Origin of the sequence: Achromobacter sp. JUb104 (genome assembly GCF_024806975.1) — a bacterium.
Lineage (GTDB): Bacteria > Pseudomonadota > Gammaproteobacteria > Burkholderiales > Burkholderiaceae_B > Achromobacter > Achromobacter spanius.
Genome location: NZ_JANUEY010000005.1, coordinates 169198 through 209584 on the forward strand (window position 1 = coordinate 169198; position 40387 = coordinate 209584).

At 62.5% G+C, this 40387-nt stretch carries 43 protein-coding genes and 1 other RNA gene (1 of these 44 cut by a window edge); 22 read left to right on the top strand and 22 right to left on the bottom strand.

Translation table 11 applies throughout. The features are described 5' to 3' along the window. Positions 1-285, top strand: partial view of a ChbG/HpnK family deacetylase gene (locus tag M2361_RS28150; RefSeq protein WP_259253030.1) — the final stretch only. It extends 525 nt beyond the left edge of the window; 285 of the gene's 810 nt are visible here — the last part of the coding sequence; its start codon lies beyond the left edge, outside the window; its stop codon occupies positions 283-285. Positions 286-302: 17 nt separating this feature from the next. On the opposite strand, the gene M2361_RS28155 is transcribed toward M2361_RS28150, so the two are convergent. After that, positions 303-1181: a LysR family transcriptional regulator gene (locus M2361_RS28155; protein WP_259253031.1), complete on the bottom strand. Its 879-nt coding sequence runs from the start codon at positions 1179-1181 to the stop codon at positions 303-305. 95 nt (positions 1182-1276) lie between these two features. Here M2361_RS28155 and M2361_RS28160 point away from each other — a divergent pair, with 95 nt between their 5' ends. Further along, entirely contained in the window at positions 1277-1801 is a 525-nt protein-coding gene (locus tag M2361_RS28160; protein ID WP_259253032.1) for a multidrug/biocide efflux PACE transporter, read from the top strand. A gap of 5 nt (positions 1802-1806) precedes the next feature. Here M2361_RS28160 and M2361_RS28165 read toward each other — a convergent pair whose 3' ends face one another. From M2361_RS28165 to M2361_RS28180, 4 genes are all read right to left on the bottom strand, one after another. Further along, on the bottom strand, positions 1807-2457 hold the full coding sequence (locus tag M2361_RS28165; protein WP_259253033.1) for a GntR family transcriptional regulator: 651 nt from the start codon (positions 2455-2457) through the stop codon (positions 1807-1809). Positions 2458-2556: 99 nt separating this feature from the next. Then, positions 2557-3444: an alpha/beta hydrolase gene (locus M2361_RS28170; protein ID WP_259253034.1), complete on the bottom strand. Its 888-nt coding sequence runs from the start codon at positions 3442-3444 to the stop codon at positions 2557-2559. Between the two features lie 100 nt (positions 3445-3544). Next, complete coding sequence (locus tag M2361_RS28175) at positions 3545-4189, bottom strand: LysE family translocator (RefSeq protein WP_100853151.1); 645 nt, start codon at positions 4187-4189, stop codon at positions 3545-3547. Continuing rightward, positions 4186-5106, bottom strand: coding sequence for a DMT family transporter (locus M2361_RS28180; RefSeq protein ID WP_259253035.1), 921 nt, complete (start codon positions 5104-5106; stop codon positions 4186-4188). Before M2361_RS28180 ends, M2361_RS28175 begins: the two co-directional genes overlap by 4 nt. A 179-nt stretch (positions 5107-5285) precedes the next feature. Between M2361_RS28180 and M2361_RS28185 the strand changes: the two genes are divergently transcribed. The 4 genes from M2361_RS28185 (at position 5286) to fusA (ending at position 10063) form a co-directional block, all read left to right on the top strand. Next, on the top strand, positions 5286-6701 hold the full coding sequence (locus M2361_RS28185; RefSeq protein ID WP_100853149.1) for a PLP-dependent aminotransferase family protein: 1416 nt from the start codon (positions 5286-5288) through the stop codon (positions 6699-6701). 29 nt (positions 6702-6730) lie between these two features. Next, positions 6731-7075, top strand: a complete 345-nt coding sequence (locus M2361_RS28190; protein ID WP_100853148.1) for a TIGR01244 family sulfur transferase — start codon at positions 6731-6733, stop codon at positions 7073-7075. Between the two features lie 88 nt (positions 7076-7163). Next, the gene (locus tag M2361_RS28195) at positions 7164-7628 is read left to right on the top strand and encodes a universal stress protein (RefSeq protein ID WP_050449174.1); all 465 of its coding nucleotides are present in this window, start codon (positions 7164-7166) and stop codon (positions 7626-7628) included. Positions 7629-7951: 323 nt separating this feature from the next. Further along, positions 7952-10063, top strand: a complete 2112-nt coding sequence (fusA, locus tag M2361_RS28200; protein ID WP_259253036.1) for an elongation factor G — start codon at positions 7952-7954, stop codon at positions 10061-10063. 42 nt (positions 10064-10105) lie between these two features. Here fusA and M2361_RS28205 read toward each other — a convergent pair whose 3' ends face one another. Continuing rightward, positions 10106-10915, bottom strand: coding sequence for an alpha/beta fold hydrolase (locus tag M2361_RS28205; protein WP_259253037.1), 810 nt, complete (start codon positions 10913-10915; stop codon positions 10106-10108). 157 nt (positions 10916-11072) lie between these two features. On the opposite strand from M2361_RS28205, the gene M2361_RS28210 reads away from it, so the two are divergent. Further along, the gene (locus tag M2361_RS28210) at positions 11073-11570 is read left to right on the top strand and encodes a YbaK/EbsC family protein (RefSeq protein WP_259253038.1); all 498 of its coding nucleotides are present in this window, start codon (positions 11073-11075) and stop codon (positions 11568-11570) included. A gap of 52 nt (positions 11571-11622) precedes the next feature. Here the strand turns inward: M2361_RS28210 and M2361_RS28215 are convergent, their stop codons facing one another. The 10 genes from M2361_RS28215 to M2361_RS28260 all read right to left on the bottom strand — a co-directional run bounded on the left by M2361_RS28215 (position 11623) and on the right by M2361_RS28260 (position 20668). Further along, complete coding sequence (locus M2361_RS28215) at positions 11623-12420, bottom strand: ABC transporter ATP-binding protein (protein WP_259253039.1); 798 nt, start codon at positions 12418-12420, stop codon at positions 11623-11625. After that, positions 12417-13460 carry an iron ABC transporter permease gene (locus tag M2361_RS28220; protein WP_259253040.1) on the bottom strand — a complete coding sequence of 348 codons (1044 nt, stop codon included), beginning with the start codon at positions 13458-13460 and terminating at the stop codon, positions 12417-12419. Before M2361_RS28220 ends, M2361_RS28215 begins: the two co-directional genes overlap by 4 nt. Further along, positions 13460-14146 carry a tol-pal system protein YbgF gene (gene ybgF, locus M2361_RS28225; protein ID WP_259253041.1) on the bottom strand — a complete coding sequence of 229 codons (687 nt, stop codon included), beginning with the start codon at positions 14144-14146 and terminating at the stop codon, positions 13460-13462. Before ybgF ends, M2361_RS28220 begins: the two co-directional genes overlap by 1 nt. A gap of 85 nt (positions 14147-14231) precedes the next feature. Then, positions 14232-14732, bottom strand: a complete 501-nt coding sequence (gene pal, locus M2361_RS28230) for a peptidoglycan-associated lipoprotein Pal (RefSeq protein ID WP_050449181.1) — start codon at positions 14730-14732, stop codon at positions 14232-14234. A 31-nt stretch (positions 14733-14763) separates the two neighbouring features. Beyond that, a complete protein-coding gene (gene tolB, locus M2361_RS28235) occupies positions 14764-16014 on the bottom strand; it encodes a Tol-Pal system beta propeller repeat protein TolB (RefSeq protein ID WP_404976464.1) in 1251 nt (416 codons plus the stop codon). A gap of 85 nt (positions 16015-16099) precedes the next feature. Continuing rightward, a complete protein-coding gene (tolA, locus tag M2361_RS28240; protein ID WP_259253044.1) occupies positions 16100-17272 on the bottom strand; it encodes a cell envelope integrity protein TolA in 1173 nt (390 codons plus the stop codon). Positions 17273-17311: 39 nt separating this feature from the next. After that, entirely contained in the window at positions 17312-17773 is a 462-nt protein-coding gene (locus M2361_RS28245; RefSeq protein ID WP_100853140.1) for an ExbD/TolR family protein, read from the bottom strand. After that, positions 17773-18453 carry a protein TolQ gene (tolQ, locus tag M2361_RS28250; protein ID WP_046807611.1) on the bottom strand — a complete coding sequence of 227 codons (681 nt, stop codon included), beginning with the start codon at positions 18451-18453 and terminating at the stop codon, positions 17773-17775. The genes M2361_RS28245 and tolQ overlap by 1 nt, the downstream gene beginning before the upstream one ends. Before the next feature lie 2 nt (positions 18454-18455). Beyond that, positions 18456-18878 carry a tol-pal system-associated acyl-CoA thioesterase gene (gene ybgC, locus M2361_RS28255; protein WP_100853139.1) on the bottom strand — a complete coding sequence of 141 codons (423 nt, stop codon included), beginning with the start codon at positions 18876-18878 and terminating at the stop codon, positions 18456-18458. 59 nt (positions 18879-18937) lie between these two features. After that, complete coding sequence (locus M2361_RS28260; protein ID WP_259253054.1) at positions 18938-20668, bottom strand: proline--tRNA ligase; 1731 nt, start codon at positions 20666-20668, stop codon at positions 18938-18940. 65 nt (positions 20669-20733) lie between these two features. On the opposite strand from M2361_RS28260, the gene M2361_RS28265 reads away from it, so the two are divergent. The 6 genes from M2361_RS28265 (at position 20734) to M2361_RS28290 (ending at position 26778) form a co-directional block, all read left to right on the top strand. Further along, a complete protein-coding gene (locus M2361_RS28265) occupies positions 20734-21306 on the top strand; it encodes an RNA pyrophosphohydrolase (protein ID WP_006217428.1) in 573 nt (190 codons plus the stop codon). Further along, positions 21287-21976: a response regulator gene (locus M2361_RS28270; RefSeq protein WP_100853137.1), complete on the top strand. Its 690-nt coding sequence runs from the start codon at positions 21287-21289 to the stop codon at positions 21974-21976. Before M2361_RS28265 ends, M2361_RS28270 begins: the two co-directional genes overlap by 20 nt. Then, the gene (locus tag M2361_RS28275) at positions 21973-23505 is read left to right on the top strand and encodes a sensor histidine kinase (RefSeq protein ID WP_259253056.1); all 1533 of its coding nucleotides are present in this window, start codon (positions 21973-21975) and stop codon (positions 23503-23505) included. Before M2361_RS28270 ends, M2361_RS28275 begins: the two co-directional genes overlap by 4 nt. A 265-nt stretch (positions 23506-23770) precedes the next feature. After that, positions 23771-24199 (top strand): tripartite tricarboxylate transporter TctB family protein, encoded by a 429-nt coding sequence (locus M2361_RS28280; protein WP_259253097.1) that lies wholly within the window; start codon positions 23771-23773, stop codon positions 24197-24199. Positions 24200-24205: 6 nt separating this feature from the next. Beyond that, positions 24206-25735, top strand: a complete 1530-nt coding sequence (locus M2361_RS28285; RefSeq protein ID WP_259253061.1) for a tripartite tricarboxylate transporter permease — start codon at positions 24206-24208, stop codon at positions 25733-25735. Positions 25736-25848: 113 nt separating this feature from the next. Continuing rightward, positions 25849-26778: a glyoxylate/hydroxypyruvate reductase A gene (locus M2361_RS28290; RefSeq protein ID WP_259253063.1), complete on the top strand. Its 930-nt coding sequence runs from the start codon at positions 25849-25851 to the stop codon at positions 26776-26778. On the opposite strand, the gene M2361_RS28295 is transcribed toward M2361_RS28290, so the two are convergent. Next, the gene (locus tag M2361_RS28295; protein ID WP_259253065.1) at positions 26772-27710 is read right to left on the bottom strand and encodes a LysR family transcriptional regulator; all 939 of its coding nucleotides are present in this window, start codon (positions 27708-27710) and stop codon (positions 26772-26774) included. The genes M2361_RS28290 and M2361_RS28295 overlap by 7 nt on opposite strands. Before the next feature lie 200 nt (positions 27711-27910). Between M2361_RS28295 and M2361_RS28300 the strand changes: the two genes are divergently transcribed. Next, positions 27911-28540, top strand: a complete 630-nt coding sequence (locus tag M2361_RS28300) for an FMN-dependent NADH-azoreductase (RefSeq protein ID WP_259253069.1) — start codon at positions 27911-27913, stop codon at positions 28538-28540. Between the two features lie 71 nt (positions 28541-28611). Here the strand turns inward: M2361_RS28300 and M2361_RS28305 are convergent, their stop codons facing one another. The 3 genes from M2361_RS28305 to M2361_RS28315 form a co-directional block, all read right to left on the bottom strand. Then, positions 28612-29517, bottom strand: coding sequence for an NAD(P)-dependent oxidoreductase (locus tag M2361_RS28305; RefSeq protein WP_100853132.1), 906 nt, complete (start codon positions 29515-29517; stop codon positions 28612-28614). Between the two features lie 159 nt (positions 29518-29676). Next, positions 29677-31182 carry a tripartite tricarboxylate transporter permease gene (locus M2361_RS28310; RefSeq protein WP_111886362.1) on the bottom strand — a complete coding sequence of 502 codons (1506 nt, stop codon included), beginning with the start codon at positions 31180-31182 and terminating at the stop codon, positions 29677-29679. Positions 31183-31195: 13 nt separating this feature from the next. Continuing rightward, on the bottom strand, positions 31196-31660 hold the full coding sequence (locus M2361_RS28315; protein WP_100853131.1) for a tripartite tricarboxylate transporter TctB family protein: 465 nt from the start codon (positions 31658-31660) through the stop codon (positions 31196-31198). 478 nt (positions 31661-32138) lie between these two features. Here M2361_RS28315 and M2361_RS28320 point away from each other — a divergent pair, with 478 nt between their 5' ends. From M2361_RS28320 to M2361_RS28335, 4 genes are all read left to right on the top strand, one after another. After that, entirely contained in the window at positions 32139-32585 is a 447-nt protein-coding gene (locus tag M2361_RS28320; protein ID WP_259253073.1) for a hypothetical protein, read from the top strand. Beyond that, positions 32585-32896, top strand: a complete 312-nt coding sequence (locus M2361_RS28325; RefSeq protein ID WP_006217444.1) for a cell division protein ZapA — start codon at positions 32585-32587, stop codon at positions 32894-32896. The genes M2361_RS28320 and M2361_RS28325 overlap by 1 nt, the downstream gene beginning before the upstream one ends. A gap of 32 nt (positions 32897-32928) precedes the next feature. Then, a non-coding RNA gene (gene ssrS / locus M2361_RS28330) (6S RNA) lies at positions 32929-33111 on the top strand. A 91-nt stretch (positions 33112-33202) separates the two neighbouring features. Continuing rightward, positions 33203-33964: an SIMPL domain-containing protein gene (locus M2361_RS28335; protein ID WP_259253080.1), complete on the top strand. Its 762-nt coding sequence runs from the start codon at positions 33203-33205 to the stop codon at positions 33962-33964. Here M2361_RS28335 and lgt read toward each other — a convergent pair. Beyond that, the gene (lgt, locus tag M2361_RS28340) at positions 33939-34727 is read right to left on the bottom strand and encodes a prolipoprotein diacylglyceryl transferase (protein WP_259253082.1); all 789 of its coding nucleotides are present in this window, start codon (positions 34725-34727) and stop codon (positions 33939-33941) included. The genes M2361_RS28335 and lgt overlap by 26 nt on opposite strands. Positions 34728-34858: 131 nt before the next feature. On the opposite strand from lgt, the gene ilvD reads away from it, so the two are divergent. The 3 genes from ilvD to msrA all read left to right on the top strand — a co-directional run bounded on the left by ilvD (position 34859) and on the right by msrA (position 37494). Further along, positions 34859-36544: a dihydroxy-acid dehydratase gene (gene ilvD, locus M2361_RS28345; RefSeq protein ID WP_259253083.1), complete on the top strand. Its 1686-nt coding sequence runs from the start codon at positions 34859-34861 to the stop codon at positions 36542-36544. Further along, entirely contained in the window at positions 36528-36863 is a 336-nt protein-coding gene (locus M2361_RS28350; protein ID WP_259253084.1) for a c-type cytochrome, read from the top strand. The genes ilvD and M2361_RS28350 overlap by 17 nt, the downstream gene beginning before the upstream one ends. A gap of 76 nt (positions 36864-36939) precedes the next feature. Next, on the top strand, positions 36940-37494 hold the full coding sequence (gene msrA / locus M2361_RS28355; RefSeq protein WP_259253086.1) for a peptide-methionine (S)-S-oxide reductase MsrA: 555 nt from the start codon (positions 36940-36942) through the stop codon (positions 37492-37494). Positions 37495-37607: 113 nt separating this feature from the next. Here the strand turns inward: msrA and hppD are convergent, their stop codons facing one another. Next, a complete protein-coding gene (gene hppD, locus M2361_RS28360) occupies positions 37608-38720 on the bottom strand; it encodes a 4-hydroxyphenylpyruvate dioxygenase (protein WP_259253092.1) in 1113 nt (370 codons plus the stop codon). 156 nt (positions 38721-38876) lie between these two features. Here hppD and M2361_RS28365 point away from each other — a divergent pair, with 156 nt between their 5' ends. Continuing rightward, a complete protein-coding gene (locus M2361_RS28365) occupies positions 38877-39353 on the top strand; it encodes an Lrp/AsnC family transcriptional regulator (RefSeq protein ID WP_175134542.1) in 477 nt (158 codons plus the stop codon). Positions 39354-40387: the final 1034 nt, after the last annotated feature.

Here is a 40387-nt window from a genome sequence, read left to right on the forward strand (position 1 = left end):
GCGCTGGCGCGTCAGGCCAGCCGCGACGGGCTGCGCACCAATCGCCGGCTGCTGGGCGTGTATGGGTTCGAAGGCGGCAAGCGGCGTTATGCGGATCTGTTGCAGCACTGGCTGTTCAATGCGCGCGACGGCGATCTGCTGATGTGCCATCCCGCCATGCGCGTCCAAGAGGGCAATCCAATGTCGAGCCAACGCCGTGCCGAGTTCGATGTACTGGCAAGCCCCAAGCTGGGTGACTGGATGAACGCCAATGGCGTGCGCATCTCTCGGCTGCCCGCGTACTGAAGCGGGCCGCGCGCGGATCAGCGCTGCCGGGAAGCGTCGCGGGTCAGGCTATCCAGCAGCCAGGCGCCTGCCGGCCCCAACGCGCGTCGGGTGGACCAGACGGCGTCCACGCGGATGTGGCGGGGCCAGCCCGGCACCGTCAGTTCCACGAGTTGGTCGCGGCCAAAACGTTGGATCATCCAGCGCGGGAGTTCGGCCCAGCCAAAACCCAGGCTCGCCATTTCCAGCAGCATCAGGTAACCCGGCGCCGACCAGGTGGCGTTCGGCGGTGCGGCGTCCTTATCGTCAAGCTCGTAGGTGCTCAGGCGCAGTTCGCGTTCGAGCCTGAGCGCATCGGTGCCGACGCTGGGCTGGCTGGCCAGTGGATGGTTGCGGCCTACGCACAAGACGATTTCGGAAAGCTCCGACAACGTTGCGTGCGCCACGTCGGGCGGGTAATCGTCCTGCGCGGCCATCAGGCCCAAATGCGCGCGGCCTTGCTGCACCAGCGCCACCACGTCTTCGTATTCGGCGATCAGGCATTCAAAGCGCAGCGCCGGGTAGCGCTGGTCGATCTGGCTGAGCATGTTCTCGAATGTCTTCGACTGGAACGTGTCCGACAGCACTACGGTCAGCCGGGGTTCCAGGCCCTCGGCCAACTGGTTGGCGCTGCGGTTGAAGCGGTCGTTGGCGGCCAGCACCTGCAGCGCCTGGCCCAGCAGCACCTGGCCGGCTTCGGTCAGGGCGGGCTGCCGCTGGCTGCGGTTGAAGAGGGTGACGTTAAGGTCCACCTCCAGGTTCGCGATGGTCTCGCTGATGGTGGACTGGCTTTTGCCCAGCTTGCGGGCGGCGGCGGAAAAGGAACCTTCAGAGGCGACCTGGGCGAATGCCGCCAGGGATTCGAGCGAGTGGCGCATGGTTATATCGGGTTTTCCGATGGATAGTATCTTTATCGTACCGGAAATATCGTCGAAAATCGTCGCCGTTCTCTTCAATCGACCGCAGGTGGGTCATGTCGCAATCCTCCAAAACCCCAAGCACCAAAACCCTCAAAGAACGTTTCTTCCACGCTTTCCTGTTCGAAATCCTGGCCATCGGCCTGTGCGCGCCGGCTGCCGCCTGGGCCATGGGCAAATCCTTGTTTGAAATGGGCGTGCTGACCGCGGTGATCGCCTGGATCGCGCTGGTGTGGAACATGATCTACAACGCCGGATTCGACCGCCTGGAAAACCGCTTGGGGTTCACCCGCAACATGCGCGTGCGGGTCGTCCACGCCTTTGGCTTCGAGCTGGGCCTGATCTTGATCGTGATTCCGCTGGCGGCGTGGTGGCTCAATATCAGCCTGTGGGAAGCCTTCGTGCTGGACATCGCGCTGGTGCTGTTCTACCTGCCCTACGCCTTCCTGTACAACCTGGCCTACGACCGCTCGCGCCCGCGCGTCATGCAGTGGCTGGGCCGGGGCAAGGCGGACGAGGCGCCGCCGACGGCCGTTACCCCGACGGTCGCTCCCCCGACAGTCGCTCCCATTACGCGCTGATTAAATTACGCGTTGATCACCTTGCGCGTGAACATCTCCAGGTAGTCCATCAACGAATCGGCGCCCTTGATGGCGTCGGCTTCGTTGCCGGTGGCGATGCCTTGGGCCATCAACATGTGGCGGCGCGCACCCTCGGCGATGTCGCCTTCATGCTGATAGGCGTACCAGAAGCGCCGGCATTGGATGATCAGCGGCTCGACGGCGTTCACCGCCGACTCATTGCGACAGGCCTGATGGCAAACATGGTCCAACAACTGGTCCGCGTGCATGTAGTCGTCCAGGTTGCCGCCTTCCGAGGCACGGATCATCTGCGCCGCGCATTCCACGATCTGGCTGCGTTGCGCGGGCGTGGCCCGGCGTGCGGCGTTGGCGGCTATCAGATGCTCCAGCGCGCGGCGGGTCTGAATCAGATCCATGTGATCCGCCAACTGGATCATCGATACGCGCAGGCCGCGCCTGGGTTCCTGGCGGATCAGGCCGGCCGCCACCATGCGCAGCAGCGCTTCCCGCAGCGGCGTTCGCCCCAAACCGGTTTTTTCAACCAGATCTGCTTCCACCACCGCGCTGCCCGGTTCTAATTGCAGCGTGGCGATCATGCTTTCGATCTGGCCGTAGGCGACGTCCGCGGCGCGCCGCTTGGGCTCTGCTCCAGCCATGAATTATTGCTTTCCTTGGGTGTGCACCATTGCTTGCCGGCCAGCAGTTTGCGCCGATCCGTATCGTAACCTAGCGCATTGGCGCGAGCGAAGGCGCGCTCAGCCTTCCTTGCGCGTGTAGGCGCGCGAGGCATCCTGCATGAAGGTTCTTACGGCGGCATCGTACTGCGGGCCGCTGCGGAAGGCGCCCGAGTGCGAGGCGCCTTCGATTTTCACCAGCCGCTTCAGCTCCGGCGCCACATTGCGGGCGGCGGCGAACAGTTCGTCGCTCATCGTGTGCGGCACCACGCGGTCGGCCGTGCCGTGCATGAACAGCATGGGCGTATGCATGCGCGCCAGCTTGTCCACCGAGTCAAAGGGCTGCGTGACCAGCAGCCCGGCGCCGGGAACTTTGCCCCAGCGCAACGTGCCCAGCATGGCGCCGATGCTGGTGAAGCTGGATTCCACGATCAGGCCGGCAAAATCGGGTTGTTCGGGGCGGGCCGCCAGGTCGATGGCGATGGCGCCGCCCAGGCTATGGCCATAAACGAAGCGGCGCGCGGGGTTGGGTTGCAGCCGGGCCAATTCCTTCAGTCCCGCCATGGCGTCTTCCAGCGCGCTTTCTTCCGAGGGCAGGCGCGGTGTCGAGGCCCCGAACCCCCGGTAGTCGATGGCCAGCACCGAATAGCCCATGCGCGCCCATCCGTCGATGCGAAAGGCGCTGCCGTTCAGGTTCCAGCGCGCCCCATGCAGGTAAAGCACGGTGGGCGCGTTTGCCTGGGCGCTTTGCCGGTACCAGGCACGAATCTGGTCACCATTGGCCAGCTTCAGGTCGTAGACCTCGGTGCCGGCGGCCGGTTCGCGCCACCACGTCTGTGGTTCGGACTGGGGGGAGAAGATCGTCTGGCGTTGCCAGGAGTCCAACTGCGAGCAGCCGACCACGCTGGCGGCGGCCAGCAGGGCAGCGACGAATAGTCGGCGGGGAGAAAAGCGGGGAAGGGCGGGCATGGAAAATATGACCCTGTTGGGCCGGCTGGGTTCCGCCGTCAGCATACTCCCGGATGCGCCGGGGCCGTCAACACCCCGTGCCCGCCAGCTGGCCTTGGCTTCAGCGCAGCAGGTCCAGCGCCACGGGATACAGGGATGCCACCAGCAGCAGCGCCATGCCCACGTTGAACGCGCGAATCGCCCAGGGCTTGTGCAGTACGCGGCGCAGGGCGGTGCCGAATGTGACCCACACGCCGATGCTGGGCAGGTTGACCACGCCGCACACCACGGTGGCGATGACCAGATTGGCGAAGAAGCCGTTTTGCGGCGTATAGGTGGCCACCACGCCCACCGCCATGACCCAGGCCTTCGGGTTGACCCACTGGAACGCCGCCGCTTGCAGGAAAGTGAACGGCTTGCCGCGCGCCTCGCCATCTTCCATGTCGCCGGAGTTGGCAATCTTCCAGGCCAGGTAAAGCAGGTAGGCCGCGCCGGCGTACTTCAGCGCGGTGTAAAGCTCGGGCACCTGCTGGAACGCCGAACCCAGTCCGATGCCCACCAGGAAGATCATCAAGGTGAATCCCAGGTTCACCCCCAGCAGGTGGGGCAGGCTGCGGCGAAAGCCAAAGTTCAAGCCGGACGACGCCAACATGACGTTATTGGGTCCCGGCGTAATCGAGCTCACCAGCGCAAACAGGGCCAGCGGCCCCAACAGCGACATGGAAGCCAGGGGCACGTCGGCCCAGTTGGTCGGGAACAGATTCATTTTTGGGTCCTTACGATGGCGCGGCGTCCGCCGGCAATAACGGCGATCACGGCAGCGGCGAAGACGAATGTCGACGCCTCCACGGTTTCGCCAAACAACAATGCGGCCGCGACGACGGTCAGGAAGGGCTGCAGCAACTGCACTTGGCCTACCCGGGCAATGCCGCCCACGGCCAGGCCGCGATACCAAGCGAAGAATCCAAGAAACATAGATCCGATCGCAAGATACGCGCAAGCTGACACCACGGCGGCGCTTGGCCAGGTGGCTTGCGCCGCCATCCAGCCAACCGGCGCGGCGACGACGGGCGCGCTGATCGCCAGCGCCCAACAAATGGTGCGCGAGCCGCCCAGCGTGCGCGCGGCGCGTCCACCTTCCGCATAGCCCATGCCGCCCAGCACAACCGCCACGAGCAACCACAGGTAGCCCGTGCTCAAGGTGCCGTCGCCCTGGCGCAGCGCATAAACCGTCACCAGCGCCGCGCCGACGATCGCCCAGCTCCAAAAGGAGGCGGAAGGTCGTTCGCCGCTGCGTAATGCGGCAAAGGCAGCGGTCGACAGCGGCAGCAGCCCGTTGAACACCGCGCCGTGCGCGGCGGGCACCGTCTGCATTGCCATGGACGACGCCAGGGGCCAGCCCACCACGATGCCCAAGGCGGCAAGAATGACGCCGGGCCATTCCTGCTGGTTCGGTCGCCGGCTGCGCGTCACCCAAAGCAGGGCGACGGCCGGTACCGCCGCCACCAGCGCTCGTCCCAGCCCGACCAATAGCGGAGCCAGTTCGGCCACGGCCAAGCGGGTCATGGGCAGCGTCAGGGAAAAGACCAGGACACCCAGGAAGCCGTATCCATAGCCTTCCCAGACAGAGGAGGGCGCGGCGGGCATCGCCGGGGCCGGGGGATAGAGCGTGGAGCGGGTCATGTGATTACCGGAAAACAGGGGAGGACGTCACCCATTGCGGGCAAGCCGTATTGCTGTCACTCTACGCATAGTTATCGGTACAGTACCGGTACACTTCGGCATATCACTTTAATCACTGGCCTGGTCAAATTCCCATGACAGTTGCTCCTCCCCCCGCTTCCTCCCTGCCTTGGCTGCCCGTGCGCCAGGCCGATGCCTCGCTGGTGTCGCAATTGGCCGACGGCCTGGCGCGCCGCATCGACGAACAAGGTCTGCGTCCGGGAACGCGGCTGCCGTCCATTCGCAAAATGGCCGAGCAGTCCGGCGTCAGCCGGTTCACCGTGGTCGAGGCCTATGATCGCCTGGTCGCCCGGGGGCTGGTGCAGTCACGCCGTGGGGCCGGCTTCTTCGTCCGCGCGCGCAGCGGCCCCTTGGCGGCGGTGGCCACAGCCCCTGCCGCTTCGCTCGCGCCGCCCGCGCGCATCGATATTGCCTGGTTGCTGCGCAGCATGTTTCGCGAAACCACCGCACAGGGCATGCCGGGCGGCGCGGGCCTTTTGCCGGCCGACTGGCTCGATCCTGAAATGGTGGCCGGCGCGGTGCGCGCGGTGGGGCGGTCGGTGCGCGCCAACCTCGTCAGTTACGGTCACCCGCAGGGCTTTGCGCCGTTGCGGCAGCAGATTGCGGCCACCTTGCAGAACGACGGCGTGCCTGCGCACCCCGAACTGAATCTGCTGACCACGAACGGCGTCACGCACGGCCTGGACCTGATCGCCCGGTACCTGGTCAAACCCGGCGACACCGTATTGGTGGAAGACCCCGCCTGGTTCGTCATCTTCGGCCGCCTGGCGGCATTTGGCGCACGCCTGATCGGCGTGCCGCGCGGGCCCGATGGCCCGGATATCGCCCTGTTGGAGCAACTGGCCGCCGAGCACAAGCCCAAGCTGTTCATCATCAACAGCGCCGTCCACAACCCCACCGGCCACACGCTGTCCGCCGGCGTGGCCTACGACATTCTGCGCATCGCCGAACGCCACGACTTCATGGTCGTCGAGGACGACACCTATGGCGAACTGCATCCGGGCGGCGCCATGAAACTGGCCGTGCTTGACCGGCTGAACCGCGTCATCCTGGTCAGCGGCTATTCCAAGATGCTGGCCGCGAGCCTGCGCGTGGGTTACGTCGCGGCCAACCCCGACATTCTTCAAAAATTGGCCGACTTGAAAATGCTGGCCGGCCTGACTTCGCCCGAACTGGGCGAGCGCGTGATCCATCGCGTGCTGATGGAAGGGCAGTACCGGCGCCACATCGAGCGCGTGCGCGCAAGAGTGGACGACGCGCGTCAGCGCTGCCTGAAAGGCTTGCTGAAGCTGGGCCTGACAGTGCCCCACGAGCCCAATGCCGGGATGTTTGTCTGGGCTGACTGCGGACGCGATAGCGAGGTGCTGGCGCGCGAGGCCGCCGACCGGGGGATGTTGCTGGCGCCGGGCACGCTGTTTTCCCCGTCGCAGGCGCCGTCGACCATGCTGCGCTTTTCCGTCTCGATCGCCGATGACCGCGGGATCTGGACCCAATTGGAAAAACTCTTCGCGCAAAACGGCTCCTACAATCAATAATATGCAGCTATCTATTTGAAGGAACCGCCATGTCCGCACCGATCAAACCCCTGACTGAAAACTTCGCCGTCGCGCCGCAACTCGGCCCTGATGACATGGCTGAAGTGGCCGCCGCAGGCTACAAGAGCGTCATCATCAACCGCCCCGACTTCGAAGGCGGCCCGGACCAGCCCACCGCCGCCGACGTGTCCAAGGCCGCCGAAGCGGCCGGCCTGAAAATCGAATACCAACCCGTGGTGGGCAGCGCCATGACGGTGTCGGATGTGGTTCGCTTTGCCGAATTGCTGAAAACCCTGCCGGGTCCCGTGCTGGCCTATTGCCGCACCGGCACCCGTTGCACCAACCTGTACGCCGCAGCCCAGCAATTAGGTTGACGCACGTCAAGATCGCCGGGCTCACCTTGATGTGGGCCGGGCGGCTTTCCGGTAGCATAAAGATCCCTCTCAAACAGGAGCAGGCAAGATGTTCAAGAAGATCCTGATTCCCACCGACGGTTCGCCGTTGTCGGCCCAAGCCGCCAATGCGGGCATTTCCTTCGCACGTTCGGTCGGCGCGGAAGTCGTCGCGCTGTATGTTACCCAGCCGTTTGCGGCCACCATCGGGTTTGACGGCATGGCCGCCGCCTACGCCATCACCGACGAAGACTACGAGAAGGCATCGGCCGAGCAAGCCGACAAGTATCTGAAGCAGATCACCGACCGCGCCGATACCGCCGGGGTCAAATCCGAATCGCGCGCCGTGTCCAACTTCAACGTTGCGGACGGCATCGTGCAAGCCGCCTCCGACGTCGGCTGCGACCTGATCTTCATCGGCAGCCACGGCCGCAGCGGCCTGTCGCGCCTGCTGTTGGGCAGCGTCACCGCCAAGGTGCTGTCGCTGGCGACCACCGCCGTGCTGGTGTATCGCGTCAAAGAAGACAAGAAGTAAGGCGGGCGGCAAGGCCGGGCGTGCGCGCCTGGCCCATCGCTGCCGCCTCGCGTGCCGTGCACAGCCCCTCTTTCAAGAGGGGCTTTTTTGTGGGCGTTGCGCACGCGTTGCCGCCCGGCGGGGCGGCGGTAAAGCCGCGATGCCGGGTTTCCTTGTCGGCCGTAGTGGCAAAGCTTGAAACTTGGCGCGCGGCGCGTAATATTCACGCATCAGCGCGGGCGCGGTTACGCATCACCCCACACGAAACGCGGCATGGCGCCCGCCGCGGCAGCGCCCGGTCGGGCTTGCCGTACTGCCTAGTGGTTTACTGCAAGGAAGAGGCCATGACTCGCAAGACGCGCATCGAGCTTTACCGCAACATCGGCATCAGCGCCCATATCGACGCGGGCAAAACGACGACGACCGAGCGCATCCTCTTCTACACCGGTATCACCCACAAAATCGGCGAAGTCCATGACGGCGCCGCCGTGATGGACTGGATGGAACAAGAGCAGGAACGCGGCATCACCATCACGTCGGCCGCCACCACCGCCTTCTGGAAGGGCATGGCGGGCAATTACCCCGAGCACCGCATCAACATCATCGACACGCCGGGCCACGTTGACTTCACCATTGAAGTTGAACGGTCCATGCGCGTGCTGGATGGCGCCGTCATGGTCTATGACGCCGTGGGCGGCGTGCAGCCGCAGTCAGAAACCGTCTGGCGCCAGGCCAACAAGTACAAGGTGCCGCGCCTGGCGTTCGTGAACAAGATGGATCGCGTGGGCGCCGATTTCCTGCGCGTGCAGCGCCAGATCGCCGAACGCCTGAAAGGCGACGCCGTGCCGATCCAACTGCCCGTGGGCGCCGAAGACCACTTCGAAGGCGTGATCGACCTGGTCAAGATGAAGGCCATCATTTGGGACGACGCCAGCCAGGGCGTGAAATTCCAGTACGTGGATATTCCCGCAGCCATGCAGGACGAGGCCCGGAAGTGGCACGACAAGATGGTCGAAAAGGCCGCCGAAGCCAATGAAACCCTGCTTGAAAAATACCTGTCGGGCGAAACCCTGACGGAAGACGAGATCAAGCAGGGCCTGCGTGCGCGCACGATCGCCAACGAAATCGTGCCCATGCTTTGCGGCAGTGCCTTCAAGAACAAGGGCGTGCAAGCCATGCTGGACGCTGTCATCGACTACATGCCGTCGCCGTTGGACGTGCCTGCCATCAAGGGCCACGACGAGCGCGACGGCGAGATTGAACGCCATTCCGCCGACAACGAACCGTTCTCGGCCTTGGCCTTCAAGATCATGACGGACCCCTTCGTCGGTCAACTGGTGTTCTTCCGCGTGTATTCAGGCGTGGTGAAATCCGGCGACTCTGTCTACAACCCCATCAAGGGCAAGAAGGAACGGCTGGGCCGCATCCTGCAGATGCACGCCAACGAACGGCGCGAAATCACCGAGGTGTACGCGGGCGATATTGCCGCGGCCGTGGGGATCAAGGATGTCACCACCGGCGACACCCTTTCAGACCCCGCCCACATCATCATCCTGGAACGCATGGTCTTCCCCGAGCCGGTCATTTCCCAGGCGGTGGAGCCCAAGACCAAGGCCGACCAGGAAAAGATGGGCATCGCCTTGAACCGGCTGGCGCAGGAAGACCCGTCGTTCCGCGTGCGCACCGACGAGGAATCCGGCCAGACCATTATTTCGGGCATGGGTGAGCTGCATCTGGAAATTCTGGTCGACCGCATGAAGCGCGAGTTCAACGTCGAGGCCACCGTCGGCAAGCCGCAGGTGGCGTACCGCGAAACCATTCGCAAGGTCTGCAACGAAGTCGAAGGCAAGTTCGTCAAGCAGTCGGGCGGACGCGGCCAGTACGGCCATGTGGTGTTGAAGCTTGAGCCGCAAGAACCCGGCAAGGGCTACGAGTTTGTCGACGCCATCAAGGGCGGCGTGGTGCCGCGCGAGTTCATTCCGGCGGTCGACAAGGGCATACGCGAATCCCTGAACGCTGGTGTACTGGCGGGCTACCCGGTGGTCGATGTGAAGGCGACGCTGTTCTTCGGCTCGTACCACGACGTGGACTCCAACGAAAACGCCTTCAAGATGGCGGGCTCGATGGCTTTCAAGGAAGGCATGCGTCGCGCGGATCCGGTCTTGCTTGAACCGATGATGCAGGTCGAGGTGGAAACGCCTGAAGACTTCACGGGCAACGTGATGGGCGACCTGTCTTCGCGGCGCGGCATGGTGCAGGGCATGGAAGACATTGCGGGCGGCGGCGGCAAGGTCGTGCGCGCCGAAGTGCCGCTGGCCGAGATGTTCGGCTATTCGACGTCATTGCGCTCGCTGACGCAGGGCCGCGCTACCTACACGATGGAGTTCAAGCACTACGCCGAAGCGCCGCGCCAGGTGGCGCAGGAAATCATCGCGGCCCAAGGCTCGGGGCGCTGAGCACGTACGCAACGCAACGCGATGCAATGCCGTGCATGAGCCTTAGCCGCCGATGAATTCCTGGATGGCGCCATTGAAGGCGCGCGGGTTGCCCAGGTTCATGCCATGGGACGAACCCACGACGGTCACGCGCTGGGCGTGCGGCAGCCATTCAGACAAGGCGTCCAGCACGGCGGGGTAGGGGGCGGGGCTCAGTGCCCCGCCGATCAACAGCGTGGGCAGCTTCAGCGTGCGGATCTGTTGCGGGGTCAGCGCTTCCGGGTGCTCGTCGGCTTGGCCGAAGAGCGTGCCCACGTTGTCGCGCACCATTTCCTTGAACCAGGGCACCATGCGTTGCCAGGTGTCCGGCCCCGTGACGGTGTCGACGAACAGCGCCAGGCCTTGCTCGACCTCGCCCTGGCGGATCAGCGCCAAGGCCCGCTGGCGAAATCCCCCGCGCGCGTCGCCGCCGCCAGGCAGCGGCAGGCCCGGGTCAGCCAAGGTCAGGCTGCGCACGGCATCAGGCTGGCTCAGCGCCGCTTCCAGCACGACGCGGCCGCCACGGGAATGGCCCACCAGATGGGCGGGGCCACCGGCCACGGTATCGATGAACTCCAACACGTCGGCGGCGTGCTGCTCAATGGAAAACCCATCGCCTTCGCCGTCCCAGGTTTCGGGCCAATACCGGCGCAGGCACACGGCCAGCACGCGGAATGATTTTCCCAGCGGCGCCATCTGCGACTTCCAGTAGCGGCAGTCGGACAGCGACCCGTGCACCAGCACCAGCGGCACGCCGCTGCCGTATTCGGTGTAAGACATGGCGTAGCCGCCAATCAGGGCGGTTTGCAGGGGTAGGACGGGTTCGGAACGCATGGGAGAAGAAAGCGGAAAGGCCAGGTCCGCATTCTAGCCCGGCACTGACGGCGGCCCATCCGCCCAGTTGCTTCGGGCAGCGCTGATAAACTCATCGTCGGCTTTCCGAACGCAGCGTCTGCATCGCTGCCGTCTTGTCTTCATGGAGTCTGTCACGATGTCCCCTGAGTCCCTTGCCCTGTTGCCCGAATCCGCCCAACGCGTCGCCCGCCTGTTGTTGGAAATTGGGCATGACAAGCCGGTCGTGATCCTGCCGCAAACCGGCAAGACCTCGGCGGAGGCGGCGGCGGGCTTGGGCTGCGAGGTGGCGCAGATTGCCAAGTCGATCATTTTTCGGCGCGCCTCGGATGACGCGCCGGTGTTGGTCATCGCCAGCGGCGCCAATCGCGTGGACGAGGCCAAGGTGGCGGAGCAGGTGGGGGCGCTTGCCAAGGCCGACGCCAAATTCGTGCGCGACATGACGGGCTACGCCATCGGCGGCGTCTGCCCGATCGGCCACGCCGTCAAACCGGTGATGCTGCTGGACGCGGATCTCTTCAATTACGATAGCCTGTGGGCCGCCGCTGGCCACCCGCACGCGGTGTTCAACCTGACGCCGAAGCAGCTAGCCGACATGACCGGCGCGCCCGTGGTGGACGTGGCCCAACGCGGCTGACTCCGCGCATTGGTCACGCACATTGGCTACGTGCACGGGGCAAGCGCCGAGATCAGCGCGGGTGCTCGTCCAGCCCGTCGATCAGCACTTGCCGCAGTCCGCGTGAACATGCTTCCACGCGGCCCTGCACGCCATACACCGTGGCCAGTGAATCCGGCGTGATCACCTCGGCCGGCGTGCCTTGCGCGTGCAGCCGACCGTGTTGAATCATCACCGCCCGGTCGGCGTGTTGCAGCGCCACGTTCAGGTCATGCAACACGATGACGCTGATCAGCCCATGTTCCCGCGTTTCCTGTTTCAGCAGGCGCATCACGTGGAACTGATAGTTCAAGTCCAGCGCGGACAAGGGCTCGTCCAGCAGCAGCACACGGGGTTGGCGGATCAAGGCTTGCGCCAATCCCACCAATTGCTTTTGCCCGCCGGAAAGCGCATCCAGGTAATGCAGCGCAAGGTGCGCAATGCCCAGCCGCTCCAGCAGGCGGTCGATGTCCGTCAATGCCAGCGGAGGCGCCTGCGCGTGCCGGCTGGCGTTGGCAGCAACCAGCACGGATTCAAACACCCGCAAATGCACGGCGGCGGGCAGGCTCTGCGGCAGGTAGACCAGATGCCGGGCGCGTTCTCCCACACCTAATCGGCTTAGGTCCTGGCCGTCCAGCAAGACACTGCCACTGCGGGTGCGGACCAAGCCCGCCAAGGCTTTCAGCAAGGTCGATTTACCACTGCCGTTCGGCCCAAGCAGGGCGGTGACTTCGCCCGCGGCCAGCGACGGTATCGACAGCGCATGCAGCACATCGTCGCGGGCATAGCCCGCACTCAGTTGATGCACGTTCAAGGCCATGCCGCGCGTCATGGCAGTTGGCGGCGCAAGATCACCGCGATAAAAAATGGAATACCGACCAGCGCCGTGACGATGCCCACGGGCACGACTACGCCGGGCACCAGGTTCTTGGATACGACCGACGCCAGCGACAAAATCAGGCCGCCCACCAACGCGCTGCCGGGTAGATAAAAGCGATGGTCTTCGCCGAATAGCCGTCGGGCGATATGCGGCGCCACCAGGCCGATGAAGCCGATCGTGCCGACAAACGCCACGGCCAACGCCGACAACAGGCTCACGCGCGCCAGCGCCGCCACGCGCACGCGGCGGACGTCAACGCCAAAACTGGCCGCGCGGTCCTCGCCCAGCCGTAGGGCGGTCAGCTTCCATGACTGGCGCATCGCCAGGGGCAGGCCAATGGCCACGGACAGGGCCACCACCCCGGCGCTTGTCCAATCCGAGCGGGACAGGCTGCCCATGGTCCAGAAGACCAGGCTTTGCAGGGCCTCGGCGCTGGCCAGAAACTGCACCAGCGACACCAGGGAATTGAACGAGAACACCATCGCGATGCCGAACAGCACGACGCCCGAGGTGTTCATGCCGCGCCAACGCGCAACCACGTCCAGCAATAGCGCTGCCAGCATGGCGAACAGGAAAGCGTTGCCCGCGATCAGCCAGGCGTCGGGAATGCCCGGCACGCCCAACTGCAAAACAATAGCCAGCGACGCGCCGAACGCGGCGGCTGATGACACGCCTAGCGTGAAGGGGCTGGCGAGCGGGTTGTTCAGGATGGTCTGCATCTCGGCGCCGGCCAGCCCAAGGGCCATGCCCACCAGTGCCGCCATCAACGCGGACGGCAGCCGGATGTCCCAGACGATTACACGGTAAGTCGCGTCGGCGGAGGCAGGCGTGGTCAAGGTGCGCCATAGATCCCGCCAGGGCAGGCCGGAAGGCCCGATGGTGAAGTCGATCAGCAGCGCCATGAAAATCGCCGCCAGCAGCAGGGCGATAAGCCCTGCGCGGCGGCGCACGATGCGCCGGTAGGCGCTGACCGCGCTTGCGGCGTGTGACATTACTGCAGCAATTGCAGGCGGCTCTTGGCGGTGCTGGCGGCCTGGGCGTTCGGATAGTCGCGAACGATGCGTTGCAAGGTGGCCTTGGCGCCTGCGCGGTTGTTCAGTTCGATCTGGCCGCCCGCGATGATCAACAAGGCGTCCGGCGCGCGTGCGTTGTCGGGCGACTTCTGGACCATGGCGGTCAATTGCTCGATGGCGCCCTTGAAGTCTTTCATGCCGTAGCGGCTGCTGCCCAGATAGAACTGAGCGCTGGGGGCCAGCTGGCTGTTGGGGTAGAGCGCGGTAAAGGCAGCCAGCGACTCGGCGGCGTCCTTGTACTGGCCCTTGCGGAACAGGTCCATCGCGCCGTCATAGGCGGACTGTTCTTGCGGGTCGCCAGCGGCGGCGCCCGGCGGGTTCGTGCCGCTGGGAGCGCCCGGCTTGGCGCTGGGCTGCTGGCGGGATACCAGTTCCAGTTGGTCGCGCAGTTGGGCAACTTCCTGTTGCAAGGCTTGAATCTGGTCGGCCAATTGAAGCTTGGCGCGTTGGCTTTGCTCGTTCTGCTGCTGAACCTGCTGGCGCAAATCCAGGATGGCCTTGCGGGCCTCATCGTCGGAAAAAGCGTGAGCGGGTGCCGCCAGAGCCGCAAGCACGAGGCCGGTGGCCACAATCAGAGGACGCAGGGACAGAACGTTATCGCGCATAAATATTCCCGGTATAAAAACAAACGTCGGGACGGCCGGCTGACCGTCCCGACGCGTGGTAGGGCTCTTGGACTAAGCGAAAAGCTTAACGCAGATATTCGATATCGGCGCGACGGTTTTCAGCAAAGTCGGCTTCCGACGTACCCGTCGACTTCGGCTTTTCTTTGCCGAAGCTGATGGTTTCGATCTGGTTGTCGCTGACGCCCAGCAGGGTCATCATGCGACGCACGGCGTCTGCACGACGCTGGCCCAGGGCCAGGTTGTACTCAGCACCGCCGCGTTCGTCGGTGTTGCCTTCGATCTTGACCTTCTGCTGCTGGTGCGAGGCCAGGTAGCGGGCGTGGGTTTCGACCAAGCCGCGGTACTGGTCCGACACGGTGTAGCTGTCGAAATCAAAGTACACCGAGCGCTGTTGCGCCAGGATGCTTTGGGGGTTAAAGGGATCAAGGATTTGGCCAGAGGCCGAAGATCCTTGGCCAGCGCCTCCGCCCTGACCCGCTTTATCGTCGAGAGGGACGGAGCTGCAAGCTGCCAGAGTGGCAGCCAGAGCGGCAATGGTCAGGCTTTTGGCAATGCGCGACTTCATGATAGTTCCTTTGCAAAGAGAGTCACACGTGTTATCGGGTAAATGGGCCCCAAGTCGGTTCACGTATTTCCCCGTTCAGTACCGAAAGCGTCTGTCGTACGCGGCCATCGCTCGAGACACCCGCAAGCACGCTACGACCATTTTGAATGGCGGCGTATAGGACTTGCATGCCATTTGGCGCGAAGCTTGGCGACTGATCGTCACGACCATCAGTGATCAAGGATTCGGAGCCTGTGGACAGGTTCAACGATGCGATTCGAAACGCGCCGTCGCGTCTTGCAACGTACAGCAGCGTCGATCCATCGGGGGAAATTCGGGGTGATATGTTGTAACCACCATTAAACGTGAGGCGGCGAGCTTCGCCACCTGTCGAGCCGGTCTGATAGATTTGCGGCCCGCCGCTGCGGTCACTCGTAAAGATAATGGAAGCCCCGTCCGGCGTAAAGGTCGGTTCGGTGTCAATCCCGGGAGAACGCGTAATTCGCGTGGGATTGGACCCGTCCGTCGCGCCAACGACGTAAATTTGCGACAGACCGTCTCGGGTCAAGGCCACGGCCAACTTGGAACCGTCGGGCGACCAGCCTGGTGCGCTGTTGTTACCCTTGAAGTTGGCAACCGGTACGCGCGCGCTGGTGGCCAGCGTATGCACATACACAACGGGCTTGCCGGACTCAAAGCTCACATACGCCAGCTTGGCGCCATCGGGCGACCAGGACGGCGAAATGATGGGCTCGCGCGAACGCAGGGCCACCTGCGGGTTCTGCCCGTCAGCGTCGGCCACTTGCAGTTCGTAGGTGGCGCCCTTCTTCAGCACATAGGCAATGCGGGTCGAGAACACGCCGCGAACGCCGGTGATCTTCTCGTAGATACGGTCGGCGATCTGGTGGGCCACGCGGCGCAGTTCCTGCTCGGTACCCGAGAACGCCACGCCGTCCAGTTGCCCCTTCTTGACCGTGTCGGCCAAGCGGTAGCGCACGTCGTAACGGCCATCGGCGCCACGGGTAATGCTGCCATAGGCCAGGAAGTCGGCGCCTTTGCCGCGCCAATCGTCGTGGGCGACGGGGGAGTCGACATTCAGGCCGGAGCCGGCGGCGTTGATCAGGCGGAACTGGCCCGTGCGGGTCAGGTCGGCGCGGATCACTTCAGCCAGGGCGCGGCCGTGCGTATCGTCGACGGCAAAGTCGGCGATCGCCACGGGATATTGCGTGGCGCCCGTGCCGGAAATATCAACGCGCAGTTGCGCATGGACGGGTTTGGCTGCCATCAGGCATAACGCGATCATCAGCAAACCGAGCCCATACGATCGCCAGAGAGCGAGGAGGGAACCTCTTCGGCTATAAGCGGGAGTCATATTCATCAATCTCCTGTCAATCATACATTTTGTGCACTACGTCAATGAACTTGTCGTAGCCGCCCGTCGAGGGCTTCGGGAAGGGGTTGCAACGGCGGATGCCCGTCTCGACCGCGCGGTCGAAAGCCGGATTCCCCGAAGATTGGGTCAAGTTCACGCCGTTAACTTTCCCGTCAGTTCCTAACTGTACCCGGTATTGTGCAGTCGGATTCGCGGAGCCGTTGCGCGGCGGAGGCTGGTAAGCGACACCGGGAAGAATGCATGCGCGGACCTTCGCGGCGTAGCCGTTGTCTCGGCCGCCGCCCGCTTGATTGCGGTCTGCCGTGCCGCCCGGAATGCCGGCGGCGCCCAGGGCGTCATTGCGGAACGCGTCCTTCAACGCCTTGTCCGCGGCCGCTTTCTTGGCGGCGGCGGCCTTCTCGGCAGCCGCCTTTTCAGCAGCGGCCTTTTCCGCGGCGGCTTTGGCTGCCGCAGCCTTGTCAGCCGCTGCTTTCTCGGCCGCGGCTTTTTCAGTCGCTGCCTTTTCGGCGGCAGCCTTCTTGGCTGCGTCGTCCTTGGCCTTCTTTTCCGCGGCGGCCTTGTCGGCAGCGGCCTTTTCAGCCGCAGCCTTTTCAGCCGCTGCCTTGTCGGCGGCGGCTTTTGCAGCAGCCGCCTTTTCAGCAGCAGCCTTCTCGGCAGCCTGGCGTTCCTGCTCCAGGCGCTTCTTTTCTTTCAGTTCGGCTTGCTTGCGCTCTTCTTCCAGGCGCGCCTTTTCCTTGGCCTCGGCGGCCTCACGCGCCTTTTCTTCCTGTTCGCGCTTCTTCTTCGCTTCCTGAATCGCGATTTCGGGGTCGACTTCCTCAGTCTTCGGCTGAGCCTCGGGTTCGGGCGGGGGAGGCGGAGGAGGGGGAGGCGGCGGTGGCGGTGGCGGCTCCGGCGCCTTTTCAGGCTCGGGCTGCGGCTCGGGTTTGGGTTGCGGCTTGGGTTGTTCGGGTTGCGGCGTGGGCGGCGGGGCGACGGGCGAATTGCCGTCGGCCCAGAGCTGGACCTCGACGGGGCCGGGGGCCTCCGTGCGCCAGTTCACGCCCAGGATCAAGGCGACCAGCAGCAGCAAATGCACCGCCACGGCCAGAATGAGCGCATTCCGGTTGTCGTTGTTAGGCGGGGTGGCCGGTGGGCCGCTGCGGTGTCTAATAATGGGTGGCGTCATGGGCGTTGCATGCCGGCCGAGCCGGCGGAAGGCGGCGCGTTAGCGTTTAGTCGCGGATGCGGGCTGGGAAGTGCCGGCGGCGGATTGGTCCACCAGCAAGCCCAGGCGGGTGATGCCGTTGGTGCGCAATTCGTCCATCACCTTCACGACCGTCTCGTAAGGCACCTTGCCATCCGCAGCGATCACCACCGGCGTTTCAGCGGTAATACGCGAACGCACTTGCGCCACGAGTTCGGGGCGCGCGATGTCCTGCATGGTGGCGCCGGGTTCGCGCAGACGCAGGGCGATCTTGCCATCTTCCGAAATCTGGACTTCCAGCGGCTTCACGGGCACGTCCGAGGCCGCGCCAACCGAAGGCAACTGAATCAGTCCGGGCGTGATCAGGGGAGCGGTCACCATGAAGATGACCAGCAGCACCAGCATCACGTCGATGTACGGCACCACGTTGATGTCGGCCTTCATGCGGCGGCCGGACCTGCCGCGTGAGCTTACCGAGGGCATTAGCGTACCTGCCGTTGCAGAATGTTCAGGAATTCGTCGACGAAGCTGTCGAAACGGATCGAGATGCGGTCGATATCATTCGTGAAGCGGTTATAGGCGACCACTGCGGGGATGGCGGCAAACAGGCCGATGGCGGTTGCGATCAACGCTTCCGCAATGCCGGGCGCCACCGAAGCCAGCGTGGCTTGCTGCATGTTCGACAGGCCGATGAAGGCGTGCATGATCCCCCAAACCGTACCCAACAGGCCGATGTACGGCGACACGGAACCGGCGGATGCCAGGAAGTTCAGGTGCGATTCCAGCGCGTCCATTTCGCGCTGGTAGGCAGCGCGCATGGCGCGGCGCGGGCCGTCCAGCAGGGCGGTGGCGTCGCCGGCGGAATTGCCGCGGCGCGCCTTCAGGAATTCAGTCATGCCGGCATCGAAGATGCGCGCCAGGGCGCCTTGCTCGTCGCGGCGCGAAGCCACGGCTTGTTGCAGCATGGACAGGTCGCCGCCGGACCAGAAGTCATCTTCAAAACGGCGGGTTTGGGTGTGCGCGCGCTTGATGGCCAAGCGCTTGGCGAAAATGTAGGTCCAGGACATGATCGAGATGCCCAACAGCATCAGCATGATCAGCTGGACCGGCACGCTGGCGTGCGAAATCAGCGAAAGCAACGACATGTCGTTGGTGACTTGCATGGTTATTCCTGAATGAATTCCAGTTTTGCGCGAACGTCGGCCGGCAACTCCGCCGGCCGCATATGAATGGCATCGACACAGCAGACTTGGATGTTGCCCTCGGCGAGCAGTTCCCCGTTGCGTTCCGCGCGCTGCGCGAAGTGTATCGAAGCGCGGCCGAGTTTGGTGATTCGGCTGCGTATGGTAAGCAAATCGTCCAGTTTGGCCGGTTTCCGGTAGGACATGTCCAAGGAGCGGACAACGAACAAGCGTTGTTCGCTGGCGGCCAGCCCGGACTGGTTGACTCCCAGGTCGCGCAACCACTCAGTGCGTGCGCGTTCCAGGAATTTCAAGTAGTTGGCGTAGAAAACGACCCCGCCCGCATCCGTGTCTTCGTAATAGACACGGACCTGCAGGAGGGATTCGCTGGACTTCGGATCGGTCACGGTACGGATAAGCAATGAAGCGGGTCGGGACGCGGTGAAGTCCGTATCTACTATAGGGTTTAAAGGGTGTCGAGTTTCGTCAGCACCATTTCAAGCGCGGACTCTACCGGAATCTTGGCGGCTTCGGTTTCCCGACGCGCTTGCAATTCCACCACACCATCGTTCAAGCCGCGTTCTCCAACTGTTACACGCAAGGGCGCGCCGATCAATTCCCACTCGGCGAACATCACGCCGGGGCGCGCATCGCGGTCGTCCAGAATGACATCCACGCCCCGCGCCAACAGCGATTCATAGAGCTTCATGGCGGTGTCACGCACCGTTTCACTTTTGCCCCAGCCCACCGGGCAGATCACCACTTCGAAAGGCGCGATCGCGCGCGGCCAGATGATGCCACGCGCGTCGTGGTTCTGCTCAATGGCCGCGCCCACGATTCGGGTCACGCCAATGCCGTAGCAGCCCATCTCCAGGACGGCCGGCTTGCCGGTTTCGTCCAGGAAGGTCGCCTTCAAGGCTTCGGAGTACTTCTTGCCCAGATAAAAGACGTGCCCCACTTCGATGCCGCGCTGGATGGACAGCGTGCCCTTGCCGTCCGGCGACGGGTCGCCCGCGACAACGTTGCGCAGATCGGCCACCAGCTCGGGTTCGGGCAAGTCGCGGCCCCAGTTCACACCCTGGATGTGGAAGTCTTCCTTGTTTGCGCCGCAAACGAAATCGGCCATGTGGGCGACGGTGCGGTCAGCAATCACGTGTACGGGCTTGACCGTCTTGACGGGGCCCAGGTAGCCGGGCTTGCAGCCGAAGTACTCAACGATCTCGCTTTCCGTGGCGAAGCGGAAGCCTGCCAGGCCGGGCAGCTTGCCTGCCTTGATTTCGTTCAGCTCGTGGTCGCCGCGCAAGAGCAGCAGCCAGATATCCACTTTGCCCTTGTCGCCGTCGGTGGCAAGCACGATGGACTTGATCGTCTTTTCCAGCGGCAGGCCCAGCAGCTTGGCCACGTCTTCGCACTTGGCCGCGCCAGGCGTGGCGACGTCGGCCATGGCTTGGGTGGCGTCCCCGCGGGTGGGGTACAGCGCCACGGCTTCGGCCAGCTCGATGTTGGCGGCATAGTCGGTTTCGGCGTTGTAGACGAGCAGGTCTTCACCGGTGTCGGCGATGACCTGGAATTCATGGCTGCGTGTGCCGCCAATGGAACCCGTGTCAGCCGCCACCGCGCGGAATTCCAGGCCCAGACGGCCAAAAATTCGCATGTACGCGGCGTACATGGTGTCGTAGCTCTTCAAGGCGGCGGCTTCGTCACGGTCGAAGGAATAGGCATCCTTCATGGTGAACTCGCGCCCACGCATCAGCCCGAAGCGCGGACGGCGTTCGTCGCGGAACTTGGTCTGGATGTGATAGAAATTCAGCGGCAGTTGGCGATAGCTGTGAATTTCATTGCGCGCGATGTCCGTGATGACCTCTTCGGACGTCGGCTGCAACACGAAGTCGCGCTGATGGCGGTCCTTGATGCGCAGCAGTTCGGCGCCGTACTGCTCCCAGCGGCCCGATTCCTGCCAAAGCTCGGCGGGTTGCACCACCGGCATCAGCAGCTCGATGGCGCCCGACGCATTCATTTCTTCCCGGACGATGGCCTCGACCTTGCGGATGATCTTCAGCCCAAGGGGCATGTAGGTGTAGATGCCGCCCGCGAGCTTGCGGATCATTCCGGCCCGGGTCATCAGCTGATGGCTGGCGACTTCGGCTTCGGAAGGGGCTTCTTTGAGGGTGTTGATGTGGTAGTTGGATGCGCGCATGTTTAAAGGTGGCAGCAGATACGTATAATCGACTGTAATTGTATTGAATTCGGTGGGGGTGGCCCATGCTTGACCGCGAAGGCTACCGCCCCAATGTCGGCATCATTCTCGTCAACAGTCGAAACGAGGTCTTTTGGGGCAAGCGTATCAGGGAACATGCATGGCAGTTCCCCCAGGGCGGCATCAAATATGGCGAAAGCCCGGTGCAGGCCATGTATCGCGAACTCCATGAAGAGGTGGGCTTGAAGCCCGAGCATGTCCGTATTTTGGGGCGTACACGAGATTGGTTACGTTATAACGTGCCCGATCACTTCGTCCGGCGTGAGTGGCGTGGCCACTATAAAGGACAAAAGCAGATTTGGTTCCTGTTGCGCCTGGTGGGACGCGACAGCGATGTTTGCCTGCGCGCGACGCAGCATCCGGAATTCGATGCGTGGCGCTGGAGCCAGTATTGGGTGCCCCTGGACGCGGTGATCGAGTTCAAGCGAGACGTCTACACCCAGGCGTTGAACGAGTTGTCGGCGATCCTCTTTCGGCGTCATCACGAAACCCGCTACCTGCGCCAGCGCGTGCATGGGCAGCGGGCAGCAGAGAATTTGCCCGAAGGAACGGACGGTCATGCGCATATTGTTGGTTGAAGACGAACGGGACATGGCGTCCTGGTTGATGCGCGCGCTCGCCCAAAGCGGATTTGTGCCGGATCACGCGGCCGACGCCCGCACGGCCGAGGCCTTCATGGCAGGCACGGAATATGACGCCATCGTCATGGACCTGCGCCTGCCCGACAAGCACGGGCTGGTGGTGCTGCGCGAAATGCGCAACCGTGACGACCGCACCCCCGTGCTCTTGCTGACCGCCCAGGGCGCGCTGCAAGACCGGGTGCGCGGCCTGAACCTGGGCGCGGATGATTTCCTCACCAAGCCCTTTGCGCTGGAAGAATTGGAAGCGCGGCTGACCGCCTTGGTGCGCCGCAGCCGCGGCCGCCAGCATCCGCGCCTGCAATGTGGCTCGCTTTCCTACGACAGTGAAAGTCGGGCGTTCACGCTGGACGGTTCCCTGCTGTTTCTAACCCCGCGCGAACACGCCGCGCTGGCGGCGTTGCTGACCCGCAGCGGTTACCCCGTCGACAAATCCCAACTATTTGGCAAGGTCTTCACGCACGATAGCGAAGCCAATCCCGACGCCATCGAAGTCGTGCTGCATCGCCTGCGCAAGAAGCTCGCCGGCAGCGATGTGCGCATCGTGACGGTGCGCGGCCTGGGTTACATGCTGGAAAGCGTGGCCAGCGAATCCACGGAAGCTGAGTGAGCCTGCGGATCCCCGGATTGCCGCGCGTCGGCATCCGCGCGCTGCTTATCATCCTGCTGCTGCCCGGCGTGGTGGTGCTGCTGGTCATCGACAGCCTGAACGACTACCGCACTCTGTCCGAGATCACCAACGAAGCCTATGACAGCGCGCTGGTGGAACCCGCCCGTGTGCTTGAAAGCAGCCTGGAGTTCACGCCCGACGGCAATCTGCAGGTGGCAACGCCGCTGTACGCGCAGGTCATGCTGGAATCCCGCGCCGGCCTGCGCAAGTACTTCCGCATCGAACAGATTGACCCGCCCATCCCGGACGAATCGACGGTACCTAAAGAGCAGGGCAAGACCCTTCTTGGCATGCCGGAGATGCCGCGCCCGCCCACTTGGCCGCGTTCGAATGGACAGCCTGTCTTTTACGACGGCGTCTACCGCAATGACCCGGTGCGGGTCGTGGCCGTGGTGCGCGATCTTTACTACCAAGGCCTGCATCGCCAGGTGCTGGTTGTGGTCGCCGAAAGCACGGGCAAACGGATCGAAGCCGAAAACAGCGCTCGGCGGCAAGAGATCCTGCGCGACACCCGCATGCTGGCATTGGTGGTGCTGCTGGTGTGGTGGGGCGTTTCCTGGGCGCTCAAGCCGTTGCGCCGCCTGCGCGCCGATATCCGCAACCGCCGTCCCGATGACCTGACGCCGCTGGACGCGTCGCGCGTACCCAGCGAGGTGGCGCCGCTGGTCGATGCCGTCAATCATCACATTGCCCGCTATCGACGGGTGCTGGATGAGCAGTCCCATTTTCTGGCCGACGCCTCGCATCAACTGCGCACGCCGCTGGCCATCATGCTGACGCAGGCGCAGTACGCGCTGCGCGAGCGCGACCCCGCCCGTACGCGCGAAGGCCTGCGAGCCATCGTCGACCAGTTGGGCCGTACCCGTCGCCTGACCGAACAACTGCTGTCCCTGGCGCACGCCAACCAGGCGGAGCCGCTGCCGCGACAGTTGCTCGACATGAACGCGGTGTCGCGTGAGGTCGTGCTGCAATACCTGCCCTTGGCTCATGAAAAGCAGCAAGACCTGGGCTGGGTGCAAGCGGGTTCCGAAGAGGGGCTGGAAACGTCCGCGCCGGTTTCGGGCAACGAAGCCGAACTGCACGAAGCCTTGTCCAACCTGGTTCACAACGCCATCAACTACGCGCCGGTCGGCGCGCGCATCACGGTGTCGGTCAGCCGACTGGAAAATCGCGCCGAGGTGTCTGTGTCGGATAACGGTCCGGGCCTGGATCCCGTGTTGCGCAGCAGGGCATTTGCGCGTTTCGAGCGCGTCGGCACGGACAAGCCCGTGGTGTCGTCGGGTTCCGGGCTGGGCCTGGCCATCGCCCGGGCCTACGCGCGCCGTAACGACGGCGATATCGAATTGCGTGACGGCGAACCCAATGCGCAAGGCGGCGTGGGCTTGGCGTCAGTGCTATGGCTACCCTTGGCGCCCACGGTCTCGCAGTATCCGCGTCCGGCGGATGTCGACCTGAACGGCGAGCAATAAGCCGTCTGGCTTTCAAATTTTTTTCTTCTCTTCCCCCTTTCTTAGAGCTCTTCCTGTCAGGGATAACCCCCAGATTCAGGAATGCGACAGCGCATAGAAAGCGGATTAGCAGCTTCCCTCCGTAATCTGCGCTCCGGTTCGTTGTGAAGGACCGGGCGAGGCTCGTGTCGAGCGGCGCATCAAGGGCCAGCACGGTCCTGCACCCGGAAGGAGGAAGCAAGTGCAAAAAAATATCAACAGGAAGGACTATTACGGCGGTGCGCTGATGGTCCTGATCGGGTTGGGGGCGATATACGGCGGCACCGACTATCACATCGGCACGTTGAGCCACATGGGGCCCGGCTTTTTTCCGGCCGCGCTTGGCGGCCTGCTTGCATTGACGGGTGTGCTGATCGCGATGTCCGCGCGGTCGGGTGAGTCCACGCCTCCCGCGCCGGGCGACGGCCATGCACACGGCTTGCCCGACCTGCGCGGCAGCGTCTGCATCATTCTTGGCATCCTGGCGTTTCTGCTGCTGGGCGAGTACGGCGGCCTGCTGCCGGCCACGTTTGCCATCGTCTTCATCTCGGCGTTGGGTGACCGCAAAAACACCATCAAACAAGCCATCTTGCTGTCGGTCGCGATGTCCGCGATCGCGGTCGTCGTGTTCTGGTGGGCGCTGCAATTGCAGTTGCCGCTGTTTCGTTGGGGTTGAAGCGCCATGATCTCTCAATCTTTGATGGACCTTTGGTACGGCTTCGGTGTCGCGTTTCAGTGGCACAACCTGGTATGGTCGTTCTTCGGCGTGCTGGTGGGTAACCTGATCGGCGTGCTGCCTGGCATGGGCGCCTTGTCGGCAATCTCGATTCTGTTGCCGCTGACCTACGTCATGCATCCCGTGCCCGCCATCCTGATGCTGGCCGGTATCTTCTATGGTTCGCAATATGGCGGCGCCATCGGCGCGATCCTGCTCAACCTGCCTTCGCATCCGCCGCACGCGGTGACTTGCCTTGACGGTTATCCATTGACCAAGCAGGGCAAGGGGGGAACGGCGCTGGGCATCACGATGATCTGCTCGTTCTTCGCGGCGTCGGTCGGCATCATCGTCATGATCTTCGCCTCGCCGTTGCTGGTGGAAGTGGCGTTCAAGTTCGGCCCGACCGAGATTTTCTCGATCATGCTGCTGGGCCTGTTGGCCGGCGCGACGATGTCGCGCGGTTCACCTCTCAAGGGCGTTGCAATGACGCTCTTCGGCCTGATGTGCGGCGTGGTTGGCACGGACGTGAACACGGGCACTATCCGCTTCTCGTTCGGCTTGCTGGACTTGTCCGACGGCCTGGAGCTGGTGGCTATTTCGATGGGCCTGTTCGGCGTGGCCGACTTCCTGATGAGCGTAAACCGCATGACCATCATCGGCAGCGGCGCCAAGCTGCGCATTCGGGACATGCGGCCGACAAAGCAGGAGCTGAAGACGGCGTTCTGGCCCATGGTGCGCGGCACCGCGGTGGGAACGCTGTTCGGCGCCATGCCCGGCACGGGGCCGACCATCACTACGTTCGTTGCCTACGCGCTGGAACGCAAGATTTCCAAGACGCCTGAAAAGTTCGGCACCGGCATGATCGCTGGCGTGGCCTCGCCCGAAGCGTCGTCGCACTCGAAGACGCAGGTGGACTTCATCCCCACGATGAGTCTGGGCATTCCGGGCGACGCGGTCATGGCGCTGATTCTGGGCGCGCTCTTGATTCAAGGCATCCAGCCGGGTCCGCAGTTGATCACCGAGCATCCGGACATCTTCTGGGGCCTGATCGCCAGCTTCTGGGTAGGGAACGTTTTGCTGATGGTGCTGAACGTGCCGCTGATCGGCGTGTGGGTCAAGCTGCTGCAAGTGCCGTATCGCTATCTGTTCCCGTCCGCGCTTTTCTTCATTGCGGTGGGCGTGTTCAGTACCCAGAACAGCCTCTTCCAGATTTGGGAAGTGTTGGCGTTCGGCGTGATCGGCGCGATCCTGATGACACTGGAGTTTTCAGTGGCCCCCATCTTGCTCGGCTTTGTGTTGGGGCCGATGGTGGAAGAGAACTTCCGCCGTGCGTTGCTGCTGTCGCGCGGCGACCTGGCGGTGTTCGTCGAGCGCCCCATCAGCGCGTGGTTCATCGGTGCCAGCGCATTGCTGATCTTCCTGCAGCTTTGGGCCTTCGCGCGCCGTGGCAAGGGTAAGGGTAAGAACAAGCCCGAAATTCCGCAGACGGTTTAAACGAAGCTGCTACGCAGGCATAAGACGGCCCGGCTTCATGCCGGGCCGTTTGATTTGTGAGGCGCCATCCTGCATGCTTGCGGTTTCGAAAACCGCCTTGCAGAGCCGCCATCATGCATATCCTTTTTGCTTGCCCCCTTCACGATCCCGATGTCTGGGTGCCCCGTCTGGAAGCCGCAATGCCCGGCTGTCGCATTTCGGTGTGGAACCCCGATGGCCCGTCCTCGGGGGCAGAAGTGGCGCTGGTGTGGCGTCCGCCCGTGGAGCTGTTCAAGCACGAAACCAACATCTCAACCTTGTTCAATCTGGGGGCGGGAGTGGATGCCTTGCTGAAGATGCCCGAGATCCCCGAGCACGTTCGTATCGTGCGCCTGGAAGACGCCGGCATGTCAGTGCAGATGGCCGAATATGCGCTGTATGCCCTGCTGCGCGTGTCGCGTGATTTCGAAGCGTTTGACCAGGCGCAGGCGCGCCAGCATTGGGATACCCGCGAAGGTACGCGCCAGGCGGATTGGCCTGTTGGCGTGCTGGGCCTGGGGCAGGTGGGTGCGCGCGTCGCGCAGACGCTGGCTGATTTCGGCTATCCCGTGGCGGGTTGGTCGCGGTCGCCGCGTGATTTGCCTGGCGTGGAATCCTTTGCGGGCGAAGCCGCCTTGCCGGCCTTCTTGGCCAGAACGCGCTTCTTGGTGAACGTATTGCCGCTGACGCCTGACACGCACGGCATCCTGAACCGCGACACGCTATCGCAACTGCTGCCTGACGCGCACCTGGTCAACGTCGGCCGGGGCGAACACCTGGTCGAAGACGACCTGGTTCAAATGCTCGAAGAAGGTGAGATCGCCGGCGCTACGCTGGATGTGTTCCACACCGAGCCGCTGCCCAACGATCACCCCTTTTGGCGCGATCCCCGTGTGCATGTCACGCCGCACATTGCCGCGCGCACGCTGCGTGATGAAAGCATCGAGCAAATCGCCGGCAAGGTGGCGCAACTGATGCGCGGTGAACCCATCACAGGCGTGGTCGAACGCACTCGGGGCTACTGAGGAGCCGGAGGGGCTGCGGCTTTCTCCAGCCGCTGATACATCGACGGCAGGCGTTGCGACAGGAAATCCAGCAACGTCCTGACCGCCGGCATCATGCCGCGCCGAGACGGATAGATGCAATGCACGATGCCTTCCGGCGATTGCCATTGCGGCAGCACCTGCACCAACTGGCCCCGGCGCAGTTCCTCTTGCGTGGCGATGGATGGCAGCAGCGCAATGCCTCGGCCACGCACCGCGGCTTCCGTCAGAACGATGAAGTCGTTGCACGACAGTTGCGGCTTGAGCTCAACCTGCAGCTCTTCGCCCTTGTCATTGCGCAGTGGCCAGCGCACTTCGTTTTGCGGGTCTGAAAAGCTAAGCGTGGTGTGAGAGGCCAGATCCTGCGGCGTGTCCGGTGCGCCATGGCGCTGCAGGTAGCCGGGGCTGGCCACCAGCGTGCCGCGCGCGGTGCCCAAGTGGCGCACCACCAGCTCGGCGTCGGTATCCAGCTTGGTCCGCACGCGCAAGGCCAGGTCCACGCCTTCGCGGATCAGGTCCACGCGTCGGTTGGTCACCAGCAACTGCACCGATATCGCCGGCCATGCGTCCAGGAATTCGGGCAGCAGGGGAGCCAGCACATCCTGCGCTATGGAGACGGGGCAACTGACTATCACCGGGCCTGCTGGTTCGGATTGCAGTTGCCGCATGGCGTCGTCCGCGGCACGCGCAGATGCCGCCATTTCACGGCAGTAATGCAGGTAGCGTTCGCCGGCGGATGTGAGCCGCAGGCGCCGAGTCGTGCGTTGCAGCAGGCGCACGCCCAAGCTTTCTTCAAGATGTGAAATCCGCCTTGAAAGGCGGGATTTGGGTATGTCCAGCGCTCGGGCCGCCGCACTGAAGCCGCCCTGTTCGACGACTTGGGAAAAGTAGTAGAGGTCGTTTAGATCTTGCATGATTGTTCTATTCCTGGAACGAATAGTTCATCATATCCGGGTTTATGTGAATAATGAACCGGTCTACAGTGACGCCATGCAATCGGGATCTGCCAACGCCACCCGGCGCCCAGCCCCAGTCCGGTACCCCTTATGAATCGGACGTGGCGCTGACGGATCCCTCGCCTGCTCATGGCAGGCCACCACTGGAGAAATTCGCAATGAAGACCCTTGTCATCCTGTCCTCGATTCTTGGCAACCGTTCCCACAGCACGGAATTGGCCGATCATTTCATGGCGCGCGTCAAAGCCGCCCACCCGGCCGATACCGTGAAAATCCGCGACCTCGGCGCGCAGCCCATTCCGTACTTCGACGGCAATACCGCCGGTGCGCTGTTCACCCCTGCAGAGGCCCGTAGCGTGGAGCAGCAACGCATCGTCGAGCTCAGCGATTCGCTGGTTGCCGAACTGATGCAAGCCGACCGCATCGTGTTCGCTGTGCCCGTCTACAACTTCAATCTGCCCGCTCAGTTCAAGAGCTATCTTGACCACGTAGCCCGTGCCGGCGTCACGTTCCGTTATACGCCCGAAGGCGTGCCGGAAGGCCTCGTCAAGGGTAAGCAGGTGTTCGTGCTGACGGCTCGTGGCGGCAAAGCCGAAGGCACGCCGTCCGACACGATGACGCCGTACCTGCGTCAGATGCTTGGTTTCCTGGGGATGGACGACGTCACGTTCATCGCCGCCGAAGGCATGGCGATGGGCGAAGTGGCTGCGCTTGAAGGCGTGACGCTGGCCAAACAGCGTATCGATGCCCTGGTGCTGGACGCGGCGCAGGACGGCCTGGCCGCCTGATCGGCCTCGTTCGCGTGTCAGAAAAAAGGCGAGCCTTGTGGCTCGCCTTTTCATTGCTGCATGCTAAGTGCCTAGTCGCGTAGCCGTTTCACCAGGCTGGACGTGTCCCAGCGGCCGCCGCCCATCTTCTGAACATCGGCATAGAACTGGTCCACCAGCGCGGTCACGGGCACGCGCGCGCCGTTGTTGCGCGCTTCCGCCAGCACCAGGCCCAGGTCTTTACGCATCCAGTCCACGGCAAAACCAAAGTCGAACTTGTCGTCGACCATGGTGCCGCCCCGGTTCTCCATCTGCCAGCTTTGCGCCGCGCCTTTGCTGATCACGTCCAGCACCAACTTCATGTCCAGCTTGGCCGCCTGGCCGAAAGCCACGGCTTCGGACAGGCCTTGCACGAGGCCGGCGATGCAAATCTGGTTGACCATCTTGGCCAACTGGCCCGAACCGGGCGCGCCCACCAGCGTCACGGCGCGGCCAAAACACTGGGCCACGGGCTTGATGGCTTCGAATACCGCTTCTTCTCCGCCGCACATGATGGTCAGCGCGCCATTGACGGCACCGGCCTGGCCGCCGGACACGGGCGCATCCACGAAATTCAGGCCCAGGCCCTTGGCTTGCGCGTAAAGTTCGCGGGCCACATCGGCCGACGCGGTAGTGTGGTCGACGAACACGGCGCCAGGCGCCATGCCCGCGAATGCACCGTCAGGCCCCAGCACAACGCTGCGCAGGTCGTCGTCGTTGCCCACGCAGGCAAAGACGATCTGTGCACCTGCCACCGCTTCGCGCGGCGTGCCCGCATGGCGGCCGCCGAACTCCGCGACCCAGGCCTGAGCCTTGGCGGGCGTGCGGTTATAGACCGTCACGTCGTGCCCGGCGCGGGCCAGATGGCCGGCCATGGGCAGGCCCATGACACCCAGGCCGAGGAAAGCGACTTTCTGGGCTACGACCGCGTCGTAGCTCTTGGTACCGATCGTTGCCATTGCAGGAAACTCCGCTCAATGTGAGTAAGGTCAGTCTTAGGGAACTAACCTTAACGCAATCCAAAAGCCGGCGGCCAGTCCATCAAAAAAAAACCCCTGGGGCAAGCCCAGGGGTTTTGGAAAGAGGCAAGGCGCCGCGGTGGGCGGCCTGACCGCTTTTTACTCTTCTTCGACGAAGGTCTCTTCGCGCTTCTTGCGGATGGCGGGCAGCGCCACCAGGATCACAAGGAAGGCCGCCACGGCCAGCAACGAAGCCGACAGGGGACGGGTCACGAAGGTGCTGAAATCGCCACGCGACAGCAGCAGGGCACGGCGGAAGTTCTCTTCCATCATGGGGCCTAGAACCAAGCCCAGCAGCAGCGGTGCGCCTTCGCACTTCAGCTTCGACCACACGTAGCCGATGATGCCGAACATCGCCGTGGTGAAGATGTCGAACGAGTTGTAGTTCAACGAATACACACCGATCGTGCAGAACACCAGAATCGCCGGGAACAGGATGCGATAGGGCACCTTCAGCAGCTTGACCCACAGGCCGATCAGCGGCAGGTTCAGCACCACCAACATCAGGTTACCGATCCACATCGAAGCGATCAGGCCCCAGAACAGCTCCGGGTGGCTCGTCATGACTTGCGGGCCGGGCTGGATGTTGTGGATCGTCATTGCGCCGACCATCAGCGCCATCACGGCGTTACCCGGGATACCGAGCGTCAGCAGCGGAATGAACGACGTCTGCGCGGCAGCGTTGTTCGCCGATTCCGGACCAGCCAGGCCGGCCGGGTGGCCCTTGCCGAAGCGTTCCGGATTCTTCGAGATCTTCTTTTCCAGCGTGTAGGACGCGAACGACGACAGCACGGCGCCACCGCCCGGCAAGATACCCAAGGCCGAACCCAGGGCCGTACCGCGCAGCACGGCGGGAGCGGCTTCCTTGAATTCCTGCAGGTTCGGGTACAGCGTGCCGATCTTGTCGGTGATGTCGACGCGGTTTTCCTTCTGCTCCAGGTTGGTCATGATTTCGGCGAAGCCGAACACGCCCATGGCCACGATGGCGAAGTCGATACCGTCTTGCAGTTCGGGGATGCCGAAGTCGTAGCGGGCAACGCCCGAGTTGACGTCAGTGCCCACCATGCCCAACAGCAGGCCCAGGATGATCATCGCGATCGCCTTGGGCAGCGAGCCCGAAGCCAACACCACGGCGCCGACCAGGCCCAGGCACATCAGCGAGAAGTACTCGGCGGGGCCGAACTTGAACGCCACTTCAGCCAACGGAGGAGCAAACGCGGCCAACAACAGCGTTGCTACGCAACCAGCGAAGAACGAGCCCAGCGCGGCAATGGCCAGCGCGGCGCCCGCACGGCCATTGCGGGCCATCTGGTGACCATCCAGCACGGTCACCACCGCGGACGTTTCCCCTGGCAGCGCCACAAGAATCGCCGTGGTCGAACCGCCGTATTGCGCGCCGTAATAGATGCCGGCCAGCATGATCAGGCCTGCAATCGGGGGCAACACATACGTGATCGGCAGCAGCATCGCGATGGTCGGGACCGGGCCGATGCCCGGCAGCACGCCAATCAGCGTACCCAGGATGCAGCCCAGCAGTGCGTAAGCCAGGTTCTCGGGCGTAAACGCCACCGAGAAGCCCAACATTAGGTTGTCAAACAATTCCATGACCGGTTGCTCCTTAGTTCATGCCCAGAAAGGACGGCCACAGCGGGAAGATCAGCCCCAGCCCCTTGACGAATGCCAGATACGAGAAGAGCACCAGGAAAATCGCGTTGGCAACGGCGACCTTCAGGCTGAACTCATGGCTGGCCAGGCTGCTTACGACAACCAGGATGAATACCGAAAGATAGATGCCCAGCGGCTTGAGGATGAATCCGTACAAGACCACGGAACCCACGACGAGAAAGACAATGCGCCAATCGAACTTATCGATATGCGTCTCGTGGGCTTTCTTGGAAAGTGAGCCAAGCAGCACGATGGCGCCCAGCAAAGCCAGAACAATGCCTAGCCAGAAAGGAAAGTACCCTGGGCCCATTCGGGCGGCAGTACCCATTTGGTAGCTGCTGGCCTGCCAGGCGAATCCCAGTCCAAGGGCGATGAACATCACCCCCGACCAGAAGTCCTGTCGATTGCGTAGCTGCATGATTGGTTGGCTCCTATTTACAGCATGTAGATAAAAAAGTTTGTAGCCGGATGGGACCCGCCGAAAGGCGAGTGACAGGCACAAAAAAGGCACTTCGGGGTGCCATTAGTTATTCTGAAAGCGACGGCGTGGTTTCTTGAAAGGGCGAATGGTAATGGACGCCTGCCATGCTGCAAACCCTGTAAGGTCGGTGAAAGGCTGGGGTTTTCCCTAGAATTCGGGTACTCCCGAGCCTCAGATGTAACGCCACAGGAAGAATGAGGGCTTTTTGAAAGCTAAGTGAAAGTTTATAGAAAGAAATGCGAAAGCCGAATCGGCCGGATGCGGGGATTTTGGAGGAGGCGCTTTTCTTCTTTTGCCGGAATCGGTTAGTCTCGCGCCGCCCAAATCAACACCGTATTTCCTACCGAATATTGCCGGGTTTCTCACCTTGCGTGAAGTGGCCCGGTTCACCTCAGGATGGTTTACGATAGCGCCCATGCTGCAAGACCTAGACCAACTCGCCGCCCGAATCGGGCAACTGGTGCATCGCACCCGCCAACTCCACGCAGAGCGTGATGCGTTGCGCCTCCGTCTGAACGAATTCGAAGCTGAACAGCGCGTGCAGAAGCAACGCGCGGCCGAGCGCGAGGCTGAGATCGCCACGTTGCAAAGCAAGCTTCAGGATCACGACGGCGCGGTTTCCGCAATGCTCGAGCAAGCCCAGCAGGCCGAAGTCGCCTTGCGCGAGCAGCTTGCCCGAGAATCCGCCGAACGGCAATCGCTGGAGTCGCGCTTCACCGCTCGCGAAACCGAACTGCAGGGCAGCCTGCAAACCCGCGACGCCGAACTACAGCGCTTGCGCGTGGCCGCCGCCTCGGCCCGCGAGCGCATTGACGCCGTGCTGGCCCGCCTGCCGGGCGCACCGTCTGGAGAGCAACACTGATGGAACGCGTAGACGTAACCATATTGGGACGCGACTATTCGCTGGCCTGCTCCGCTGAAGAGAAGCCCACGCTGATGGCCGCCGTGCGCCACGTTGATCAACTGATGCTCCGCATCCAGGGAACCGGCAAGATTTCCAGCAATGAACGCATCGCCGTCATGGCGGCGTTGCAGGTCGCTGGCGAGCTTCTTGCCATGAAAGCACCCGATGGTCCGCTAGGGGGTTTGGCGGTTGGCGACTTCAAGCGTAGAATTGAGGACATGAACGCAGTACTCGATGACGCCTTGTCGGGTCAGGAAAAACTGCTCTAACGTTCATAAAGCTGTATTCAAGAATTTTCAGTTTGTCCCTGCCGTGTCCGTGACTAGGCCATACATTCTCTGAACCTATGCTTTCGGCATATGGTTGCGGGAGTGTAGAGCTGGAGTGATCGTCTCTCGTAGACGAACCCGACGCTCTGCGGAACGCGACCACCTCTTACCCTAGGGTTCGAGATGCCGGCCTTGACGGCACAGGCGGGGCATCTATCCCAGCGGGCCTGCCAACAGCGCAGGTCCGCGTCGGGTGCCACAACCATCCCCTCTCTTTCCCTCTGTCCTCCCTCCTAGGACCCGTCCATGTTTAAACACCCTGTTTTCTCGCTGACGAAACTCGGCGCAGCGTGCGCAGCCGTGGCCGCTATTGCTGCTGTTCAACCCGCATTCGCACAGACGCAGGCGCCCAGCGCGCCCGCAACGGCGGAATCGTCCACGAATCGTTCGCCGGAATTGACACTGCAAGCGGCCGCCTCGTCGGAGGTCAAGCAGGACACCGTTCGCATTTCCTTGTCCGCCGAGGTCGAGGCGCCTGATCAGCCCGCCGCCGGCAAGAAGCTGACGGCGGTGCTGGATGATGTCGTCAAGCGCGCGCGCGACACCAAGGGTGTGGAAGTGCGCACGGGTGGTTTCAACGTGTGGCCCAACACGAACAGCAAGGGCAAGATTGCGTCGTGGCGCGGCCAGGGCGAGATCGTGCTGGAGTCCAAGGACTTCGAAGCCGCTGCCGCACTGGCAGCCAAGCTATCGGACAAGACCGCCATTTCCAATATCGGATTCTCGCTGTCGCGTCCCGCGCGCGAGGCCGAAGAGCGCAAGCTGCTGAAAGAAGCGGCCCAAGCGTTCAAGGATCGTGCATTGGCTGCTGCCAACGCATTCGGTTTTTCGGGTTACCGCTTGTCCAAGCTGGAACTCGGGGGCTCGGGCGGCCCCGTGCCGATGCCGCGCATGCTTGGCGCGGCCATGGCCAAAGACGCCTCTGGCGGCTACAGCCCGGACGTCCCGCTGGAAGCGGGAGACGTCACGGTCAGCGTCGCCGTCAACGGGACGATCGTTTTGCAGTAAGGCTGAACATGATGGCGCCCAAGGCGACCATCGGCAGGGACAGCCACTGTCCCATGCTTAATCCGCCCGCGAGCAGGCCCAGGAAGTTGTCTGGCTCGCGGGTGAATTCCACCAGGAAGCGGAACGTTCCGTAGCCCATCAAAAACAGCCCGCTCACTTGTCCAAGTGGACGCGGCTTGCTCGAAAACCACCACAGCAGCACAAACAGCACAATGCCTTCCAGGCCCAGCTCGTAAAGTTGGGACGGGTGGCGCGCCAGCCCGTCGCCGCTATCGGGAAACACCATGGCCCAAGGCACATCGGTCGGTCGGCCCCAAAGCTCGCCATTGATGAAGTTGCCCAAGCGGCCAAACCCCAGGCCCAGCGGGATCAGCGGCGCGATGAAATCGCTGACCGCGAAAAAGGGCAGCTTCTTCTTTCGTGCAAAGAGAAGCATGACGAGGATCACGCCGATCAGGCCGCCGTGGAACGACATGCCGCCTTGCCACAAGTACGCCACTTCCAGCGGATGCGCCAGGTAGTAGGCAGGCTTGTAGAACAGTACATATCCCAGTCGACCGCCCAGTACGACGCCCAGCACGCTATAGAAAATCAGGTCTTCCAGGTCGCGCACGTTCAGCGATGTGGTGTGGCCGCTGGTGATGCGCCGGCGGCCAAGCACGTACACCAGGGCGAAGCCCGCCAAATACATCAGGCCGTACCAGTGGATGGCAAGCGGCCCGATCTGCAAGGCTACGGGATCGAATTTTGGATATTGCAGCATGTTCTGCCCGACACAATGAAGTTGAATGATAATAACCGGCGAGCTCTGAAGATTCGCATGCATGCAAGCGAGCCAGCTTCCCGGGTGCGTTCGCCTTGTCCGCGCCCCGACGCCGACAGGAGAGACTGACCATGCCGAACAACGAACGTTCCCGCCACATCACCGAAGGCGTAGCACGCGCGCCCAATCGCGCCATGTACTACGCACTGGGCTACAAGGAAGCCGATTTCAACAACCCCATGATAGGCGTGGCCAACGGCCACTCCACGATCACGCCCTGCAATAGCGGCCTGCAGCGCTTGGCCGACGCAGCCATCGACGCCATCCGGTCCTCCAGCGCCAACCCCCAGGTGTTCGGCACGCCCACCATTTCGGACGGCATGTCCATGGGCACCGAGGGGATGAAATACTCGTTGGTTTCGCGCGAGGTCATCGCCGACTGTATCGAGACCGCCGCCCAAGGGCAGTGGATGGACGGCGTGGTGGTCATTGGTGGTTGCGACAAGAACATGCCGGGCGGCATGATCGCCCTGGCGCGCACGAATGTGCCGGGCATCTACGTCTATGGCGGCACCATCAAGCCTGGCCACTACAAGGGCAACGATCTCACCATCGTCTCGGTCTTCGAAGCCGTGGGCGAATACACGATGGGCCGCATGCCCGAGGCCGACTTCAAGCAGATCGAAAAATGCGCCATCCCTGGCTCGGGTTCCTGTGGCGGCATGTACACCGCCAACACCATGAGCTCCGCCTTCGAAGCCATGGGCATGAGCCTGCCGTATTCCAGCACGATGGCCAATGAAGATGAAGAAAAAGTCGTCTCGGCCGCCGAGTCGGCGCGCGTGCTGGTCGACGCCGTCCGGCGCAACCTGCGTCCGCGCGACATCATCACGCGCGAATCCATCGAGAACGCCGTGTCGGTCATCATGGCCACGGGCGGCTCCACCAACGCGGTGCTGCACTTCCTGGCCATTGCCCATGCCGCCGACGTGCCGTGGACCATCGATGACTTCGAGCGTATCCGTAAGCGCGTGCCGGTGCTGTGCAACTTGAAGCCATCCGGCAAATACGTCGCAACGGATCTGCATCGTGCGGGCGGGATCCCGCAAGTCATGAAGCTGTTGCTCAATGCCGGCCTGCTGCATGGCGACTGCATCACGATCACGGGCAAGACCATCGCGCAAACGCTCGCCGATGTGCCTGATGCGCCGCGCGCTGATCAGGACGTCATCATGCCGCTGGATCGTGCGCTCTACCCGCAGGGGCATCTGGCCATTCTCAAAGGCAACTTGTCGCCGGAAGGCTGCGTGGCCAAGATCACCGGGCTGAAGAACCCCGTCATGACCGGTCCGGCGCGCGTGTTCGATTCCGAGGACGACGCGATGACCGCCATCATGGCGCAGCGTATCAAGGACGGCGATGTCGTGGTCATCCGCTATGAAGGCCCCAAGGGTGGGCCGGGCATGCGCGAAATGCTGGCGCCCACTTCCGCGTTGGTGGGACAGGGCTTGGGCGAAACGGTAGGCCTGATCACCGATGGCCGCTTTTCCGGCGGCACCTGGGGCATGGTCGTTGGCCATGTGGCGCCAGAAGCATTCGTGGGCGGGCCGATCGCCCTGATCCAGGAAGGTGATTCGGTTACCATCGATGCCCACAAGCTGCTGCTGCAGCTCAACATCAGCGACGAAGACCTGGCGGCTCGTCGCCAGGCCTGGGTCCAGCCCAAGCCGCGTTATACACGCGGTGTGCTTGCCAAGTTCGGCAAGCTCGCCAGCACCGCGAGCCGTGGGGCAGTTACCGATGCATTTGAAGATTAGTCTGTGGGCGGCCGTCGCCTGCGTGTTGAGCGCAGGCGCGGTCCAGGCGCAAACGACTGGCCTGGACCTGGCCAAGAGCAAGGCCTGTATGGCCTGCCACCAGGTAGAGGCCAAGCGCGTGGGCCCGCCGTTGAAGAGTGTGGCGGAACGTTATGCGGGGCAGGGCGACGCCATGGTGGATTACCTGGCCGGCAAGATTCGTGGTGGTGGCCGCGGTGCCTGGGGTGCGGTTCCCATGCCTGCCCAAACCCATGTCAACCAGGAAGACGCCCGTCTGCTGGCCGAATGGATACTGTCGCTGGCGCCGACCAAGCAGTAGTCTTATTCTTGATGCCCCGGCGTGAAGCGCGGGAAGTGGGCCGCGCGGCGTGGCCCCTTATCAATGAGGAATTGTCATGACAGAACAACCATCCCCAGGCAATGAGGTTGCCGTCCTTGGCGGCGGCTGCTTCTGGTGCGTCGAAGCGGTCTTCGTCGATCTGCGCGGCGTGAAGAGCGTGTTGCCCGGCTACAGCGGCGGGCACGTCGACAACCCCAGCTATGAGCAGGTGTGCGGCAAGGACACGGGCCATATCGAGGTCGCCAGAATCGAATTCGACCCCACCGAACTGTCGTTCAGTGACTTGCTGCGCGTGTTCTTCGCCACGCATGATCCCACCACGCCGGGCCGCCAAGGCAACGACATCGGTCCGCAGTACGAGTCGGCAATCTTCTGGCAGAACGAGTCTCAGCGTGAGCAAGCTGAAGCGGTCATTGCCGAGGTCGAGGCGCAACAGGTTTACGATGCGCCCATCGTCACCAAGCTGTTGGCGCCCGCCAAATTCTGGCAAGCCGAGGATTACCACAGCAACTACTTTGCCCTGCACCCCGAGCAAGGTTATTGCCAGTTCGTGATCGCACCCAAGGTTGCCAAGTTCCGCAAGCAATTCCAGGATCGTCTGAAGCGCTAACTGCCGCGTGGACGCCCGGGTCGGTTCGAACGGGCAAAAAAAACCTCACCATAAGGTGAGGCTACAAAGCCAGTGCCGATGCTAGGGCACTCGGGCACTGGCGGGGGAAGCGCTTACTCGACGTTCTTCACCACGCCGCGGCGCATCTGGTCCAGTTCGATCGATTCGAACAGGGCCTTGAAGTTGCCTTCGCCAAAACCGTCGTTGCCTTTGCGCTGGATGATCTCGAAGAAGATCGGGCCGATCTGGTTCTCCGTGAAGATCTGCAGCAAAAGGCCGCCACCAGGCGCGCCATCCAACAGGATACGGTTTTTCTGCAGGCGCGCCACATCTTCGCCGTGGTTAGGCAGGCGGCGGTCCAGCAGTTCGTAGTACGTTTCCGGCGTATCCAGAAATACCACACCCGACTCGCGCAGCGCTTCAATGGTGCTGTAGATGTCATCCGTCGCCATGGCAATGTGTTGGATGCCTTCGCCGCGGTACAGGTCCAGATATTCCTGGATCTGCCCCTTCTCCTCGGTGCCTTCCTCATTGATCGGAATGCGGATATTGCCGCACGGCGACGTCATCGCCTTCGACTTCACGCCTGTCACCTTGCCTTCGATATCGAAGTAGCGCACTTCACGGAAGTTGAACAGGCGTTCGTAAAATTCCGACCACTCGGCCATGCGGCCCTTGTGCACGTTGTGCGTCAAGTGGTCCACCAACGTCAAGCCGGCTCCGCGGTGGTTCAGGTCCGCCAGCGCATTGCCCGGATCCACGGGCACGAAGTCAACGTCATAGATGCTGATGTCACCAATGCCGCCATGGCCTTCCTTACCCGTCCAGCGGTCAACCAGGTAGATGAGCGAGTCGCCGATGCCCTTGATGGCCGGAATGTTCAGTTCCATCGGACCGCTGTGCGAGTCGAATCCCCATGCCCCCAGTTCCAACGCGCGCTTATACGCGGCATTGGCGTCCTGAACGCGGAAACCAATTGCACAGATCGACGGTCCGTGCAGACGCGCAAAGCGCTGGGCAAAGGAATCCGGCTCGGCATTGATCAGAAAATTCACGCCACCCTGACGGTACAGCGTGACGTCCTTGTGGCGGTGTTTGGCGATGGCTTTGAAGCCCAGCAGTTCAAACACCTTGCGCAGCGCGGCGGGGTCCGGCGCGGCATATTCAATGAACTCGAACCCGGCGGTGCCCATCGGGTTGTCCCAGGGTTGGAAAGCGCTGCTCATAAGTCTGCTCCCTTGCATCGTTTTTCAGGACGACTTGTTATTCAAGTCTAGAAGAGGATTGTAGGTAGGATCGACGAGCAGACAATTGCAAACATGGCGTTGAACCGCCCTATTTGGGCAATAATATTGCCGAATATGAAAATTAACGGGCAAAAAATGTCTGATATAGAGCTTGATAGGACAGATCTAAGGATTTTGGCTGAACTGCAGCGCGATGGACGCCTTAGCAACCAGGAACTGGCCGACCGCGTATCCCTGTCGCCCAGTCCCTGCTTGCGGCGGGTGCGCCGGCTGGAAGAGAAGGGCTTCATCAAAAAGTACGTGGCGCTGATCGACGCTGAGAAAGTTGGGCTCGGTCTGCTGGCCTACGTCAACATCCGCCTGAACAAGCATAGCGGCTCCAGTCACGCGCCAATGAGCGACTTCGCGCGCGACGTGCAGCTTTGGCCTGAAGTGGTCGAGTGCTATGCCATGTCTGGCGACATGGACTATCTGCTTCGAATCCAGGTGGCCGACCTGGCGCACTTTTCCCGTTTCGCCATGGACACATTGATGCGCCACCCCGCCGTGGTGGATATGCGTTCCTTCTTCGCGTTACAGCAGATCAAGGAAACCACCGAGCTAAGGTTGTGAGGTGAGGGCGGAGAGTAGGGTAGTGGTGTGCTCTATATATATCTCTATATATAGAGCGTGGTCTGCCTATATTTGAGGTGCTACCGGAGCACCTCTATATAGAGTGCCGCGCGGCCCTTAAAAGGGTGTGTCCCTATAAATGTTCACCTTTTTGAAAAATGGGTGTCATGTGGAGCCCCCAGTAGAAATTTCCGTGCTATAGTCTCGCTCCTTCGCAGTTCAGGCAGTTTTTGAGCCGCGAAGCCAAGCAAGCGCAACAGGCCACTCGGCAAGCGATCCGCAAGGAAACCTACCCCGGCCTGCCGCGAAGCAGCCAGTAGTAGTTATGCAGGCAGCCAAGCGGTTATTGCAGGGATTGCAGCAAATCAGGCAAAAGCCAGTTGCGCAATCTGCAAAAGTCGTGCTATAGTCTTGGGCTTGGCTGGTGATGACGATTCAGGGTTTACCCGAATCAATATTGCAAGCCACCTGGTTCAGTAACCAACCTCTGGATTCCAGAGCCAACGCAAAGCGTAAGCGAGCGGCGAGGTTGCAAGATAGGATGCAAATTAGGCAAGAGCCGGTTGCATAATCTGCAAAAGTTGTGTTATAGTTTCAGGCTTGGCAGTTGCCGAAAACTTAGGGTTAACCCGAGTGGGTGTTCTGATGTTTCGATAGCTGCTAAGAGAGGGTGATCTGAAGAGGTCGCAAGCAAGAAAGCGGTAGCGCGAAAGCGAACGAAGCTGACTTGACAAGCGATAAAAACTTCTTCATAATCTCGCCTCTCTGCTGCTGAAAACAGCAAGCGACGCAAGGCGAAAGCCGCAGCGAAGCGAGCAAGTTCAGTAAGTGGCAAGAAGTTGGTAGTACAGAATTTAGCAGTACCGCTCTTTAACAATTAAACAACCGATAAGTGTGGGCGCTTGATGCGATGCACTGTGATCAAGTTGGGAGTTAAACCCTGGCTTTATCACAAGCACAATGAAATCAAGTGCTCACTAGAAGTGAAGTACCTTAGACGTCAAGTTTAAGAACATACCTCACTTCCTTTGAGT

Excerpts from the sequence above, each read along its gene's own strand:
- M2361_RS28205 (WP_259253037.1), bottom strand. The coding sequence starts at position 10,915 with ATGCGTTCCGAACCCGTCCTACCCCTGCAAACCGCCCTGATTGGCGGC.
- M2361_RS28325 (WP_006217444.1), top strand. The coding sequence starts at position 32,585 with ATGGAACGCGTAGACGTAACCATATTGGGACGCGACTATTCGCTGGCC.
- msrA (WP_259253086.1), top strand. The coding sequence starts at position 36,940 with ATGACAGAACAACCATCCCCAGGCAATGAGGTTGCCGTCCTTGGCGGC.
- M2361_RS28180 (WP_259253035.1), bottom strand. The coding sequence starts at position 5,106 with ATGACCCGCTCCACGCTCTATCCCCCGGCCCCGGCGATGCCCGCCGCG.
- M2361_RS28350 (WP_259253084.1), top strand. The coding sequence starts at position 36,528 with ATGCATTTGAAGATTAGTCTGTGGGCGGCCGTCGCCTGCGTGTTGAGC.
- lgt (WP_259253082.1), bottom strand. The coding sequence starts at position 34,727 with ATGCTGCAATATCCAAAATTCGATCCCGTAGCCTTGCAGATCGGGCCG.
- M2361_RS28210 (WP_259253038.1), top strand. The coding sequence starts at position 11,073 with ATGTCCCCTGAGTCCCTTGCCCTGTTGCCCGAATCCGCCCAACGCGTC.
- M2361_RS28190 (WP_100853148.1), top strand. The coding sequence starts at position 6,731 with ATGTCCGCACCGATCAAACCCCTGACTGAAAACTTCGCCGTCGCGCCG.
- M2361_RS28290 (WP_259253063.1), top strand. The coding sequence starts at position 25,849 with ATGCATATCCTTTTTGCTTGCCCCCTTCACGATCCCGATGTCTGGGTG.
- ybgF (WP_259253041.1), bottom strand. The coding sequence starts at position 14,146 with ATGCGCGATAACGTTCTGTCCCTGCGTCCTCTGATTGTGGCCACCGGC.
- M2361_RS28320 (WP_259253073.1), top strand. The coding sequence starts at position 32,139 with ATGCTGCAAGACCTAGACCAACTCGCCGCCCGAATCGGGCAACTGGTG.
- M2361_RS28295 (WP_259253065.1), bottom strand. The coding sequence starts at position 27,710 with ATGCAAGATCTAAACGACCTCTACTACTTTTCCCAAGTCGTCGAACAG.
- M2361_RS28280 (WP_259253097.1), top strand. The coding sequence starts at position 23,771 with ATGGTCCTGATCGGGTTGGGGGCGATATACGGCGGCACCGACTATCAC.
- M2361_RS28215 (WP_259253039.1), bottom strand. The coding sequence starts at position 12,420 with ATGACGCGCGGCATGGCCTTGAACGTGCATCAACTGAGTGCGGGCTAT.
- M2361_RS28245 (WP_100853140.1), bottom strand. The coding sequence starts at position 17,773 with ATGCCCTCGGTAAGCTCACGCGGCAGGTCCGGCCGCCGCATGAAGGCC.
- hppD (WP_259253092.1), bottom strand. The coding sequence starts at position 38,720 with ATGAGCAGCGCTTTCCAACCCTGGGACAACCCGATGGGCACCGCCGGG.
- M2361_RS28285 (WP_259253061.1), top strand. The coding sequence starts at position 24,206 with ATGATCTCTCAATCTTTGATGGACCTTTGGTACGGCTTCGGTGTCGCG.
- M2361_RS28195 (WP_050449174.1), top strand. The coding sequence starts at position 7,164 with ATGTTCAAGAAGATCCTGATTCCCACCGACGGTTCGCCGTTGTCGGCC.
- M2361_RS28270 (WP_100853137.1), top strand. The coding sequence starts at position 21,287 with ATGCGCATATTGTTGGTTGAAGACGAACGGGACATGGCGTCCTGGTTG.
- tolQ (WP_046807611.1), bottom strand. The coding sequence starts at position 18,453 with ATGCAAGTCACCAACGACATGTCGTTGCTTTCGCTGATTTCGCACGCC.
- M2361_RS28165 (WP_259253033.1), bottom strand. The coding sequence starts at position 2,457 with ATGGCTGGAGCAGAGCCCAAGCGGCGCGCCGCGGACGTCGCCTACGGC.
- M2361_RS28335 (WP_259253080.1), top strand. The coding sequence starts at position 33,203 with ATGTTTAAACACCCTGTTTTCTCGCTGACGAAACTCGGCGCAGCGTGC.
- M2361_RS28305 (WP_100853132.1), bottom strand. The coding sequence starts at position 29,517 with ATGGCAACGATCGGTACCAAGAGCTACGACGCGGTCGTAGCCCAGAAA.
- pal (WP_050449181.1), bottom strand. The coding sequence starts at position 14,732 with ATGAAGTCGCGCATTGCCAAAAGCCTGACCATTGCCGCTCTGGCTGCC.
- M2361_RS28220 (WP_259253040.1), bottom strand. The coding sequence starts at position 13,460 with ATGTCACACGCCGCAAGCGCGGTCAGCGCCTACCGGCGCATCGTGCGC.
- M2361_RS28155 (WP_259253031.1), bottom strand. The coding sequence starts at position 1,181 with ATGCGCCACTCGCTCGAATCCCTGGCGGCATTCGCCCAGGTCGCCTCT.
- M2361_RS28170 (WP_259253034.1), bottom strand. The coding sequence starts at position 3,444 with ATGCCCGCCCTTCCCCGCTTTTCTCCCCGCCGACTATTCGTCGCTGCC.
- M2361_RS28260 (WP_259253054.1), bottom strand. The coding sequence starts at position 20,668 with ATGCGCGCATCCAACTACCACATCAACACCCTCAAAGAAGCCCCTTCC.
- M2361_RS28315 (WP_100853131.1), bottom strand. The coding sequence starts at position 31,660 with ATGCAGCTACGCAATCGACAGGACTTCTGGTCGGGGGTGATGTTCATC.
- M2361_RS28175 (WP_100853151.1), bottom strand. The coding sequence starts at position 4,189 with ATGAATCTGTTCCCGACCAACTGGGCCGACGTGCCCCTGGCTTCCATG.
- M2361_RS28310 (WP_111886362.1), bottom strand. The coding sequence starts at position 31,182 with ATGGAATTGTTTGACAACCTAATGTTGGGCTTCTCGGTGGCGTTTACG.
- ilvD (WP_259253083.1), top strand. The coding sequence starts at position 34,859 with ATGCCGAACAACGAACGTTCCCGCCACATCACCGAAGGCGTAGCACGC.
- M2361_RS28300 (WP_259253069.1), top strand. The coding sequence starts at position 27,911 with ATGAAGACCCTTGTCATCCTGTCCTCGATTCTTGGCAACCGTTCCCAC.
- tolA (WP_259253044.1), bottom strand. The coding sequence starts at position 17,272 with ATGACGCCACCCATTATTAGACACCGCAGCGGCCCACCGGCCACCCCG.
- M2361_RS28265 (WP_006217428.1), top strand. The coding sequence starts at position 20,734 with ATGCTTGACCGCGAAGGCTACCGCCCCAATGTCGGCATCATTCTCGTC.
- fusA (WP_259253036.1), top strand. The coding sequence starts at position 7,952 with ATGACTCGCAAGACGCGCATCGAGCTTTACCGCAACATCGGCATCAGC.
- M2361_RS28160 (WP_259253032.1), top strand. The coding sequence starts at position 1,277 with ATGTCGCAATCCTCCAAAACCCCAAGCACCAAAACCCTCAAAGAACGT.
- M2361_RS28365 (WP_175134542.1), top strand. The coding sequence starts at position 38,877 with ATGTCTGATATAGAGCTTGATAGGACAGATCTAAGGATTTTGGCTGAA.
- tolB (WP_404976464.1), bottom strand. The coding sequence starts at position 16,014 with ATGATCGCGTTATGCCTGATGGCAGCCAAACCCGTCCATGCGCAACTG.